This is a genomic window from Bradyrhizobium sp. P5_C11_2 (assembly GCF_054049755.1).
In genome coordinates this window covers 1-52,459 of sequence record NZ_JBFULT010000003.1, presented here as the reverse complement: position 1 = coordinate 52,459, position 52,459 = coordinate 1, and the positions used below count along the sequence as shown (strand labels likewise).

The following is a 52,459-nucleotide window of genomic DNA, read 5'->3' as shown; positions in this document are numbered from 1 at the left end:
AAGCACGAGACCGACAGCCCGTCGAAGATCCTCAACTTTCCGTTCCTTAATCCGCAGAACGGGCCGATCCACGTCAACGGCGCCGAGAAAGGCGACGTGCTCGCCGTCTACATCGAGAGCATCGTGCCGCGCGGGCCGCAGCCGTGCGGCACCACCGTGGTCATGCCGGATTTCGGCGGCCTCGTCAGCACCGGGCAGACCGCGCTGCTCAACCCGGCGCTGCCGGAGCGGGTGAAGAAGCTCGTGATCGACGCGAAGACCGGGACCAAATGGAACGACAAGATCACGCTGCCATATGAGCCGTTCATCGGCACCATCGGCACCTCGCCGGAGATCGAGGCGATCTCCTCGCTGGTCCCGGACTATTACGGCGGCAACATGGATTTGCCCGACATTGGCGTCGGCGCCGTCATCTATCTGCCGGTCAACACCAAGGGCGGGCTGCTCTATCTCGGCGACTGCCACGCCGCGCAGGGCGACGGCGAGCTCTGCGGCGTCGCCATCGAGCATCCGACCGTGACCACGGTGCAGATCGACCTGATCAAGAACTGGACCATCGCCTGGCCGCGGCTCGAGACCAGGGACTTCATCATGACCATCGGTTCCGCCCGGCCGATGGAGGATGCGGCCCGCATCGCCTATCGCGAGCTCTGCCGCTGGATGGCGGCGGATTACGGCTTCGACGAGATCGACGCCTATATGCTCCTGACCCAGGCAGGCCGTGTCCGGCTCGGCAACATGGTCGATCCGAAATATACGCTCGGCGCCTCCATCAAGAAGTCCTTTCTGGTTTGAGGGCCGGTCAGGTCATGTCAGGGATTCACAAGGTTGCCGCCGTCCAGTTCGAGCCGACCATGTTCGAGAAGGAGCGCAACATCGCGCGCCTGCTCGAACTCTGCGAGCAGGCGGCGGCGGCCGGCGCGAAGCTCATCGTCACGCCGGAAATGGGAACCACCGGCTATTGCTGGTTCGACCGCGCCGAGGTTGCGCCCTTTGTCGAGAAGGTGCCGGGACCGACCACCTACCGCTTTGCGGCGCTGGCGCGTCGGCATGATTGCTACATCGTGGTCGGCATGCCCGAGGTCGATGAGGACGGCATCTACTTCAATACGGCCGTGCTGATCGGGCCCGACGGCGTGGTCGGCCGCCACCGCAAGACGCATCCCTATATCTCCGAGCCGAAATGGGCGGCGGCGGGCGACCTGCACAACCAGGTGTTCGAGACGCCGATCGGGCGCATTGCGCTCCTGATCTGCATGGACATCCATTTTGTGGAAACCGCGCGGCTGATGGCGCTCGGCGGCGCCGACGTCATCTGCCACATCTCCAACTGGCTGGCCGAGCGCACGCCGGCGCCCTACTGGATCAGCCGCGCCTTCGAGAACGGCTGCTACGTCATCGAGAGCAATCGATGGGGGCTCGAGCGCACCGTGCAGTTCTCCGGCGGAAGCTGCGTGATCGCGCCGGACGGGCAGGTGACCGCCGTGCTCGACAAGGGTGACGGCGTCCTGTTGTCGGAGATCGATCTCGATGCCGCGCGCGCGCGCCGTGTGCTCGGGGAAGCCGTATTCGCGCAACGTCGGCCGGAACTCTATCCCGAGCTGCTCACCGATACCTTCAGCTGGAATCCACGCGACTTCTTTGGTCTCTATGGCCACGAGTCCTGGCCGACCGGCAAGACGTCGCGGGTCAGCGTCGCGCAATTTGCGCCTGTCGACGACGTCGGCCGGAATCTTGGGGAGATCGAAGCCCTCGCGCGCAAGGCCAGGGCCGAAGGCGCGGAGCTCGTCGTCTTTCCGGAGCTTGCGGTGACGGGGCTCGGCGCCCCCGCGGCATCGGCGCAGCCAATCCCGGGGCCGGCCACCGACAGCCTCAGGAAGCTTGCAAGGGAGCTCGGCCTTTACCTCGTCTGCGGTCTGGCCGAGCGCGCCGACGGTGCGCTCTACAACAGCGCCTGCCTGGTCGCGCCCGACGGAGACATCTCGGTCTATCGCAAGACGCATCTTGCAGCCGACGACAACAGCTGGGCGACGGCCGGGGACGGCTGGACCGTCGTCGACACGCCGATCGGACGTATCGGGATGTTGATCGGCCATGACGCGTCATTTCCCGAAGCGGGCCGGGTGCTGGCTTTGCGTGGCTGCGATCTCATCGCGTGTCCCGCCGCGATCAAGGGACGCTTCAGCTCGTCGCATGCCGGCACCGAGGTGGCGCAGCCAAAGCCGATTCCGACCGGCCCCGATCCGCATCACTGGCATCATTTCCGCGTTCGCGCCGGCGAAAACAATCTGTTCTTCGCCTTCGCCAATGTGGCCGATCGCGAACGCGGCTATCCCGGGCTGAGCGGCGTGTTCGGTCCTGACACGTTCGCGTTTCCACGGCGGGAGGCGATTGCGGCCGACGGCACGGGCCTTGCTGCGGCGCTGGTCGACACCACCAATCTCGACAGCGTCTACCCGACCAATGTGGTGCGGCGAAAGGATCTGGTTTCAATGCGAATGCCGCACAGCTATCGTGGATTGGTCAAGGCCGGGCTGAGCAACACCTGAACCAAGAAAAGGAAACCGACCATGGATCTGGGACTCAAGGGCGCCAAGGTTCTCGTCACGGGAAGCACCAAGGGGATCGGCCGCGCGATCGCCGAGACATTTGCCGCAGAGGGCGCCGACGTTGGCGTGTGCTCGCGCAATCAGGCCGAGGTTGAGAGCACGGTCGCTGCGCTGAAGGCCAAGGGCGTCGCGGCCTATGGTGGTGCGGTCGACGTCTCCAACGGCCCCGCGCTGAAAGCCTGGGTCGGCGACATGGCGGCCAGGCTTGGCGGCATCGACGTCGTCGTCGCCAATGTCAGCGCGCTCGCGATCGGACAGGATGACGAAAGCTGGGAGAAGGAATTTTCGACCGACATGATGGGCACGGTCCGGCTGGTGAACGCCGCCATGCCCTATCTGGAGAAGAGCGCCGCCGGGGCGATCGTCACGATCGCCAGCGTCTCCGGGCGCGAGGTCGATTTCGCGGCCGGTCCCTATGGTACCTTCAAGGCGGCGATCATCCACTACACCCAGGGTCTCGCCAACCAGCTTGCCGGCAAGGGCATCCGCGCCAACACGGTGTCGCCGGGCAATACCTATTTCGAGGGCGGGGTCTGGAACATGATCAAGGACAACAATCCCGAGCTCTACAAGACCGCACTGGCACTCAATCCGACGGGGCGGATGGGCACGCCGCAGGAGATGGCCAACGCCGCCGTGTTTCTCGCCAGCCGCGCGGCCAGCTTCATCACGGGGACGAATCTCGTCGTCGATGGTGCCCTGACGCGCGGCGTGCAGTTCTAGGCGCCGTCCCTCAGAAGCGTCTCAATGTGCCACGCTGCCTTGAGCAGCGTGCGGTCGCGGCCGCGCCCGGCGATCATTTGCAGGCCGAACGGAAGTCCGGCCGCATCGGTGCCGCATGGAATCGAGACCGCCGGCAGCCGGGCGTGGTTGACGAAGGGCGTGAACACCGCATGCGCGCGCGGGCTCGCGGCACGGCCGCCGATGGTGTCGGGTCCAAGCTGGGTCAACGGCCATGCGACGCAGGGGACCGTCGGCGCCAGCAGCAGGTCGATGTCGGTGAAGAGGGCCGCGAAGGCATGGGCGATCGCGGCGCTCGCGACCAGCGCACCGGCAACGTCCGCGCCCGACCAGGACAGCCCCCGCTCGATCTGCCTGGCGATGTCAGGGTCGAAGACAGTCGGATCCTTGCGAAAGGCGTCGCCATGGAGGGCGGCGAGGCCCGCGTGCTGAAGCGGCATGATGGCCTCTTCCGTGGCACCCGCCGGCCAGACCGGATCACGCTGCGCGATGCGTAAGCCGGAGGCGGACAGGCGCGCCACGGCGGAAGCAACTCCGTCGGCGACGACGCCGTCGACCGCGACGTCGAGGCCAAGGCGCGGTGAGAAAGCGATGCGCAGGCCGGCGAAGTCATCTGCCTCTTGTGCGATATCCGCGGAGTCCGGGTCGCGTGGATCGGCGCCGGTCATGGCTTCGAACGCAAGCGTGATGTCGGCGACGGTGGCGGCGATCGGTGCAATGACGGACAGGCCGAAAAACGGCTCGGCGAAACCGGGCCCATAGGGGATCCCGCCATAGGACGGTTTGAAGCCGGCGACGCCGACATGGGCCGGCGGCCTGCGGCTGGAGCCGCCTGCATCGGTGCCTATCGCGAGCGGCACGAGGCCGGCCGCGACAGCCACAGCCGGCCCGCCGGACGAGCCGCCCGGCGTCAGCGCGGGATTGAGGGGATGCCGCGTCGGACCGAACAGCGGCGAGATCGTGACACCCTTGCTGGCGAACTCGGACGTCGCGCCGATGCCGGCGACGACCGCGCCGGCCTCGCGCAGCCGCTCGACCGCAATCGCATCCTGCGGCGCGATGAAATCGGCGAACAAGCGCGAGCCCTGCGTCACGCGCCAGCCACGGGTCCAGATGTTGTCCTTGACGACGATGGGCACGCCGGCAAGCCGCATTGTCTCGCCGGCACGCAGGCGATCATCGACCGCTGCGGCATCGGCAAGCGTGCGCGCGGGGTCGATCGTGACCACTGCGTTCAACGCCTTGGCGGCCTCGATCCGCGCGAGCGCGGCCTTTGCGGTCTCGACGGCGCTCGTCCGTCCGGCCGCGACATCGGCCGTGATCTCGCGGGCGCTATGTGCTGGCTTTGTCATGGCCTCCCCAGATCAGCGCCACTGTGCCGCAGAGAGCGAGGCAGGCCAAGGCGAAGAACGCCGCGCCAAGGCCGGCCACACCGTCCAAGATCGACACCACGGCCGGCGCCGCCAGCAGGCCGGCATAGGACGCGGTCAGCACCGCGCCGGTGGTCTCGCCGATCCGGTCCTGCGGGGCGAGGCGGGCGATCTCGGCGATGAAGACGCCGTTCCAGCCCGATGCCGTCAGGCCGAACAGCGCCGCCACTGCGAACTGCCAGGTGCGGCTGAGCGATCCGCCGTCGAGGCCGAGCAGCGCAGCGCAGAGGGCCATGCCGAGGCCGATGACGATGAGCACGGCGCGGGAGGCGTCGAGGCGCATGGCGACGTAGCCCCAGCCGAGCCGGCCGATCAGACCGCCGGCCTGCGCGCAGGCGAGCGCCATACCGGCCTCGATATGGCTGAGGCCAAGCTCGCGCGTGCCGAGCGTGACGAAGACCGTGTTGAGCGAGACCTGCATGGCGCTGAACGGCATCGAGGCCAGCGCCAGCATTGCRATGCGCCGGTCCGCGGTCACCAGCGCCAGCCGCGCGCGCAGATCGAGTTTTGGCGGYGGGACGACCTTGCCGGCATAGGCCGGCCGCAGCCACTCGAACAGCGCGATCCCGAGAAGGGCGCAGGCCCCGACGACCGCATAGCACCAGGCCGGCCCGAGCGAGATCGCGATCGCGGGCAGGGCCAGCGAGCCGCAGACGGCGCCGATCTGGTTGCCGGTCTGACGCACAGAGAAAACGAAGGCGCGCCGCTCGGCGGTCACGAGTCGCGCCAGCAGCGCCGCGCTCGCGGGCGTCTCGGGCCCCATGGCGAGGCCGAGGCAGAGGCCTGCTGCGAGCAGCGCGGCGGTCGAGCCCAGCGAGGCCAGCGCCATGCCGACGACGATGGCCGCGGCGCACAGGCTTGCGATCCGCAGCGAGCCGAGGCGCGCGATGAAGCCGCCGCCCCAGAACGAGGCGGGGATACCGACGGCGAACACCGCGCATGAGAACATCGAGAGCTGCCAGACCTCGATATGGGCGCGCGGCGCGACCACGCCGGGCGCGAACAAAGCGAGCGCGACGAGGGCCTGAAGCGAGGTCATCGCGCCCAGGGCCGGTAGCAGCGCGGGCGCTGGCCGAGCGGCAGCCTTTCCGTCTATCATGGCGGCGCGCTCACGGGAGGAACATGGTGGCAGGCGGTATTTCCATTCACGCGGTCGATGTGGCGAGCGGACGGCCCGCGCAGGGGCTGCGCGTCGAGATCTGGCGGATCGATCCCGACTCCTCGCGCATTGCCGACGGGCGGCTCGGCGCCAATGGCGTGCTCGATCACCCCATTGCGCAAGGCGCCGGTGTGACGGCCGGCGAGTACGAGGTCCTGTTTCATCTCGGCGAGTTCTTTGCGGACAGCGACGGTTTTCTCACGGTGACGCCGTTCCGCTTCCGCATCAAGAACGTTGACGAGCATTTTCACCTGCCGCTCAAATTTACGCGCTGGGGCTATTCGCTGTTCCGCGGCGCCTGATCAGTTGGTCAGCCGCCGCGACAGTCCCGTGACGCGCTCCATGACCGCGACCAGCGCGACGGTGGCGATGATCAGCACGCCTGATAGCGCCGCGATGGTGACGTCGAGCTTGCCCTCGAGATCCTGCCACATCCGGATCGGCAGCATGTCGGTCGCAGCATCCCGCAGGAACAGCGAGACCGGCACGTTGTCGAACGAGGACATGAAGGCGATGAAGGCCCCCGCAATGATGCCCGGCCGGATCAGCGGCAACACGATCCGGCGGAACGTATAGAGCCGGCTCGCCCCCAGCACCGCCGAGCTCTCCAGCAGGGTCGGCTCGAGCTGGGCCAGCGCTGCGACCGTGTTGCGCACGACATAGGGGACGCAGACCACGGTATGGCCGATCACCAGCGTCAGCGGCGACACAGGCAGGCCGACCAACGAGAACAGCATCAGGGCGGCAAGCCCGAAGGCCAGCGCCGGCAGAACCAGCGGCGACATGAAGAGGGAATCGAGCAGCCGTGCCGACAGCGTCCGCGAGCGCGAGATCGCAAGCGCTGCGGCGACGCCGAGGACGACCGACAGGCCCGTCGCCCACAGCGCGACGATGAGGCTGTTCTTGGCCGCGAAGTGAAGCTGCCAGGCATTCCAGAGTTCGGCGTACCAGCGCAGCGAATAGCCCGGCGGCGGGAAGCGCAGCGAGAAGCCGCTGGTGAAGGAGACGATCAGCACCACCAGCGACGGCGCGATGATGATGATCAGCGCGATCATCGCGATCACGGTCATGACCAGCTCGAAGCTGATCGCCTCCAGGGTGCGCTTGCGACCGCTCATCACGCGCCGCCATAGCCGCGCGACATGCGGCCGAGCGTGGTGAAGACGGACACCACCGCGAGCACGGCGAGCAGGAAGATGATCGAGATCGCCGATGCAAAGGGCCAGTTCTGAAGGGTCGAGGCCTGCTGATAGAGATACATCGGCATGAACAGCATCTGCCCGCCGCCGATCAGCGACTGGGTGATGAAGGCCGTGATCGCGGCGGCATAGGTCAGCGTGCAGCCGGCGATCACGCCCGGCAAGGACAGCGGCAGCACGATCCTGAAGAAGGTGCGCCAGCTTCCGGCGCCGAGCGAGCAGGAGGCATCGTCGAGATTGGGATCGATGCGGCCGAGCGCGGTGATCAGCGGCAGCGTCATCAAGGGCATCTGCACCTGCGCCAGCGCGAGCACCACGCCGAACTGGGTGTAAAGCAGTTTTAGAGGGGTATCGATGATGCCTAGCGATTGCAGCGTCGCGTTGATGATGCCCTGGCGGCCGAGGATGACGATCCAGGCGAACGTGCGGACCACGACGCTGGTCAGGAGCGGCAGCAGCACGATCAGGATGATGATGGTCTGGAGCCGCGGCCCGACCCGCTGATAGAGCCACGCGATGGGAAAGCCGAGCACGAGGCAGACGGCCGTCACCTCGGCACCTAGCAGCAGCGTCGAGCCGAGCACGCCGAGGCTGAAGGGATCGGTGAGGAAGTGCAAGTATTGGCCGAGCCCCCAGTGGAGCGCGGCCGTGTCGTTGTGCAGCGAGAGCCAGAGCAGTTGCAGCAGCGGCGCGACGAAGAAGACCAGGAAGAACAGCGCCAGCGGCACTGCCAATCCCATCCCGTAGGAGGTCACGTCCCGTGATGCCGGTGCTGCACCCATCGTCAGGTCCTCAACGCTCTCAGATCTTGATCTCGCGGTTGAAGCGCTCGATCCAGGCCGAACGCTGCTCGTTGATCTTCTTCCAGTCCTGGAACACGAATTTCTGCTTCAGCTCGGCCGTGTCCTTGGCGAGCACGCGCGCGATCTCGCCGCCCATCGTCACCTTGGAGTTTGTGGGCACGATCAGATAGGGCGGGTTCATCAGCGTGGTCTGCACCTCGGGCGTCAGGGCTGCCTCGATCAGCTTGAAGGCGAGCTCGCGGTTCGGCGAATTCTTGACGATGTGGATCGTGGTCTTGAAGGCGATGGCGCCTTCCTTCGGCGCCACGAACTCGACCGGCACGCCGCGGGCTTTCAGGATCTGGATGGCGTTGAAATTGCCGGGCGAGATGTCGATCTGGCCCTGCTGGAACAGGGTCGCCAGCGCGCCGGGATTGGCGGCGACCGCGGCGAGATTGGGCTTCAGCTCTTCCAGCGCCTTGAAGCCGGGATCGACATTGGCCTCGGAGCCGCCGCGCATCTTGGCGACCTCGACCAGCCAGCCGGTGCCGAGCGTCGAGTTGAGGTTGGTGATGCCGACGCGGCCCTTGAACTCGGCTTTCCAGAGATCCGCCCAGGAGGTCGGCGGCGTCTTGATCGTCTCCGGATTGTAGGTGAGGCCGACGACCTGGAAGAACGGCGCGGGACCCATCGGCTCCTGCGCCTCGGCGATCAGATCCTTGTAATAAGCGCTCTTCTCGACGGGATACGGCTCGACCAGGTCTTGGCCGATCGCGACGAGGGCAGGGCCGGGATCGTGCAGCATGACGTCGATCGGCGGATTGGCTTTTGCGGCATTCACCTTCGCGATCTGGTCGACCGAGAGCATCGGGTCGAGCACCATGGCGGCATCCGCGTTGGCTTTCCGGAACGCCGGCACCAGCACGGCCTTGTGCGCTTCCTCCCAGCTTCCGGTGAAGGTTGCAAACACCAGCGGACGGGCCTGGGCGAAGCTCAGTCCGGGAAACGCCTTCATGGCGCCGAGTGTGAGTGCGGTCGTCATCAGGCTTCGGCGGCTCAGGATCATGTAAAAACTCCCTGTGGACTATGACTGGGTCTAAAGCGTTGCGGGAAAGGCGTTGGCGAGCGATGGCGCGAGCGGCGCAAGGCGCACCGCGGCGCCGCTCTCGAGCGTGCGCGTCTCGCCGATACGCGCCTGTGAGATTTTCACGCCGGAGCCGTCGCCGGTCGTGACCTCGTGGACGACGGTGGCCCCCAACGGCAACGACATGCCGACCACGCCGGCAAAGCCGGTTTCATCGCTGACGAATTGCAGATGCTCGGGGCGGATGCATACGGTGACGCGGCCGCCCTCGGCGAGCGCGCCGCCCGCGGGCCGTGCGATGATCTCCGCGCCGGCATCGAGGCGCACCTTGGCGGCGGTGCGGTCCGCCGACACCACCACGCCGGGCATGCGGTTGCTGGAGCCGACAAAGGTGTTCACGAACAGCGTCTGCGGCCGGTCGTAGACGTCGGACGGCGTTCCGAACTGTTCGAGCTTGCCATGGCTCAGCACCGCGACGCGGTCGGCCATCGACAGCGCCTCTTCCTGGTCGTGGGTCACGATCAGCGTGGTGATGCCCGAGACCCGCTGCAGCCGCTTGACCTCGATCTGCATGTCGAGCCGCAAATTCTTGTCGAGCGCGGCAAACGGCTCGTCGAGCAGCAGGATCGACGGCTTGATCGCGAGCGCGCGGGCGAGCGCGACTCGTTGCTGCTGGCCGCCGGAGAGCTGCCGCGGCAGGCGTTCCGCCATTGATGGCAGTTGGACCAGCTCGAGCAAGCGCTGCGCCTCGCGCTGACGCGCGGCCTTGTCGATGCCGCGCGCGGCGAGCCCGTAGGCAACATTCTCGCTGATCGACAGGTGCGGAAACAGCGCGTAGTTCTGGAACACGATGCCGACGGCGCGGCGGTTCGGCGGCAGTGCGTCGACGATGTCGTCGCCGATGATGATCCGCCCTTGCGTCTGCGCGATGAAGCCGGCGATGATCCGCAGCAGGGTGGTCTTGCCGCAGCCGGAGGGGCCGAGCAGGGCGATGATCTCGCCACCCCTGATGTCGAGATTGATGTTCTCGACCGCGAGCGCACCACTCGGATAGCGGTGGGTGACGGCGTCGACGACGAGCGAACGGCCGCTTTGCGCATCAGCCATGGTGTTGCCTCCCGTTGCCCCAAGGGAGAAAGCAAGTCTCGTGCCCGCGCCGGTCGCTTTTCGAAGCGAGTTTTGGCATTGTGGCCCGATGACATCGGATCCATCGGTTTGCAACCTCACGGCCACAACTCTTGCGCGCGCCATTGCCGGCGGCAAGCTGTCCTCGCGTGACGTCGTCGAGGCGCATCTCGAACGGATCGCGGATTTGAACGAGCAATTGGCGGCGTTCGTCACGGTCGACGCGGAGGGCGCCCGCCGCGCCGCGCAGATCTGCGATGCCGCGCCTGCGCCGATCGGCCCGCTGCACGGCGTGCCCGTCGCGATCAAGGACCTCACCGACACCGCGGGACTTGCGACCACCTACGGATCGGTGCTGTTTCGCGATCACGTGCCGGCCGAGGACGATCTCGTGGTCGCGCGGCTGCGGCGCGCCGGCGCGATCATTCTGGGAAAGACCAACACGCCGGAGTTCGGCTTCGGTGCGGTCTGCACCAACAGATTGTGCGGGCCGACGCGCAATCCCTTCGCTCCCGCGCTGACCTCCGGCGGCTCGTCCGGCGGCTCCGCCGTTGCGGTCGCGGCCGGCATGGTGCCGCTGGCGCATGGCACCGATTTCGGCGGCTCCGTGCGGACGCCCGCCAGCTTCTGCGATGTCGCCTCGATCCGGCCGACGCCCGGCCGCATTCCGTCGCCGCGCCGCCCGCTCGGCTGGGACATGCTGGCCACCCACGGTTTTCTTGCCCGCGGTGTCGATGATCTCGAGCTCGCGCTGTCGGTCTGTGGGGGAGGCGATCCGAACGATCCGCTCTCGATCGGCGTCGTCAATGATGATCGGCCGGTCGCGGGACGGCTCCGGATCGCCGTCACGCCCGATTTCGGCGTTGCACCGGTTGCGCGCGAGGTTCGTGGGCGCTTTGCTTCCGCCTGCGAGGCGCTTGCGCGCATTGCCGATCTTGTGCCGTCGTCGCCCGATTGTAGCGGCGCAATCGAGACCTTCCGTACGCTGCGCGCCGCGCACATCGCCAACGGCTATGGCGAGTTGCTGCGGACGCGTCGCGACGAGCTCACGCCCACCGTGATCTGGAATATCGAGGCCGGTGCAAAACTCTCCGCGGAGGATTATCTGAACGCAGAGCGCCGGCGCACCGCGATCTACCGCAGCTTTCGTCAGCTGTTCACCCGCGCCGACTTCCTGGTTGCACCGGCGGCGTCCGTCTTTCCGTGGCCGACCGCCGTCAGCGATGTCACCGCCATCGATGGCGTGACGTTGGAGACGCCGATCGATTATCTCGCCGTCACCTTCATCGTGTCGCTGGTCGGTTGTCCGGTCCTGACCTTGCCGGCGCGCCGGGGAGTGAATGAGCTGCCCTTCGGCATCCAGATCATCGCGCCGCCGGGATGCGAATCCCGCTTGTTTGCCTTTGGCCGCACCATCGAAAACGAATTGGGTTTTTCGCATCGCCGGCCGCCTGCCTGATCAACTGTCGCGATGCTCGAGCCGGGCGGCGAGCGCCTCGGCGAGACCTGTGGTGGGCTTGGCGGCGGGCCGGCGGAACGTGCCCGCCGTCGCCTTGCGCAGCCGCAGCGCCAGCAGCGCTTCGGCCTGCTTCACGGCGGCGACGACCTGGTCGATGACGGGGACGGGGATCCGGTCGGCCACGCGTTCTGCGAGGCCCGAGAGCGGCGCGCCGGCGAAGATCAGGACGTCGGCCTCGTTCTCGACGATCGCGCGCTGCGCAAGCGCGACGAGCACGTCCTCCTTCTCGGTGCCGACTTCGGAGATCGCCTGGAACGGCGTATCGAGCATGCGGATGCCGGCGCAGCGCTCCCACAGCCCGTGCGCACGTACGCATTCCTCGTACCAGGGCCCCAAGGCTTGCGCGAACGTGACGATGGCGAAGCGGCGCCCGGCCATGCAGGCCGTCAGCATCGCGGCCTCCGCCATGCCGACCACGGGAATGTCGAAGGTTTCCCGCGCGGCGAACAGGCCGGGATCGCCGAAGGCCGCGATGATCGCGGCGTCGACCTCGTGATGCCGCTCGGCCAGCATTTCGAGCGCGATCGCCCCGCCGATCTGCGCCTCGGTCCGCGTCGCGATGTAGGGCACGCCGCGGGACGCGGTGCAGGGGAGCAGCACGGTGCCGGGCGAGGCCGCGCGCTGCCCGACATCCATCATCAGCCGGGTGACCTCGGCGCTGGTATTGGGGTTGAGCAGCAGCAGCTTCATGGTCACGCCGCCGTCCGGTTGGGCTTGGAGGTGGCGAGAACTTCGAGCAGGGCGGTGCCGGTGCGCCGAACATGGGCGCCGAGCAGGCGTCCGGCCGTTTCGCTGTCGCGTGCTTCGAGCGCCGCCAGAATATCGGCATGCTCGTCGACCGAATTGCTCCAGCGCCGGTCGGCGCCGAGCGCGAGGTAGCGCGCACGTTCGGCGCGCGAGATCAGCGTCTCGTGCGCCTCCCGCAGCGGCGTGTTGCGGGCCATGCGGACGATCATGCTGTGGATCTCGCCGTTGATGGCGAAATAGTCGTCGAGCTTGCCGTTGCGGTGGTGACCCTCCATGCGGGTCTGAAGTGTGCGCAGGCGGGCGAGATCGCGTTCGGTCGCACGCTCCGCGGCGAGTTCGGCGGCAAGCCGCTCGATGCCGGCCAGCGCCTCGAACAATTCCGAGATGCTGTCGACCGCGATATCGGCGATGCGCGGGCTGCGGTTGGGGCGCAGCTCGATCAGTCCTTCGGCCGCGAGCACCTTCATCGCCTCACGCAGCGGGGTGCGCGACACGCCGAGCGACTTCGACAGCCTGGTCTCCTGGGTCTGGGATCCCGGCGGCAGCTCGCCGCGAATGATCATCGTCCGCATCCGCGCGGCGGCGCGCTCATGCAGGCCCATCCGCTTGAGTTTGGGCGACTTTCGTCCCTTCGGGGCTTCCGACTTCTGCTGCACGCGCGCCTCACTGCTCACGTTTATCTTAGCCGTTTCCGGCTCTTTGACTTGCCCAAAATACCGACGCATCTAGCTGAAAACAATGGCACAACGCGCAAATTGTATGCAGCATGCAAAAACCGGATTGCGCTGCGGCAAAGGGCGACGGATGATCTTGCGCGACGCGCGGGATCTCGCGCCTTCGAAACGGAGTAAGCGATGCGGACGAGTTTGCGACTGGGCCTCGTATTGGTGGCGGCGATGTTCGGCACGAGCCATCTTGCCTCCGCACAGACCGCGAAGATCAAGCTTGGCTTTGCCAAATGCGCGCATTGCCTGCCGATGTCGCTGATCCCGGGCATGGCCAAGAACGTCGAGGTCGAGGCCACCGGCTTCAACTCGGGCAATGACGTCCTCACCGCCCTGGTCTCGAAGAGCATCGACGTGGCGCAGGTCACCTACCTCCATTACATCACCGCGCTCGACAAAGGTTTCGACGTCGTCGCGGTGTCGGGCCAGATCAACGGCGGCTCGGAATGTCTCTCCTCCGCGAAGCTGAACCTTCCGCCCGAGGACTGGGCCGCGTTCAAGGCGACCGTTGCGAAAGCAAAGAGCGACGGCCAGCCGCTGAAGGTCGCGGCGTCCCGCGGCAATGCGCAGGACATCCACATGCGCGGAGCCTTCCTGAAGCAGGGCGTCGATCCCAACAAGGACGTCCAGTTCATCAACATTCCCAATCCGTCCGACCATCTCGCGGCGTTGCAGCGCGGCGAGGTCGACATGATCTGCTCTGTGGAGCCGTTCGCCTCGCAGATCAGGCTCGCCGGCACCGGCAAGCACTTCGTGCTGCCCTATGACCAGGCTGCTGGAAACCTGACCAATCTGATCGTCACCCGTTCGGACGTGATTGCCGGCCAGCGCGCCGGCGTCCAGAGCGTGGTCACCGCGGTGGTCGAGCTCGACAACAAGCTGATCGCCGACAAGGCGCCGTGGATCGACGTCATCAACAGGCTCACCGGCCTCGACAAGACGGTCGCGACCGAGGCGCTGAAGAATGCCTCGCCGGATCCGGCGATCCATCGTTCGCAAACGCTCGCGATCGCGGCGATGATGCGCGACCTCAAATACATCTCAAAAGACGTCTCCGCGGAAGCGGAGAAGAACATGGACTATTCGTTCCTGGAGCAGGCCACGGGAAAATCCAAGAATGACCTCGGCTATTGACGTCTCGCCGGCCAAGCCGGCGTTTCGGCTGACGCGGGCGTTCCAGGGTTTCGAACGCGTCGTCGTCCCCGCGCTGCTGATCGCGGGCTGGGAAGCCTTCGCCCGCAGCGGCATGCTGCCGCCGGCGCTGCTGCCGGCGCCGAGCGCGGTGCTGCATGCGCTCGGTGACTGGGTGTTCGGCTTCGACGAGACCACGCAGATCTATTCGGGTCACTGGCTGCGCGACGCGCTCGCCAGCGCCTTGCGCGTCTTCGGCGGCTTTGCGCTGGCAAGCCTGCTCGGCATCCTCGCCGGTGTCGCCATCGGCTGGTYGCGCCTGTTCGAGAAGACGCTGGAGCCGACGCTCCAGATGCTGCGTCCGATTCCGCCGGTGTCCTGGATTCCGCTGGCAATCATCTGGTTCGGCATTGCCGACAAGCCGGCGATCTTCCTGGTGTTCCTCGGCGCCTTCTTTCCCGTGCTGATGAACAGCATTCACGGCGTCAAGACCGTGGACCATAATCTGGTGCGCGCCGGCGCGATGATGGGTGCCAACGGCCGGCAAATGCTGACCGACATCGTGCTGCCGGCGGCATTGCCCTCGATCTTTGCGGGCCTGCGCATTGCGGTCGGCTCGGCCTGGATGCTGACGGTCACGGCCGAGATGGTCGCGGTCAAGAGCGGCCTCGGCTACGTGCTGTGGGATTCCTATTACTTCCTGCGCTACGACATCGTGCTGGCTGCGATGATCTCGATCGGGCTGCTCGGCTATCTCTCCGACCTCGGCCTCAAGGCGATCATGGCGCGCACGCTGCGCTGGCAGCAGTCGACCACCGTGCAGGGCAGGGCCGGCTGATGGCAGCGATCGAGCTTCGCAACATCGTCAAGGTGTTTTCCGACAAGCGGCGCGGCCGCGATCTCCTGACGCTGGACCACATCAATCTCGACATCGAGGCCAATGATTTCGTCTGCCTGCTGGGTCCGTCCGGCTGCGGCAAGTCGACCCTGCTCAACATCATCGCCGGCTTCGAGCAGGCGACATCCGGCCGCACGTTGGTCGACGGCAAGCAGGTGGAGTGGCCCGGCTCGGACCGCGGCGTGGTGTTCCAGCAGCCGACCCTGATGCCGTGGCTGACGGCGATCGACAACGTCGCCTTCCATCTCAAGCTCAAGGGCGTCGGCAAGGCGGAGCGGCACCACCGCGCCATGGAGTTCATCGATCTCGTCGGCCTGCGCGGCTTCGAGCACCATCATCCCTCCGAACTGTCCGGCGGCATGAACCAGCGGGTCGGGATCGCCCGCGCACTTCTGATGAATCCGAGTGTCATCCTGATGGACGAGCCGTTCGCGGCGCTGGACGCGCAGACCAAGCTCGAGATGCAGGAGGAACTGGTCGCGATCTGGCAGAAGCGCCGCTGCACCATCGTGTTCGTCACCCACAGCGTCGACGAGGCCCTGGTGCTCGGCAACAAGATCGTGGTGATGACGAAGCGGCCGGGCCGGATCCGCGAGGCCGTCAATTTCGACCTGCCGCGCCCGCGGGATATCACCAGCCCCGAATTCAACGACGCAAAGCGCCGCATCCTGGCTCTGATCCGGGAGGAGTCGACGCGCCTGGCGCAGGCGTCGTAGAATATGGCCATGCGCAAGCGTCTCGGCATGATCACGCCGTCCTCCAACTCGGTGCTCGAGCCGGTCACCAGCGCCATGCTGGCTGGTGTCGACGGCGTCACCGCGCATTTCTCGCGCTTCCGCGTCACCGAGATCGCGCTCGACGCTGCGGCGCTCAATCAATTCGACGCATCCGTGATGCTGCCGGCGGCGGATCTGATGGCCGATGCCAAGGTCGACGCCATCGCCTGGAACGGCACATCCGCGAGCTGGCTCGGCGTCGATCGCGACAGGAGCCTTTGCGCGGCCATCACGGAGCGCACCGGCGCGCCCGCGACGACGTCCACGCTCGCCTGCATCGATGCCGCCCGCGCGCTCGGCGCCAAGCGGGTCGGCCTGGTCTCGCCCTATACGGATGACGTGCAGCGGCGGATCGGGGATGTCTGGGCCGAGGAGGGCATCGCCCTGCATGCCGAGCGGCATCTCGGCTTGCGCGACAATTTCTCCTTCGGCGAGGTTGCGCCGGCGATCATCGCCGGCATGATCCGCGCGGTGGCGGCGGAAGGATCCGATGCGATCGTCATCCTCTGCACCAATCTCGACGGGGCCGCGCTGGCGGCATCGCTGGAGCGAGAACTGAATATCGCCGTGCTCGATTCGGTGGCGGTCACGCTGTGGCGAACCCTCAGCCTCGCTGGCGGAGACATCGCGGCTCTTGCGGAATGGGGCCGGATATTCCAGACAATGCCAGTCATCAAGTGACGGAGACTCCTGTGACGCAGCTCGATCTCGCCATTCGCGGCGGCACCATCGTGACGGCCAGTGACGAGTTTCGCGCCGATATCGGCATTCGCGACGGCCGCATCGTCAGCATCGCGGACAGCATCGAAGGCGCGGCGCGCGAGATCGACGCGACGGGTCTGCTGGCGCTGCCCGGCGGCATCGACAGCCATGTTCACATCTCGCAAGCCTCCGGCCCCGACGTGGTCATGGCCGACGATTTCGCCTCGGCGACCCGCTCTGCTGCCGCCGGCGGCAACACCATGGTGCTGCCCTTTGCGCTCCAGGAGAAGGGCACCTCGCTGCGGACCTGCGTCGAGAACTATCGCAAGCTCGCCGAGGGCGAGTGCTACATCGACACCGCCTTCCACCTCATCATCTCCGACCCGACCGCCGTCGTGCTCGGGCAGGAGCTGCCGGCGCTGGTCAAGGACGGCTACACCTCGTTCAAGGTGTTCATGACCTATGACGACCTCGTGCTCAGCGACAAGCAATTGCTCGAAGTGTTCGAGGTGGCGCGCCGCGAGGAGGCGCTGGTCATGGTCCATTGCGAAGGCTACGACGCCATCCGCTATCTCACCGCGAAGCTCGAGCGGGAGGGGCACATCGCGCCGTACTACCACGGCGTGTCGCGGCCGCAGGCCGTCGAGCGCGAGGCGACGCACCGCGCCATCAGCCATGCCGAGATCGTCGGCGTTCCCATCATGATCGTGCACGTCTCCGGCCGCGAGGCGATGGAGCAGGTGCGTTGGGCCCAGCAGCGCGGATTGCCGGTGCATGCGGAGACCTGTCCGCAATACATCACGCTGACGGCCGACGACATGAAGGGCCTCAACATGGATATCAGCGGCGCCAAATATGTCTGCTCGCCGCCGCCGCGCGATGCCGAAAGCCAGCAGGCGATCTGGGAAGGCATCACCACCGGCGTATTCCAGACCTTTTCATCGGACCACTGCCCGTTCCGCTATGACGATCCCAAGGGCAAGCTGACGCCGAATTCCCGCACCTCGTTCCGCTGGGTGCCAAACGGCATCCCCGGTGTCGAGACGMGCCTGCCGATCCTGTTCTCCGAGGGCGTGTCGAAGGGAAGGATCTCGCTCCAGAAATTCGTCGAGCTGACCTCGACCAACCATGCGCGGATCTATGGGCTTTATCCGCGCAAGGGCTCGATCGGCATCGGCTTCGACGCCGATATCGTGTTGTGGGACCCCAAGTTGAAGAAGCCGATCCAGCAGGCCGATCTGCATCACGGCGCCGACTATACGCCGTGGGAAGGGTTCGATGTCACCGGCTGGCCCGTCACCACCATCGCGCGGGGCCGGGTGGTGTACGAGCAGGGCAAGATCGTCGGCGACAAGGGTGCGGGCGAAGTGCTGAGCCGCGGCAAATCGAGCCTGGTGTGATCGTCACATTGGCTCGATGTGATCCTCACATCGGCTCGATGCCGATCTTCTTGATGATCCCAGCCCATTTCGTGGTCTCGGCGGTCATGAAATCCGTCAGGCCCTTAGGGTCCATCACCAGCGGCTCGGCGCCCTGTTCGACGAAGAGGGTCCGCACCTTCGGATCGTTCACGGCCTCCACCATCGCCGCATAGAGCTTGTCGATCACGGCCTTGCCGGTGCTCGCAGGCGCGAGCAAAGCGAGCCACGCGGCGCTCTCGTAATCCTTCAGGCCGGCCTCGGCCGCGGTCGGCACATCAGGCAGCGCGGTCATGCGCTTGTCGCTGGCGACCGCGAGCGGACGCGCATCGCCGCTTTTGATCAGGCCGAGGACGTTGGGCAGGAGCTGGAAGCCGAGCGGGACCTGGCCCGCGATGAAGTCCGGCGTGTAAGCGGCGATATTGCGGTAGGGAACGTGCGTGATCTCGGTGCCCGTGAGCTGCTCGAAATAGGCGGCCGCCAGATGCTGCGACGAGCCCACTCCGACCGTCCCGTAGTTCAGCTCCCGAGGATGCGCCTTGGCGTAGTCGATCAACTCGTGCAGCGATTTCGGCGGCAGCCTCGAATTGATCACGACGACGTTCGGTAGCGTCGCGAACAGGCCGATCGGGGCGAGATCCTTCAGCGGATCGTAGGGGAGCTCCTTGTAGAGCGACTTGTTCGCGGCCAGCGGGCCGGAGGTGCTCATCAGCAGCGTGTAGCCGTCCGCTGCGGCATGCGCGGCGGCCGCGGTGCCGATATTGCCGCCGGCGCCGGGGCGATTGTCGACCACGAAGGCCTGTCCAAGTGATGTGGACATGCGGTTGAGCAGGATGCGGGTGATGACGTCGCTGGCGCTGCCGCCGGCAAAGGGCACGAGCACCTGGACCGGGCGGGCGGGATAGTCCTGCGCTTGTGCAGGCAGCAGCCCGGTGGCGGCGAGAGCCGCGCCTGCGCCKAGCGACAGCAAAGACCTGCGGTCAGGGCGAAACCCCTCAGCGTGCCGCGCCGTGCTGTCCGTGATCTTGCTGCGACCGAACCTTGCCATCTCGGACTGAATCTCCCGACTGTGTCTTGTCTGCGAGCCCTGAGATCGTCCGGGACGAGAGTCGTCCGGAATGAGCGCCAGGTCGCGATTTTCTGCGCCTGGACCGTAGTTATCTCGTGAATGCGACCGTCATGCCGGCTGGTCTCAAAACTTACCAACCCGTCTCATTTTGCAGTGGGCGCGACATCTTGTCCGAGTGAGAGGGCAGCGAGCAGAAGCCTAATCCAGTCCGGTCTTGCCCTCTGCCCAATAGGCCTTGGTCTTGACCCGCGATGCTACGACGCCGGCGGCTTTCAAAGCGCGGCTGACGCGCTGGATCGATGCTGCCTTGCCGGTCAGAACGAACTGCGCTCCGTTAGCGGCAAGACRCAGCATCTCGGTTTCGACGGCGGCGAGATGGGCATCGCCGGCGCTACGTGCGATCAATCTCGCCTGGCCGAGTTTGATAGCCTCCAGCACCGGCCGCGACTCCGCGACATCCGTGGTTTCGAACATGTGGAGCGCACCGCCGGCTTGCCGGCGGTCGCGCAATGCCGCCGCAAGGCCAAACGAGGTCTCATCGCCGAACAGGACGACGGGCGCCTCAAGGCCGGCAAGATCAAGCGAACGGCGCGGGCCGAAGAACTGACAGCTATCGCCTTTGCGCAAATCGCTCGCCCATCGGCTGCCGGGGCCATCGCCATGTGCGAAGGCGAGCAGTCGTGTCCTGCCTTTGTCAGCATCCCACGACATCGGCGTGTAGGTGCGCGCGCTCAGGCCTTGGCCCATCGAGATCTGGATCTTCTGGCCGGCCGTCCAGGCGACATTCCTGAGTGCTGCGCCTTCCAGCTCAACGAGCCGAAAGGGCGGCGAGAGGGTCTCGACCGCGGTAATGCGCGCGGGGCGCATCAGCCATCGGAGTAACATCCGCGTGACGCGGCCCTGCGCGGCAGGTGACGGCTCGGGATTTTGCGGCCGATGGTCGTGCTCGTTCAAAGCTCTTGCTCCTGTTGCTAACGCTTCAGCGCCGTAGCAATCACCTGGTCCGAACCGTGAGCTCGTTGCCGCGCCCGGGATTGAACGGCAGCGGCAACGAGAGATAACCGTTCTGCGGATCGCGGACGTAGTCGAGATAGCCCGCGCCTTCGGCGAAGGCATTCTCGCCGACGATCATCGCGCCGGGCTTCAGTTGCGGCTCGATCAGCTTGAGAATGGGGAGATAGAGCGTGAAGGCGCCATCGAGCATCACCATGTCGATCCCGCCGCCGATATCGGATTTGAGCGTTTGCCGTGCGTCGCCGAGCCGCAACTCGACCAGATCGTCAAGTCCCGCGGCGGCGACGTTCGCGCGCGCCCGTTCGATCTTGCCGGGCTCAAGGTCGGTCCCGATCAGGCGGCCGCCGCCTATGTCGCGCAGGGCCGCTGCCATGTAGATGGCCGAAATCCCCATCGAAGACCCGAACTCGACGATGCGCGTGGCCTTGGAGCTACGAGCGCACATGTAGAGAAACCGTCCGAAATCCGGCGAGACGCTCAGGAAATTGCTGGCGAGCCCACGATAGACGCCGGTCAGATCCCTGGTCTCGGCTTCGATGAACTGCCTGATCGTCCGCTCCTGATCGGCCGCTTCGCTCGTATGGGCCTGCATCAGCGGTGCATCGGCGGCTTCCGCTTCCCGATGAAGTCGACGAAGAACGTCTGCGATGCGGCCGCTGCTGAGAGAATCCATGTTTTCCGGCTCCTGAACATGCGCCTGCCGGCGCGCTTCGGAGCCCTGGATACGGAGTCGTCGCGCCGACCGCATTCCGCGAACGGGACAATCCGTTGCGATTTCCGGTCAATATGCGCCGATACGGCGTTCCGCCAGATACCGCGCCGGCGGCTTGCCCAGCGCCTTGCGGAACATCGTGACGAAGGCGCTCGCGCCCTCATAGCCGAGATCGAGTGCCACAGTCTGGACCGACGCGCCCTGGTCGAGACGCTGAAGCGCGATGAGGATGTGGAGCTGCTGGCGCCAGCGGCCAAAACTCATGCCGGTCTCGCGTTGCAGGATGCGGGTGAGGGTTCTGGGGGCAACGGCGATGCGCTGGCCCCAATCGTCGATCGTCGCGCGGTCGGAGGGATTGGCCATGATCGCGGTGGCGATCCTGCGCAGCCTTGCGTCAGCCGGCATCGGGAAGCGCAGCTCCTCGACGGGCGCCAGCGACAGCTGGTCGAGCAACACTGTGGCGATCCGGCCGTCGGCGCCGTCGACGTCGTAGAGCACCGGCATGTGAGTGGCATGCACCAGCAACCGTTCCAGCAAGGGGGAGATCGACAGCGAGCAACATTGCCGGGGCCGCGCCGCCGTCGCATCAGGTTCGACGAACAGGCAGTAGATCTCGACATTCCCGGCGACGGTCACGCTGTGAGCAACATGGCCGGGGATCCACAGCGCACAGCGCGGTGGTACAATCCAGACGCCCTGGTCGGTTTCAAATCTGACGATGCCGCGCAAAGTCAGGACGAGTTCGTCCTTCCGATGCGCATGCATGGCCAGCTCCATGCCCTTCGTGACCATGTGGCCGCCGAAGGCGGCGACAGGGCGCGGCACGTTCTCGGGATCGAAATCCCCGGTATCGTCAGGACGAAGATCGTCTTCGGTGAGCCGGAAGAAAGGCATGGTGGCGGATGACTGTCCGGGTGCGGTTGGCTGGTTCAGGCAATATCGGGCTCGCGATTGCCGCTTGCAACGCAGGGCGCCCAAGTCTCGATCGGTTCTAACTAGGACGTCGTTCGCCTCCGCGGCTTTCGGCGTTCCCTGCGAGAGGACGAGCTTGTGCCGCCGGAGCCGGGCTCCACGAACTCCTTTGCCACGGCGGCGGCCTGCGCGAGGTCGTGGCTGATGACGTCGAGCACGGCCTTCGCCGCGACCGACACCGTTCGCCGCGGGTGATGGACCCAGGCAATCGAGCGCACGATCCTTTGTTCGTCGAAGCGATGGGCCCGGATGGCCCCGCTCGCGAGCGATTGCCGGAGAGCGATGGTCGGCAGCACGGTTGCGAAATCGGTGGTCGCGATCACGTCACACAGCGCGGGGAGGGTGTCGAGCTCGAGCCGCGGCCGCAGGTCGATGCCGACGGCGGCGGCGTGCTCGTCGAGGATCAGCCGCAGGCCGTGGCGCTTGGAGGGCAGCACGAGGTCGAAATTCGCGATGTGGTCGAAACGCAGCTTTGCAGGCGGCCTGAGCGGGCTGTCCTTCCGGCAGGCGAACACCATCTCCTCGTCCATGACGTGATGCGCGGCCAGTGGCGTCTTCCGGCGCGGCACGTTGATCAGCGCGAAATCGAGCTGGCCGGTGTTGACCCAGTCGACCAGCGTCTCGGTGTAGCCCTCGCAGGCGGACAGCGTGATCTCGGGATAGCGGCTGGCGACGGTCGCCGACGAGCTTGCCATGGTGCTCTGCGCGACGGATGTGATGAGGCCGACAGAGACCCGGCCGGAAATGCGGCCGCCGAGCTGCGCCATCTCCTGCCGCGCATACTCCGCGTCGCGCACGATCGGCGCCGTCAGCCGCACCAGCGCCTCGCCGGCGCTGGTCAGCGTCATGCCCTGGACGCTGCGGTCGAACAGTTTTTGGCCGAGCTCGGCCTCGAGCTTGGCGATCTGCATGCTCAGCGCCGGCTGCACGATGTTGAGCTGGCGGGCGGCCCGCGTGACGTTCTTTTCCTCGGCCAGGCACAGGAAATATTGCATCTGCCTGAGTTCCACGGACCTGTCCTTCGTTCGGATCTTGCTCGCAGGTCATCATTCCAGATGATCGATCATATAATCAATCATTATTTGTGTTGATGGGTGTCGGTGCCTAGTCTTTGCGGCGGACTAACGTGGCCCCGCGGGTCGCGGGACCCAGGGAGCGAAACCAGAAACATGCAAGGCGCACCACCCAAGCGGCTGATCATCGGCATCTCCGGCGCCTCGGGCGTCACCTATGGCGTGCGCCTGCTGCAACTGCTGCGCAATGCCGGCGTCGAGACCCATCTGGTGATGTCGAAGACGGCCGAGCAGACTTTTGCCTACGAGACCGACCTGAAGATCGCGGAGGTGAGGGAGCTCGCCAATGTTAGCCATCCGATCGACGACATGGCGGCTGCGATCTCGAGCGGGTCGTTCCGCACCGCCGGCATGATCGTGGCGCCGTGCTCGATGCGCTCGATGTCCGAGATCGCCTCGGGCGTGACCACGACACTTTTGACCCGCGCCGCCGACGTCGTGCTCAAGGAACGCCGGCGCCTGGTGCTGATGGTGCGCGAAACCCCGCTGCACACCGGGCATCTCAGGACCATGACCGCACTGTCCGAGATGGGCGCGATCATCGCGCCGCCGGTGCCGGCCTTCTATGCCAAGCCCGATAACCTCGACGACATGGTCGACCACACCGTCGGCCGCGTGCTCGACCTGTTCGACATCGATATCGGCATCGTGCGCCGTTGGGGCGAGGACGAGGCGCTCAAGCGCCGCTCGCCGTCGCTGCGCAAGATCGCGCCCTGACCACACCAAGGAAAGACCCGTCATATGCGAATGGAAAATGTTGCGAGGAAAGGCTCGAACGCGCCCGCCGATCTGCGCGCCTGGCTCGCTGAGCTCGCCGACCGCGGCAAGCTCGCGATTGCCCACGAGGGCGTAGCGCTGACCGATGAGCTCGCCGCAATTGCCAAGCGGCTGGAGCGCGACAGCGCGGTGCTGTTTCCGCGTCCCGACGGGCACGAGATCCCCGTCGTCGCAAACCTGTTTGCCGGCCGCGACTGGGTCGCCGACTCCATCGGCGTGAGCGAGGATCAGTTGCTGCCTCGGTTTCTTGCTGCCGCAAATGCGCCGTTGCCGACCCACGAGGTGGCGAGCGGGCCGGTGCAGGATGTCGTCCACGAGGACGTCGATCTGCTCCACCAGCTTCCTGTGCCAAAGCACAATGAGCGCGACAGCGGGCCCTACATCACTGCCGGACTGCTGATCGCCCGCAACCCGAAGACCGGCGTGCAGAACGTCTCGATCCATCGCTGCCAGATCAGCAGCAAGAACCGCATCGGCGTCCTGCTGCTGCCGCGGCATACGTTCTCCTACTATCGCTTCGCGGAGGAGATGGGCCAGGCATTGGAGATCGCGATCGTCATCGGCGCGCATCCGGCCCTGCTGCTGGCCTCGCAGGCGATTGCCGCGCTCGACGAGGACGAGATGGCGATCGCCGGCGCGCTGCTCGGCGCTCCCGTGGACGTCGTCAAATGCCGGACCAATTCGGTCCGCGTGCCCGCTTACGCTGAAATCGTCATCGAAGGACGGATTTTGCAAGGCGTGCGCGAGCCCGAGGGTCCGTTCGGTGAATTTCCCCAGTATTACGGTCCGCGCGCCAACCGTGAGGTGATCGAGGTCGATGCGATCACGCATCGCAGGCAGCCGATCTTCCACACCATCGTCGGTGGCGGCTTCGAGCATCTGATCCTCGGCGGCGTGCCGCGCGAGGCGACGCTGCTCCAGCATCTGCGCCGCAGCTTCCCCAACGTGCTCGACGTTCGCCTGACGCGCGGCGGCACCTGCCGCTACCATCTCGCGATCAAGATGGACAAGACCAATGATGGCGAGCCGAAGAACGCCATGATGTGCGCCTTCGGCGCCCATTACGACATCAAGCAGGTGGTCGTGGTGGACAAGGACGTCGACATCTCCTCGTCCGAGGAGATCGAATGGGCGGTGGCGACGCGCTTCCAGGCCGACAGGGATCTCATGGTCGTATCCGGCGCGCTCGGCTCGAAACTCGATCCGACCGCCGACAACGGCATCAGCGCCAAGATGGGGCTCGATGCGACGGCCCCGGTCAGTGCGCCCGAGCTCGCCTTCAAGCGCATCCGCGTCAAGGGCGAGGACGAGGTCGATCTCGCCACGGCGTTGCAGGCCGATCCGAGCGCTGCGGTCGCGCGGCTTCTCGCGGAGACGCGCGCATGAGCGGATTACCGCCCGGAAGCAACTTGCGTCCCTTTGCGCCGTTGGAATATGTAGCGGGTGCTGCTTATAGTGCCGCGCCAACAAGGCAATCATTTTGCGGCGCAATGCCGGGAGGGAGGAACTGATGTCGACGGCCCTGCGCATCGCTCATGGTGCTTTCGGCAGGGTCGCTCTGCTCGACATGGATCGTTCGCTGGTTCGCCACGCTCATCATCACTGCCATGTCCTGCTCAAGGTCGAGGGCGCCGACACGCAGTTTTTGGTCGGCGACCAGGTCACGCCGCTGACGGACACCGCCGCCGTGCTCGTCGACGGCTGGAAGCCGCACGCCTATGTGCATGATGCCGACCGTCCGCGCACGCTCATCATGGCGCTCTATATCGAGCCGGAATGGCTGAAGGAGTTCCGGCCCGGCTGGGCTGCGAGCGGAGCGCCCGGCTTTTTCGAGCGTCCGTCGGGCGAGGTGTCGCCGCGCATCCGTCAGCTCACCCTGCACCTCGCCGCCGAGATGATGGCGAATCCCGACGCGGTGCGGACCCATGAGCAGACGCTGTCCGACCTCATGATCGCGGTGATCGAGCGCTTCACGCCCTGGCGCAGCTTTCCGACCTCGATCCGCGGCATGAGCGCGGTGAGCTGCGACTGGCGGATCCGGCGCGCAATGGACGCGATGCGGGTGCAGGATTCCTATGCCGGCGTCGATCAGTTCGCGAAGGGCGCCGGCCTGTCGCGCGCGCAGTTCTTCCGTCTGTTCGAGACCTCGCTCGGCGTCTCGCCAAAACTCTATCTCAACGTCGTGCGCATGGAGCGTGCGCTGGACGCGGTGATGCGCGAGGACACGCCGCTCGGCGAGCTCAGCGAGCGCTTCGGCTTTCCGGAGCCGGCGCATTTCACGCGCTTCTTCCGTGATCATGCCGGCGTCAGCCCGCGCGAGTTTCGCAACGTCTCGCGTCTCGCGGGCTGATATTGCGCCGCACGGGCGCTCAAATGAGACGATTTGGTAAGTCGTGAGAGCGGGCGGTATGGCCCGCGCACCTCCTGTCCTGACAACTGTCACCGTCGCGTCAAAGAACGCGTCGGGAGGTATGCCGGGACATGGTGCAGGCTGCGGTCAAGTCCGCAAATTCAGGCGATCAGCAAGGGAGCGGCGACAGGCGGTGGGTCGGGCGTTCGATCGAGCGCGTCGAGGACGCCGCGCTGCTCAGCGGCCGCGGCCGCTTCATCGACGATCTCGGCGTCCAGCCCGGCACGCTGCATGCGACCATCCTGCGCTCGCCACATGCGCACGCCGATATTCTGTCCATTGATGTTGAAGCCGCCAGGCGCTTGCCGGGCATCGCGGCGGTCCTGACCGGCGAGCAGGTCAAGGCCGTCACCACGAGCCTCGTCGTCGGCGTCAAGGCGCCGGTCGAGTGCTGGCCCATTGCGATCGACCGCGTGCGCTATGTCGGCGAGCCCGTCGCCGTGGTCGTGGCAACCGACCGTGCCCGCGCCGAGGACGCGGCCGAGCTGATCAATGTCGACTATCGCCCACGGGCCGCTGTCGTCGATCCGCTCGGGACGCTCGCGCCGGATGCGCCTGTCCTGCACGACGGTTTTCCCGGCAATCTGGCCAGCGAGCGCAAATTCCGTTACGGCGATCCCGAGCGGGCCTTTGCGGATGCGCCGCATCGCTTCTCCATCGACATCCGCTACCCGCGCAATTCCTGCACGCCGATCGAGACCTACGGCGTCGTCGCCTCGCATGATGCCGCCGAGGATGCCTTCGAGGTTCTGGCGAATTTCCAGGGGCCATTCAGCATCCACACAGTGATCGCGCGCGCGCTGAAAGTGCCGGGCAACCGGCTGCGGTTGCGCACGCCGCCGGATTCCGGCGGCAGCTTTGGCGTCAAGCAGGGCGTGTTCCCCTACATCGTGCTGATCGCGGCTGCGGCCCGCGTTACGGGACGGCCGGTCAAGTGGATCGAGGACCGGCTCGAGCATCTCACCGCATCGGTGTCGGCAACCAACCGCGCGACGACCTTGGCGGCGGCGGTCGCGGCCGACGGAAAAATCCTCGCGCTCGACTGGGACCAGGTCGAGGATTGCGGCGCGCATCTGCGCGCGCCCGAGCCGGCGACGCTCTACCGCATGCACGGCAACATGACGGGCGCCTATGACATCCGGCACGTCAGGATCCGCAACCGCGTCGTCGTCACCAACAAGACGCCGACCGGCCTGAACCGCGGCTTTGGCGGACCGCAGGTCTATTTCGCGCTGGAGCGGCTGGTGCAGCGCATCGCGATCGGCCTCGGTCTCGACCCGCTCGATGTCATCAGGCGCAACCTGATCGATGCCGGCGCCTTTCCCTATCGCACGGCGACCGGCGCGCTGCTCGATTCCGGCAACTACCAGGAAGCGATCGCGCGTGCGGTCGAGCAGGGCAGGCTCGCCGAGCTCAAGGCGCGGCGCGATGAGGCACGCGCACAGGGGCGTCTCTACGGCATCGGCTTCACCACGGTGGTCGAGCCCAGCGTCTCCAACATGGGCTACATCACGACCGTGCTGACGGCGGCCGAGCGCCGCAAGGCCGGGCCGAAGAACGGCGCGCAGGCGACCGCGACCGTCGGCCTCGATCCGGTCGGCAGCGTCACCGTTCACGTCGCCTCGGTGCCGCAGGGGCAGGGCCATCGCACCGTGCTGTCGCAGGTCGTTGCCGACGTGTTTGGCCTGGAGCCCAAGGACATCCGCGTCAATACCGAGATCGATACGGCGAAGGACGCGTGGTCGATCGCATCAGGCAATTATGCCAGCCGCTTCGCAGCAGCGGTGGCCGGCACGGCAAAGCTCGCAGCCGAGCGCGTTGCCGGCCGTCTCGCCCGCATCGCCGCCAGCCAGTTGAACGTCGAGGCCGCCGACATCGTGTTCACGCGCGGCTTCGTCGCCTCAAAGCACAATCCGGAGAACCGGATGGCGTTCTCGCGCGTCGCAGCCCTCAGCCATTGGTCGCCCGGCTCGTTGCCCGACGATGCCGGGCAGACCATTCGCGAGACCATGTTCTGGACGCCGCCGGAGCTGACGCCGCCCGATGACGAGGACCGCATCAACTCCTCGCTCTGCCACGGCTTCATCTTCGACTTCTGCGGCGTCGAGATCGACCGCACCACGCTGGAGACGCGGATCGACCGCTACGTCACCATGCATGATTGCGGCACGATCCTGCATCCCGGCATGGTGAACGGCCAGATTCGCGGCGGCTTTGCCCAGGCGCTCGGTGCCGCGCTCTACGAGGAGTACGCCTACGCCGGAGACGGCAGCTTCCTCACGGGAACGTTCGCCGACTATCTGCTGCCGACCACCACCGAGGTGCCGGAGCCGCAGATCATCCACATGGAAACGCCGTCGCCGTTTACGCCACTGGGTGCAAAAGGCGTCGGCGAGGGCAATTGCATGTCGACGCCGGTGTGCCTCGCCAACGCGGTCGCGGATGCGCTCGGCGTTGCCGACGTTACGTTGCCCCTGGTCCCGGCACGGCTTGCGGAATTGGTGCGCGGCGCCGAGCCGCCGCCTCCTGCTGGCGGTGCGAGCGTAGCACCTGCCCGGGAAGGCGACCGGCGGTTGCGCGGCGAGGGGCAGGCCTCGGTGAAGGGCGCGCCCGAGCAGGTCTGGGCGATGCTGCTCGATCCAGCGACCCTTCAGTCCGTCATTCCCGGCTGCCAGCGCGTCGACAAGGTGTCCGAGACTCATTTCCGCGCCGACGTGACGCTCGGCATCGGCCCCGTCAGCGGCCGCTATCGCGCCGATGTCGAGCTGTTCGATCTCGATCCGCCGCGCGCGGTCACCTTGCGCGGAGGGGCCACCGGCGCACTCGGCTTCGGCAGCGCCGAGGGACGCATTACGCTCGCGCCCGACGGCAGCGGTGGCACAAAGCTGACCTACAGCTACGACGCCGCCATCGGCGGCAAGGTCGCCAGCATCGGCGGCCGCCTGCTCGACGGCGCGACGCGGGTGATCATCGGCCAGTTCTTTACGGCGCTGGCCCGCAAGGCCGGCGGTGGGGGCGCGTCGGGCGGCGGTTTCTCGCTGTTCGCGCTGTTGGCAAAGCTCGCTGGCATGTTCGGAGGGCGCCGATGAAGCCCGCCGCATTCGACTATCTCCGCGCCGAAACTGTCGGCGACGTCCTCGAGGGGCTCGCGCAGGAGGGCGGCGATGCACGTGTGCTCGCCGGCGGCCAGTCGCTGATGGCGATGCTCAACATGCGCCTCGCCAAGCCGAAGCTCCTGATCGACATCATGCGGATCAAGGAGCTTCGCAAGATCGAGCAGCAGAACGACGCTGTGGTGGTCGGCGCCGGCGTGCGCCAGGCTGATTTGCTGGCCTGGCCCGATCTGGCCGAAGCGCTGCCGCTGGTGGCGCTGGCGCTGCCCTGGGTCGGGCACATGCAGACCCGCAGCCGCGGCACCATCTGCGGCTCGCTCGCGCATGCCGATCCCAGCGCCGAGATGCCGCTCGCGCTGGTCGCGCTCGGCGGCGAGGTGCATCTGCGCAGCGCCAAGCGGCGGCGGCGCGTCGCGGCCAAGGACTTCTTCGCCGGCATGATGCTGACCGCGCGCGCCGACGATGAGCTGATCGAGGGCATCTCGCTGCCGGTCATCAAGGGATCGCGCTTCGCCTTCCGTGAGGTCGCGCGCCGCCATGGCGACTTCGCCATCGTCGCCTGCGCGGCGATGAAAACGCCATCGGGCATACGCCTCGCCATCGGCGGCGTCGCCGACGTCCCGACCGCGCGCGACTGGCCGCGGCTCGACGGCAGTGGGCTCGACGATGCTCTCAACGCCTTTGCCTACGAGCTCGGTGCGCGCGACGACGTCCACGCCACCGCACGCTACCGTCGCGATCTCGTGCGCATGATCGGCCGTGACCTGATCGGCGAGGTGCTACAATGACCCGTCTCAAGGCCGACAGCCGCCATCCCGTCCGCTTCACGCTCAACGGCAAGGCCGTCGAAGCCGAAGCCGAGCCGCGCATGCTGCTGTCCGATTTCCTGCGCCATCAATTGGGCGCGACCGGCACCCATGTCGGCTGCGAGCACGGCGTGTGCGGCGCCTGCACCGTGGTCGTCGACGGCATGCTGACCCGGTCCTGCCTCACGCTCGCTGCGCAGGCCGATGGCTGCGAGATCAGGACGGTGGAAGGGCTCGCGCCGTCCGCCGACCGGCTCGGCGTGCTGCAGCGCGCCTTCCGACGCAATCATGCGCTCCAGTGCGGCTTCTGCACCGCCGGCATTTTGATGTCGCTCGATCACTACCTCAGCCGCAACCCGGCGCCGACCGAAGCGGAGATCCGCGATCTCCTCAGCGGGCATCTGTGCCGCTGCACCGGCTACACCCCGATCATCCAGGCGGCGCTCGAAGCCGCCGCCCAGCTTGCCTCAGCTACAGAAGAGACGTCCGATGCTTGATCTCGCCAGCAGCTTCATGGCCAGCGCCGCGCGCGATCCCCATGCCGTTGCACTGGTCGATGGCAATCTCCGCCTGACCTACCGGCAGTGGTACGAGAAGATCTCCGCGCTGGTGGCGTCGTTCGACCGCCTCGGCCTCAAGCCCGGCGATCACGTCGTCACGCTGCTGCAAAACCGCTGGGAGGCGGCGACGCTGCATTGGGCCTGCCAGTTCGCAGGGCTTGTGATCACACCGATCAACTGGCGCGCCAAGGCCGACGAGCTCGATTATTGCATCGCGAATGCCGAGGCCTGCGCGGTCTTCTATCAGGACATCTCTGCCGAGGCGGTGCAGGGCTCGGCGCTTGCCGGCAAGCTGCTGCGCGTGTCCGTCGATCCCGGAAGCGGCGAGGCGACCAGCTTCGCCGATCTGATCAGGGATACCGCGCCCGACGCCGAGCCGCGCGTCGGCGCCGATTCCTGGTCGATCATGCTCTACACCTCCGGTACCACCTCGCGGCCGAAGGGCGTACCACGGCGGCATCGCGCCGAACGGGCGGCCGCGATCGCCCATGTTGCGCAAAACCTCTATGGCCGTGGTGAGCGCACGCTCGGGGTGATGCCGCTCTATCACACCATGGGGGTGCGCTCGCTGCTGGCGATGTCGCTGATCGGCGGCAGCTTCATTTGTCTGCCGCGCTATGACAGCCGCCAGGCGCTGGCGCTGATCGAGAAGGAGGGGATCACCAACCTCTATCTGGTGCCGACGCTCTATCACGACCTCGTCCATCACGAGGCGTTTGCCGCAACCGACGTGTCGAGCGTGCGCAAGCTCGGCTTTGCCGGTGCGTCGATGACCGACGGGCTCCTGAAGAAGCTGAACCAGGCCTTCCGGCCGGAGCTGTTCGTCAATCACTACGGCAGCTCGGAGATCTACACCTTCACGATCGACCAGAACGCCGCCGCCAAGCCCGGCTCGGCGGGCAAGGCGGGCCTTAACCAGCACGTCAAGGTCGTGCGCATCGGAGCGCGTTCGGTCGCAGACCTGGCCGCGGTCGGCGAGGAGGGCGAGATCATCGCGACACTCGCCGGCGACGAGGCCTTTGAAGGCTATTGGCGGCGCCCGGAGGCCGATGCCAAGTCGCTGCGCGAGGGCTGGTATTTCACCGGCGATACCGGTTTCGTCGATCCCGATGGCGACCTCTTCGTCACCGGCCGCGTCGACGACATGATCATCACCGGCGGCGAGAACGTCTCGCCGGTCGAGATCGAGAGCTGCCTGTCGCTGCATCCCGCGGTCGACGAGGTCGCGGTGGTCGGCGTCACTGATGAGAAGTGGGGCAAGGTCGTCGCGGCCTTCGTCAAGCGCAACAAGCCAGTCTCCGAGGTCGAGCTCGAGCAGTTCTGCCGCACCTCGGGCCTCGCCAATTTCAAGCGGCCGCGCCGCTACGTGTTCGTTGACGCGATCCCGAAATCGCCCGTCGGCAAGCTGCTGCGGCGACTGCTCGTCGCCGGAGAATACGAGGCCGAGCGCATGCCGCCGTCGGACGCCGCCTGATCATCAATCACCAACAGAAGGAAACCAAAATGCCATCAGCCTATACGTTTACCGATCCCCGACTCGCAAAACTCGACGGGTTCAAGGTCGAGATCGACGAGGCGCATGAGCGCGCCGACATCATCCTGGGACGTCCGCCCTACAACGTGGTCGCGATGCCGCAGCGCGACCAGCTCCGGCTGACCTTCGAGACGCTGGACGAGGACCCGCGCGTCCGCGTCATCGTGCTGCGCGGCGAGGGCGAGCACTTCTCCAGCGGCGGCAATATCGGCGGCTTCATGGAAGCGAGCCCCGAGCATGTCTCCAAGCTCGCCTGGAACATCGCAGCCCCCGCACGCTGCGCCAAGCCGGTGATCGTCGCCAACCGCGGCTATTGCTTCGGCGTCGGCTTCGAATTGTCGCTCGCCTGCGATTTCCGCATCGCGTCGGAAACCACGCAATACGCGCTGCCGGAGCAGAAGCTCGGCCAGATCCCGGGGTCGGGCGGTTCGGCACGCTTGCAGAAGATGGTCGGCATCACCCGCACCAAGGACATCGTGATGCGCTCCAAGCGCATCTCGGCCAAGCAGGCGCTGGAGTGGGGCATTGCCACCGAATGCGTGCCGGATGCCGAGCTCGAGACGGCCACCGACAAGCTCGTCGACGAGCTCCGCACCTTCTCGCCCTTGGCGCAGCGCACGGCCAAGAAGCTCCTGAACGACACCGAGGACTCGACGCTCGCGATCGCGATCGAGCTGGAGGGTCATTGCTACAGCCGTCTGCGCCAGTCGGACGACTTCAAGGAAGGCGTCGAGGCCTTCAACGCCAAGCGCCCGCCGAAATTCGCCGGCCGCTGATACGCGACACGACCAACTGCCGCGGTTCGCAATTGCGCGAACCGCGGCGCTACTCAAAAGGGGGAGGAAGATAAAAATGGCTGAGATGGATATGCCGGTCGCAGGTGCACAGGCGCCGGCCGACAACAAGCAAATGGTCAACGCGATCATCGCGTCCGTGCTGGGATGGGCGCTCGATCTGTTTGATTTGTTCATTCTGCTCTACGTGGCGCCGGTCGTCGGCGCRCTGTTCTTTCCGTCGAGCAATGCGGCGCTGTCGCTGGCGGCGGTCTACGGCTCGTTCGCCGTGACGCTCTTGATGCGGCCGCTCGGCTCGGCGGTGTTCGGGCACTATGCCGACGTGCACGGCCGCAAGCAGGCCATGTTGATCGCCATCGTCGGCGTCGGCATCAGCACGGCGGCGTTCGGCCTGCTGCCGACCATCGCCCAGGTCGGCGTAATCGCGCCGATCATTTTCCTGCTGCTGCGCCTCGTGCAGGGCATATTCGTCGGCGGCGTCGTGGCCTCCACCCACACGATCGGCACCGAGTCGGTGCCGGCGCATTGGCGCGGCGCGATGTCCGGCCTGGTCGGCGGTGGCGGTGCCGGCATCGGCGCGCTGTTGGCCTCCGTCGTCTTCCTGATCACGTCGTCGGTCTTCCCGGGCGATGCCTTCGCGGTGTGGGGCTGGCGCTTCATGTTCTTCTCGGGGCTGCTGAGCTCGCTGCTCGGCTGGTTCATCTTCCGCAACCTCGAGGAGTCGCCCTATTTCAAGGAGCTGAAGCGCCAGCAGGGCAACAAGCAGGCGAAGGTGTCGAAAGCGCCGGTCAAGGACGTCTTTTCGGGCGAGTATCGCGGCGTCTTGCTGGTCAACCTGCTGATCACCTTCGGCGGCGGTGCCGGCTACTATCTGACCTCGGGCTACCTGCCGAGCTTCCTCAAGGTCATCAACGCGGTCCCGAACCAGACCTCGTCGCTGATCCTGATGGGGGCGAGCGTGTCGGCGTTCTTCTCGGCCGTGCTGGTCGGCGCGCTGAGCGACTGGATCGGCCGCAAGAAGACGTTCCTCATCATCGGCGTGCTGGCGGCGGTGCTGCTGCCGCTGTGCTATCTCAACCTCGCGGCCACCAAGGACACGACGCAGATCACGCTCTATGCGTTCGCCATCGCCTTCATCGGCAACGCCGGATATGCGCCGGTGCTGATCTTCCTGAACGAGCGTTTCCCGACCGCCCTGCGCGCAAGCGGCACCGGCCTGTCCTGGAACATCGGCTTTGCGCTGGGCGGCATGATGCCGACCTTCGTCTCGCTGGTGAGCGGGAGCCCCGCGGAGATTCCAATGTCGCTGGCATACTTCGCGGTCGGCGTCTTCGTGGTCTACCTGATCGGGGCGATCGTGATCCCCGAGACCAAGGGCAATTTCCGCTGATCCCGGCATCGGCGCGGCCATGTCGCGGCCGCGCCGGCTCATCGAATGCACGACGCGGCGGGAGTGGATGGGCTGCATTACGACGGTGTGATCGTCGGCGGCCGGCCGTAAGGCCGAGGGCGCGGGGGGCGGCTTTCTTGCCGCATTGAAGGCTGGGGTGTGGTCTGACAAGGCTGTACCTCGATGCCGACTTGCCTCAATCTGATGCGAATCTGGTGGCGCTCACCGGGCATTCGAGAAGCTTCCTGCCGCGATGGACAGAGATCATCACCCAAGCAAGCGCGTCTCCCTTGCCGGGATGCGTATCGACCGGACGTTGGCCGTGCCGCTGCATTTGCAGATTGCAGCGCATATCCGGGACTGCATTCTGCGCGGGGTCTTTCCAGGCGGAACGCAATTTCTCGGCTCACGCGAGATCGCGCGGGAATTGGGATGCTCGCGGACGGTGGTATTGACCGCCTGGGATCTGCTCTATGCGGAGGGCTACCTCGAATCGATGCCGCGCGGCAGCGTCATGGTGGCATCCGTCGCGGTGCCACATGCGCAGCCGCCTTCGCCGGTGTCGCCGGCCGCCGATCCCGCCCACATGTCGGAGCGCTGGCGCTCGCTGCTCGCCTCCGACTACGAGACCAACTGGCCGTCGGAGTTCAGTCCGGGCGCGCCCGATATTTCGAGCTTTCCCTTCAAGGACTGGTCGCGGCTGCTGCGTCAGGCCTGGCAAAATCCAAGAGAGCAGGAATGCCTCGATCTTCCCCCTGAAGGCCATCCGCGGCTGCGCAGCGAGATCGCGAACTTCCTCGGCTCGGTGCGCGGTCTGGTCTGCTCTCCGGAAGAGGTCGTCGTCACCTCCGGCACATCGGGCGCGCTGGATTTCTGCAGCCGGATGATCCTCGACCCCGGCGACGAGGTCTGGGTCGAGGAGCCGGGCTTCGTCGAGGCGCGATGGGCGCTCACGGCCGCCGGCGCAAAGCTTGTTCCCATTCCCGTCGACGACAAGGGGCTGGTGGTGCCGGAGGGAATCCGGCGCGCCCCGCATGCGCGGCTGATCGTGGTCACGCCATCGCATCAATATCCCCTGGGCGTCAGCATGGGCCTGGAGCGGCGTCTCGAGCTTCTCGACTGGGCCAACAAGAACGACGTCTGGGTGATCGAGGACGACTACAATTCGGAGTTCAGGCATCAGGACAGCATGATCGCCTCGTTGCGCTCGCTCGACCGCGAGGGGCGGGTGATCTATTTCGGCACCTTCTCGAAGATCATGATGCCGAGCCTGCGGCTCGGCTACATCGTCGCCAACAGGCGCTTCATCGAAGGATTTTCCAGAGGCCGCGCGCGGATCGACGTGCACACCTCCGGCATCGGACAACTCGCGCTGGCGGAGTTCATGCGCGAGGGGCACCTGTTGCGGCATCTGCGGGGGATGCGGCGGATCTATGCCGCCAGGCGCAAGGCGCTGATCGACGCAATCACAACGCTGATGCCTGATGATCTGGCGGTATCGTCCGCCGTCACCGGACTGCACCTGGTGGCGCTGTTCACCGACGCAATGCGGGCGCGGATGAGCGACCGCGAGGCGGCCGCAGTCCTGAAACAGGCCGGCATCCACGTGCAGCCTTTGTCGCAGAATTTTCTGGAGCGGCCCGACGCGGCAGGGCCTGGTGTTTGGCTACGGGCGGCTGCACGTCGAGGATGCCGCACCGTTGCTTGCGAGAATCGCGGCTTGTATCGGCAGTGGCTCCCGCAATGCACGATCCGGGCCGGCAACATCCTCTCTTACTGTTCGTACAATAAAGAGAGGCTGAGCCGACCGCTATGCATAGCTCATAGGCAGGCCCATATCCCGCAGCGCCGCCCGATCGCCTGCAAATTAGACAGACTATTTTGGGCGCTCCGATTGCAGTGCAGCGGGCGTCACGATTTGCGCCGAGAAATCCGTGGTGTGCGCTGCACTTTTCTCGCGTGGAACAGTCCGCGATTGCGTGCTCTCTGCGCGGGCACCGCTGCACCAAAACGTGCAGCTTGTGGCGCGGCGCGCGGCGTCGCTCGCGCGCTGGTCTAGCGGTTTGCGACAACTCTGGCCCTATCCCGCGCCCATCGCTCTGTCGCACGCTCGCTCATGGTGGCATGACAGGGGATGCATGATGAGCGCTCTCGGTTTGGCATTCGACGTTGTTGCGATGGACGGGAAGGACCCGGCGTCCGGTCCGGACGTCATCCGTAGCTGACTGTGCACATGAGCAATTCCGGCAATCACTGGGAAGTCGGCACCGATATCGGGGGCACCTTCACGGACATCATCGCGATCCGCCGCGATTCCGCCGAAGCGCGGATCGCGAAGGTGCCGTCGCGGCCGCAGGCTCCGGTTCAGGTCATGCTGGAGGCCATCGAAGCGGTGGGCTTGCGCAAGAGCGAGGTCAAGCGCTTTGTCCACGGCACCACGCGCGTGACCAACGCCATCGTCGAGGGCAGGCTGCCGAAGGTGGCGCTGGTCGCGACCGAAGGATTTGCCGACGTGCTCGAGATCGCGCGCTACCGCCGCCGCGATCTCTATCGCCTCGACATCCCGCCGAAATCGCCGCCACTGGTGCCGCCTGAACGATGTTTTGGGCTCGCCGAGCGCCTCGATCACGAAGGCCGGGTGCTGAAGGCGCTGGATGCTGCGGAAATCGAGCGGCTGGTGGCGTGGCTCAAGCAGACCGGCGTCCAGAGCGTCGCGGTGGCCTTGCTCCACGCCTACGCCAACCCGGTGCACGAAAAGATGCTCGGCGAGCGCCTCAAGGACGTCGTCGCCCATGTCTCGCTGTCGCACGAAGTCAATCCCGAGGCGCGCGAATACGAACGGACCTCGGCGACCGTGTTCAACGCGGCCGCGATGCCGATTGCGGTGGAATATCTCAGCGAGCTGGAACAGCGGCTGCCGATCGGGGCCGGCCTGCAGGTGTTCCATTCGGCCGGCGCCATGATCCCGATCTCCGCCGTAAAGCGGCGGCCGCTGGTGATGGCGATGTCGGGTCCTGCGGCCGGCGTTTCGGCCTCCGTCAGCATCGCGCGCCAGCTCGGCACATCGCGCATGCTGACCTTCGACATGGGCGGCACCACCACCGACGTCTGCCTGATCGTCGACGGTCAGGCCGAGATGACCGACGGCCGCATGCTCGGCGACAAGCCGCTGCGCCAGCCAATGCTTGCGGTTCATTCGATCGGCGCGGGTGGCGGATCGATCGTGCGCAATGGCCCGGGCGGCCTGACGGTAGGGCCGGAGAGCGCCGGCTCCGAGCCGGGGCCGGCCTGCTACGGCCGCGGCGGCACCGAGCCCACGATCACCGACGCCAACGCCGTGCTCGGTTATCTCAATCCCGAAACAAAGCTCGGCGACCGCATCGGGATCGACATCAAGGCCGCGGCTGATGTCATCGCCCCGATCGCCCGCGCACTTGGATTGAGCCTGACCGAGACGGCGCTCGGCATCATCAAGGTCGCGAACGCGACGATGGCGCGCGCGCTCCGCCGCGTCACCGTCGAGCGCGGCATCGACGGGCGCGACTGCACGCTGCTCGCCTTCGGCGGCGGCGGACCGATGCATGCCGCGGGCCTTGCCGATCTCTACGGGATTGCAGCGGTCGTCGTGCCCAGTGCATCGAGCGCGTTCTCGGCGCTGGGCTGCCTCACCGCGGATTTCAGCTTTCTCCAGCAGCAGACTTTTCGCGCGGCGCTCGACGGCATCGATCTCGCGCGCGTGTCGGAGCGGATCGGGACGTTGATCGCCGATGCCTCGGCACCGCTCATTGCCAACGGCGTTGCGCAGGCGGAGATCCAGGTCGAGCTGGTGGCCTTGATGCGCTACGCGGMGCAGAACGACGCCATTCCGGTGCCGTTCGCATTGCCGCTCGACGTCGGCAGGCTCAAGAAGGACTTTTTGGCGCGGCATCACGAGCTCTTCGGCTACGCGACGAGCGAGCCCTGCGTCATCGAATCCGTGCGTGTGCAGGCGCGTCGTCCGTCGACGACCGTTGTCAGCCGGCCGGCGACCGCGACCCGCGCAGTGTCCACCGGTCAGCGTACCTGCTCGTTCGACGGTTTCCACGACATCGCAACCGCGATCATTGACCGCGCCGCAATGACCGACATCGTCAGCGGTCCCGCCATCATCGAAGACGCCTGGTCCACTGTGGTGGTACCGCCCGGCTGGCAGGCGCGGCCCGATGCAACCGGCAATCTGTTCCTGACGCGGAGTGCAGCATGAAGCTCGATCCGTTCGTCGTCGAAGTCATCAGGCACGGGCTTTCCGCCGCCGCCGAAGAGATGAGCCTGGTGATGACGCGCTCGGCGCGCTCGCCGCTGCTGCGCGAGGCGGGCGACCTGTCGTCGGCGATCACCGACGGCCGCGGTGGCCTGGTCGGGCAGGGCCGCGACATTCCGATCCATCTCGGCGCGATGGCCTATACCATTCCCGAGTTGCTGAAGGTCGTGCCAATCGAGAGCCTGAACGACGGCGACGTGCTGATCTACAATGTCGGCGCGCTCGGCGGCAATCACCTCAACGACGTCAAGGTCGTGCGTCCGGTCTTCGTCGACGGCGAGATCGTGGCGTTCGCCGTCAGCCTCGCGCACTGGCCCGACATCGGCGGCACCTGGCCGGGCAGCTATTTTGCCAAGGCCATCGACACGTTCCAGGAGGCGATGCGGATACCGCCGGTGTTGATCGCGACCGCAGCCGGCGTCAGCGCGCCGATCGTGCAGCTGCTCAAGGCCAACGTTCGCGACCCTGAGTCCTGCGAGGGCGATCTGCTTGCCCAGATCGCGGCGACCAAGGCCGGCGAGAAGCGCRTCGTCGAGCTTTGCCGCGAGCACGGCAAGGCGGTGTTCACGGCGATGCAGTCGCGCCTGCACGATCTCTCGGAGATCGAGATGCGCGAGGCAATTCGCGCGCTACCGGACGGCGTCTACGAGGGCGAGGATCATCTCGACGACGGCAGTGTGAACAATGCGCCGGCGCGCATTCACGTCAAGATCACTATTCGCGACGACGAGGCGACCTTCGATCTGTCCGGCAGCTGCGACCGCGTCTCCAACTTCTGCAACACGACGCCGTTCATGGCGCGCTCGGCGGTGGCCTATGCGGCGCGCATCATGAGCGGGCGCGACATGCACCAGAACGCAGGCGCGCTGCGGCCTTTGACCATCATCACGCGCCCGGGCTCGATCCTGGAGCCGGGCTGGATGGCGTCCGTGGCCGCCGGCAACCACGAGACGTCCATGCGCATCGTCGATGCGATTTTTCGCGCGATGCAGGACACCATTCCGGAGCGCCTGTCGGCCGGCGGCGCGACCACCGCGGGCGTGCTGTTCTTTGCCGAACCGCGCCAGAACGGTTCATGGAAGATGCTCTACGAGGTCCACGGCGGCGGCGAGGGTGCGCGTCATGACCGGGCCGGCATGTCTGCAACCCGGGTGCATCTCTCCAACACCTCCAACACGCCGGTCGAGGTGATCGAGGCGAATTACGCGATCCGGCTCGAACAGCAGGCCATTCGCTGGAATTCCGGCGGCGCGGGGGCCCATCGCGGCGGTGATGGCTCCGTCCGCACCTATCGCATCCTCGCGCCTTCCATGCACCTGACGACCTGCATCGAGCGCATGGTGATTGCGCCGTTCGGCATGCAGGGCGGCGAGTCCGGCAAGGCCTGCCGCATCTCGCTGATCAGGCAGGGCGCGAACGTTGCCATCGACGGCAAATCGAACCTGGTGTTGCAGCAAGACGATCTCGTCACGATCGAGATGTGCGGCGGCGGCGGCTACGGCGCCGCGGCCGCGGAGTGAGGGGACCCGCGATGAGCAAATTGTTGCGAACCGGACTGAACGCGGGTGAGAGCGCGCCGATGGCCGTGGTCGGTGGCGAGGGTGTCTACTTTCACCTTGCGGATGGGCGCCGGCTGATCGACGGCAGCAACACTGGCGGCGGTCTCGGGCATCGTCATCCCGTGATGGTGGAGGCGATCCGTCGCGCGGCCGATACGCCGGTCGTGAATGAGGGCTGGACCTGGGTCGGGCGCGAGCAGGCCGCCGACGATCTGATGGCTGCCGCGTTCAAAGGCGAGGAGGATTGGGTCGGCGCGGTGCGCTTCTGCATCAGCGGCAGCGAGGCCAACGACATGGCGCTGTCGCTCTGCCAGGCGCTGACGCAACGCTCCGCATTGGCGACGCGCGAGCGCGCCTATCACGGCATCACCGGCCTGTCGCGCAGCATGACGGTGCAGCCGCAGTGGCATGGCGGGCTCGCGGTGCACTCAGGCGGCTCGAAGCTGCCGGCGCCGATGGCCCCGGTGCGTATCTTGCCCGCACCCGATGGTGCAATCTATGGCGCGCCGGCCAACAATGCACCTCCGAGCGAATATCTGGCGGACGCCACGCGGCTGCTCTCGGACACCGCGGCGACGATCATCGACTACACCCAGGGCGGCATCTATTACGACGGCGCGTATCAGGACGAGGTGGCGCGTTGCGCACGCCAGGCCGGCTCATACTGGATCGCGGACGAGGTCGTCACCGGTGCGGGACGCGCCGGACGCTGGTTCGCATTCCAGGGGGCGACGAGCCGCCCCGACATCGTGACGCTCGGAAAATCGCTCGGCGGCGGTGCGGCGGCGGTGGCCGCGGTCGTGGTCTCGAAGGCGATCGTCGAGCGGCTCAAGGGCACGAGCTGGCAGAATTACGGCACGCTGCGCGGTCATCCGATCAGCATGGCCGCCGTCAGCGCCTACCTGAAGGTCGTCACCGAAGAGAAAATTCTCGAGCACGTCCGCAGTCTCGAAAAGCTGTTCACCCGCCGCCTGCTCGCGATCGCGCAAAAACATCCCAGCGTGCAGCGCGTGGCGGGGCAGGGGCTGCACTGGACGGTCGAGCTGCACGGGCCGGATTGGCGCTCATGGCGCGCCGATACGACCGAGGTGCCGATCGCCTCGCGCGTGGCGTCGCGTGCGCTGGAGGCCGGCGCGGTGATCGGGACCAGCGGCGAGCAGACCTCGCTGTTCCTGGCGCCGCCGCTGGTGATCTCCGAGCACGAGGCCGAGTGGCTGCTGGACGCGCTCGACCACGGCCTGGACATCGCCGACGAGGAGCACGGGTGAGCGCGGACGGCACACCGAACGCAATGCTTCGCCGGTCACCGAATTGGCCGGCGGATGAGCCCTGGCATCTCGCGATGCCCGAGGGAACGCTCTACGACGCGCTGGCGCGGGCCGCGCATGATCGCCCCACGCATCCGGCGACCATATTTTACGGCGCGAGCCTCAGCTATGCCGAGCTGCGCGACCGGGTCGACGCCATGGCCGGATTCCTGCAAACGGTCTGCGGCGTGCGGCGCGGCGACCGCGTCATCATCGCCCTTCAGAATTCGCCGCAATATGTCATCGCCTATTATGCGGTGATGCGGGCGGACGCCGTGATCGTGCCCGTCAACCCCATGAACAAGACGGCCGAGATCGACTATCTCGCCGCGGACAGCGGCGCCCGGGTCGCGATCATCGGCAGCGAGCTCAGCGCCGAGTTTGCTCCGCCGGCGGGCGGGATCATTGCCCATGCGATCGTGGCGCAGTATCGCGACGAGATTCCGGCGGCCACGCCTTATACGCTGCCATCCTGCGTGACCGAAGCCTCGGCGGACGTGCCGCCGTTACCGGGGTGGCATTCCTGGTCGTCCGCAATCGCACAAGGCCTGTTGCCCGGCACGATGAGCGCGGCGCCGGACGATCTCATGATCCTGCCCTATACGTCGGGAACGACCGGCAAGCCCAAGGCCTGCATGCACAGCCATCGCAGCGCGCTGTTCACTGCGGTCTTGCAGGCGCGCTGGTACGGCCTCGGCGGCGACGACGTGATGACCGGTTTCATGCCGCTGTTTCACGTCGCGGGCATGCAGGGCTCGATGAATGCCGCGATCGTCACCGGCGCCACGCTGCTGTTGATGGCGCGCTGGGACAAGGATCTGCTGCCGGATCTGTTCGAAACCTACGGGGTAACGTTCTGGAACGCGGCCCCGACCATGATCGTCGACGTGCTTGCCAGCGCCCGGTTCCGCGACCGCTGTTTTGCCAAGCTCAAAGTCTTGACCGGCGGCGGCGCCGCGATGCCGACCGCGGTGGCCGAGCGGCTGAAGGGACGCTTCGGTCTCGATTTCGTCGAGGGCTACGGCATGACCGAGACGATGTCACCGACGCACATCAATCCTATGGCGACGCCGAAGCGGCAATGCCTCGGCATCGCCGTGCACGAGACCGACGCAAGGATCATCGATCCGGAGAGCCTCACCGAGCTCGACGACAACGTCGTCGGCGAGATCGTCGTGCACGGCCCGCAGGTGCTGCGAGGCTATTGGAACAGACCGCAGGCCGACGCCGAGGCGTTCATCGAGCTCGCCGGCAAGCGGTTCCTGCGCACGGGCGATCTCGGCTATCGCGATGCCGACGGCTATTTCTTTGCGGTGGACCGCCTCAAGCGGATGATCAATGTCAGCGGCTTCAAGGTGTGGCCGGCCGAGGTGGAGGCGGCCATGTACCAGAACCGCGCCATCAGGGAATGCTGCATCGTCTCGGCGCCGGACGATTATCGCGGCGAGACCGTCAAGGCGCTGGTGGTGCTGGATGAGGCGATGCGCGCGACGACGTCGCCGGATGATATCATCGGCTGGGCGCGCGGCGTCATGGCAAGCTACAAGGCGCCCCGCGCCGTCATCTTCGTGGATGCCTTGCCGCGCACCGCGAGCAACAAGATCAACTGGCGGCTTTTGCAGGATGCCGAATGGGGGCGGACGGCATGAAAACTGCTTGTCTGGAAAATCGGCGCAAGACCGCGGTATGCTGCGCGCGCCGACACCCCCTTGAAGCTGCGATCCCCAGCCTCGCCAATCAATCAGGAATTTTCTGATGCGTATCGTCAATGTTGCCGCCGCCCAGATGGGCCCGATTCAGAAAGCCGACAGCCGCGAGGCCGTGGTCAAGCGCATGATCGCGCTGATGGACGAGGCCAAGACCAAGGGCGCCGATCTGATCGTCTATCCGGAGCTGGCGCTGACGACGTTCTTTCCGCGCTGGTACGCGGAGGACCGGGCCGAGTTCGACATCTGGTTCGAGCGCGAGATGCCGAGTGCGGCGACCAAGCCGCTGTTCGAGCGCGCAGCTCAGCACCAGATGGCGATGAATTTCGGCTATGCCGAGCTGACGCCTGACGGCCACCACTTCAACACGGCAATCCTGACCGACAAGTCCGGCAAGATCGTCGGTAAATATCGCAAGGTCCATCTGCCGGGCCATGTGGAGTACGACACCAAGCGCTCGCACCAGCATCTGGAGAAGCGCTATTTCGAGCCGGGCGATCTCGGCTTCAAGGTCTGGCGTGAGCTGGGCGGAATCATCGGCATGGCCATCTGCAACGACCGCCGCTGGCCCGAGACCTATCGCGTCATGGGCCTGCAGGGCGTCGAGATGGTGGTGATCGGCTACAACACGCCGTCCGTCAATGCGGAGAAGAGCGAGGAGGGCGTCGAGAAGCGCCTGTTCCACAATCGCCTCTCGGTGCAGGCCGGCGCCTATCAGAATGCGACCTGGGTCGTCGCGGTCGGCAAGGCCGGCGTCGAAGATGGCCACCCGCTGTTTGGCGGCAGCCTGATCGTCGATCCCAATGGTGAGATCGTCGCCGAGGCGAAGACGGAGGACGACGAGGTTCTGGTTCACGCCTGCGACCTCGATGCCACGACCTTCGGCAAGACCACGATCTTCGATTTCGCCCGGCATCGCCGCATCGAGCATTACGGCCTGATCACCAGCCAGACCGGCTCGGTGCCGCCGCCGGAGAAATGACGCCGATGACAGGCAAGGGCACATCGGGCATTCCGCTGCGCGAGCTCGATCCGCGCGACCGCTACAAGCTGCTCTGCGGCGTGGTGGTGCCGCGGCCGATCGCGCTGGTGACGACGCTGGACGAGAACGGGGCGGTCAATGCCGCGCCGTTCAGCTTCTTCAACGTCTTCTCGGAAAGCCCGGCGCTGATCGTTCTCGGGCTTCAGCACAAGCCGGATCACAGCCCGAAGGACACGACCCGCAACATCCATCGCGATGGCGAGTTCGTGGTTCACATGGTGGACGAGGCGCTGTCGGCATCGATGAACGACTGCGCGGTCGATTTCCCCTCCGGCGACAGCGAGGTCGCCGCGACCGGGCTCGCCACGCTGCCCTCCGTCGATGTGAAGGTGCCGCGCCTCGCCGCGGCGCCCTTTGCGCTGGAATGCCGCCGCCATGTCGTGCTGAACTTTTCGCCCGACCGCGAACTATTGGTCGGTGAGGTGCTCAGGGTTCACGCCCGCGAGGGCCTGGTCGATGAGGCCAACATGTATGTCGATCTCGATGCCTACCGGCCGATCGGCCGCATGTTCGGCAATCTCTACACGACGCAGCGGGACACGTTTGCGCTTGTTCGCGAGAGCCATGCGCAGTGGCTCGCGCGCCAGGACGCCAAAGAGCTGAAGGACGCCTAGTGAGCCGAGAACTGCACCGCTCCCAGCGCCATGGTGACGGCCGCCTGTGTCGGGTCGATCACGGGAATACGAAGCGCGTCTTCCAGCGGGCGGCGGTGGCGCGCCATGCCGGCGCAGCCCATCACGATGGCGCGGGCGCCGTCCTCGTCGCGCAGCGCGCGGCCGATGTCGATCATCTTCGCGAGCGTCCCTTCGCCGGACGCGGTTTCCGCCACGCTCATATTCAGCGGCCGCTCGCCGGCCAAGCGTTCGGTCAGTCCCATCTGCCTGAGATAGCGCATGTGGCGCGGGATCGAGCGCTGGGCAATCGCGATGACGCCAAAGGTCTCGGCGCGGGCGAGCGCGGTCAGCACGCCGCACTCGGCGATGCCGAACACGGGACGGTCGGTGCCCTCGCGGCAGACTTGAAGACCGGGGTCGCTGTAGCAGGCGATGACGAAGGCAGCCGAGCTGTTGTCGCTTTCCACCAGCCGGCGCAGCGGCATCGCGACGCCATCGACATCGGCCTGGCTTTCAATGCCGAACGGACCCTCCGCCAGCGACTGGCAGACCAGTTCCGGTCCGCCTTCGAAAGCGAGCGGCTTCAGGGCATCTTCAAGCCCTTGCGTGACCGCGGGGTTGGAATTCGGATTGATGACGAGAATGCGCGGCCGGGACATGATGGTCTTCCTGCGAAATTACGAGTACTTGCCTCAGGCATATCACGGAGTGCCTCATGACTGAACCCACTTACGACCTGATCATTCGCGGCGGACGCGTCGCGACCACGACCGACGTGTTCGAAGCCGACGTCGCCATCTCCGGCGAGACCATCGCCGCCATCGGCCGCGGGCTTCCGCCCGCCAAGCGCGAGATCGACGCGCGCGGCAAGCTGGTGCTGCCCGGCGGCGTCGACAGCCACGCCCATATCGAGCAATTGTCCGCTGCCGGCATCATGAACGCCGATACGTTCGAGAGCGCGACGGTGTCCGCGGCGTTCGGCGGCACCACCACGGTGATCCCGTTCGCCGCCCAGCATGTCGGCATGAAGCTGCCGCAGGTGGTGGAGGACTATCACGCGCTGGCGAAGAAGGGCGCCGTGATCGACTACGCCTTTCACATGATCATTGCGGACGCGACCCGGGAGACGGTCGAGGAGCACATTCCGGCGCTGGTGAAGCAGGGCCATGCCTCGATCAAGATCTTCATGACCTATGACCGGCTCAAGGTCGACGACGAGCCGCTGCTCGACATCCTGCTCGCCGCGCGCCAGTCCGGCGCGATGCTGTGCGCGCATGCCGAAAACCACGGCATCATCGCCTGGATGGTGAAGCGCCTGCTCGCGCGCGGCTACACGCTGCCGAAATACCACGCGGTCAGCCACGCCCGTGTGTCGGAGTCCGAAGCCTTCACCCGGCTGATCGGCATGGCCGCACTGATCGATCAGCCGATCATGATCTTCCACGTCTCCACGGCCGAAGGCGCCAAGGTGATCCGCGATGCGCGCGGGCAGGGGCTCAAGGTCTTTGCCGAGACTTGTCCGCAATACCTGTTCCTGACTGCCGGCGATCTCGACAAGCCCGGCGCCGACGGCGCCAAATGGATGTGCAGTCCGCCGCCGCGCACCCATTCCGACCAGGAGGCGCTGTGGCAGGCGCTGTCGCTCGGCGATCTCCAGACCATCTCGTCGGACCACGCACCGTATCGCTTCGACGAAACCGGCAAGCTGCGCGCCGGACCCAATCCGAACTTCAAGCAGGTCGCCAACGGCCTGCCGGGACTGGAGCTGCGGCTGCCGCTGCTGTTCGACGCGATGGTGTCGAAGGGACGGCTCGGCCTGGAAAAGTTCGTCGAGCTGACTTCGACCGCGCCGGCCAAGATCTACAATCTGCATCCGCGCAAGGGCTCGATCGCAGTCGGCGCCGACGCCGATATCGCGATCTGGGATCCCAATCGCGAGACTGTGATCGCCGACGAGATGATGCACGATCTTGCCGGCTACACGCCGTTTGCAAGCCGCAAGCTGAAGGGCTGGCCGGTATCGGTGTTGTCGCGCGGCCGCGTCATCGTCGACGACAACAAGTGTCTCGCGAGCGCCGGCAGCGGCAAGTTCCTGGCACGCAGCGGCGGTGAGGCGGCCAAGCCCACCGGCCGGCTCGTCGCCGACATGGATCCGGAACGGAATTTTGGAGCAAAACTGCTGTGACGGTGGTTCGCGCGCGATGAGGATCGTCATCTTCGGCGGCACCGGCTTCGTCGGCCTCAATCTCGCGGAGGTGCTGCTCGCGCGCGGCCATGACGTGACGCTGTACGATCGGAAGCAACTTCCGGCTGGCGCGGAGCGATCCTTTGCTGACCACCGGGAGCGGCTCTCGATTGTTCAAGGCGAGATCACGGACATCGAGAGGATCGACGCCCTGGTAAAGCAAGGCTTTGATGCGATCATCCTTGGCGCTGCCATAACCGCCGGGGACCAGCTCGAGCGGACCACGACCTCGAGCATCCTCGAGATCAATGTGATGGCTCAGATGCCGATCCTGAGCGCTGCGATTCGCCGTGGCGTTCGGCGCGTGATCAATCTGTCCTCGGCGTCCGCCTATGGGGCTGCGGGACAACGCTATCCGCTACTGGACGAGGAGACGCCGTGCGATCCCGTCTCGTTCTACGCGATCAGCAAATTCACGTCAGAGAGATCCGTGGCGCGGCTTGCCGAGTTGTGGGAAGGCGATTTTCTGAGCGTGCGTTTAAGCGCCGTGTTCGGTCCGTGGGAGCGGATCGGGAAGGTGCGCGATACGCCCAGCCTCCAGTTCCAGATCCTTGCTGCGTTCGCCCGCGGCGAACCGGCCCTTCTCCCTGCGCCAGGCATCAAGGATTGGACCTACGCGCCCGACGCCGCCGAAGCGGTGGCGGTGCTGATCGAAGCCGAGCGGCCGCGCCACCGGCTTTACAACATCTCAAGCGGCGCGGCCTGGTCTGCGCTGCAATGGGGTGAGGCGTTCGCAGCCCTGCATCCCGGGCTGGAGTGCCGGCTCGCGTCACCTGGAGAGAAGACCTTCATCAAGCTCCACGGCGGGGATCGTGCCCCGATGTCGATCAAGAGGATGGCCGATGAGTTCGGCTGGCGCGCCCGGTTCGGCTGCGTGGAGTCGGCCGCTGCGATGAGCGCCTGGTGGAAGCAGCACAAGGAGTGGATCTGACATGCGGCTGCAGAGGCGCACGGCCATCATCACCGGTGCAGGCTCGGGCATCGGCCGCGCCAGCGCAAAGCTGTTCGCGGAGGAAGGCGCGCGTCTCGCTCTCGTCGATCGCGATGCGGCGGGCCTTGCGGAGACGTTGAGCCTCGTGCGCGAGGCAACGACGCATGTCGGCGACGTCGGCGATACCGCATTCGCCGAGACTGTCGTGGGCGATGTCATGGCGCGGCACGGCCGGCTCGATATCCTGATGACCGCGGCGGGCTTCTCCTGCGGCGGCACGGTGCTGACGACGAGCCCGGACGATTGGGACGCGGTGTTCCGCACCAATGTCGGCGGCACCTGGCTGTGGGCGCGGGCCGCCGTGCCCGAGATGCAGCGGCAGAAGAGCGGCTCGATCATCACGCTGGCCTCGCAGCTCGCCATTGCCGGCGGCAAGGGCAACAGCGCCTACATCGCCGCCAAGGGCGCGATTGTCAGCCTGACGCGGACGATGGCGGTGGATTTCGCCACCGACGGCATTCGCGTCAACGCGATCGCACCGGGCGCGATCGACACGCCGATGCTTCGCCGCAGCTTTGCCCGTCACGCCAATGCGGACGAGGTGCGCGAAGCCTCGCGCAACCGCCATGCCATGAAGCGGTTCGGGCAAGCCGAGGAGATCGCACAGACGGCGCTGCATCTCGCCAGTGATGCGTCCTCGTTCACGACCGGCACCGTGATGGTGGTCGACGGCGGATGGCTCGCGGCATGAGCGACGCGCTGACAGACCTCGAAGCCGATATTCGCGCCGATCTCGCCATGATCGCGCATCCGGGCGCCGCGTGGCTCCCTCCAAAGCCGGGACCGGACGGCAAGCCGGCGCTCGATGTGCTCATTGTCGGCGCTGGCCAGTCCGGCATCGCCATCGGCTTCGGCCTCATGCGCTCCCGCGTCAGCAACATCCTGCTGCTCGACAAGGCCGCGGAGGGGATGGAAGGCCCGTGGCTCAGCTATGCCCGCATGCCGACGCTGCGCAGTCCGAAGGACTACACCGGCCCGGACCTCGACATTCCGAGCCTGACCTATCAGTCCTGGCACGAAGCCCGCTTCGGCAAGGAGAGCTGGCAGACGCTCGACCTCATCCCGCGCGGCCATTGGGCCGAGTATCTGCTGTGGCTGCGCCGCACGATCGGATTGCCGGTGCGCAACGGCTGCGAGCTCCTCGAGATCGCGCCGGCGGCCGATGGCCTGCTCGCCGCACACGTGAAACGTGCCGACGGCGTCGAGACGCTCTATGCGCGCAAGATCGTGCTGGCGACGGGGCAGGAGGGGATGGGCAACTGGATGATCCCCGAGCCGCTGTCCCATTTGCCGTCAGGCTCGGTCGCGACCGTCGCCGACGACATCGATTTCGAAAGCCTTCGCGGCAAGCGCGTGGCCGTGATCGGCGCCGGCGCCTCCGCCTTCGACAATGCGGCAACCGCGCTTGAGGCAGGCGCGGCCGAAGTACATCTGCTCTGCCGCCGGTCGCAGATCCAGGTGATCCAGCCCTATCGCTGGCTGACCTTCCGCGGCTTCCTGCGTCATCTCAGCGATCTCGACGATGCCTGGCGCTGGCGCTTCATGCGCAAGATCCTCGAAATGCGCGAGGGATTTCCGCAGCCGACCTATGACCGTTGCGCACGTCACGCCAATTTCAAGCTGCATGAAGGTGCGCCTGTCGAGGCAGCGCGGCAGACCGGCAAGGCCATCGAATTGCAGACGCCGCGCGGCGCCATCACGGCGGACTTCGTCATCTGCGGCACCGGCATCGACATGAACTTCGCCGAACGCGGCGAGCTGCGCCAATTTGCCGGCAATATCGCGACCTGGGCCGACCGCTACCAGCCGCCGGAAACCGAGCGCAACGTGCGGCTCGGCCGCTTCCCCTATCTTGCCGACGATTACGCCTTCACCGAACGTGTGCCGGGCGCGACGCCATGGATCTCCGACATCCATCTCTTCGCCATCGCGTCCACGATGAGCTTCGGCCCGTCAGGATCGTCGATCAACGCGATGACGACCGCCGTTCCCAAGCTGGTCCACGGCCTCACGCGCGGCCTGTTCCGCGCCGATGTCAGGCATCACTGGGCTTCGCTCAGTGCCTATGACGTGCCGCAGGCCGTGGTGGCGCGGCCGGCGCAAAATGTGGGAGAATCGCGATGATTGTCCATGCTCTGCCGCGACGAAGCGTCCATCAGGGATTGGCGCGCAAATTGCTTCTTTCTCACCATGCCTTGCTGGCGTTCTTGTCGAAATTCAAGGGAAAACCAATGCGTTTTGTGTCTTTCAGGCCGGCGTCCTGCGTCGTCGCCACCGCCGCGCTGCTGCTCGTTGCCACCGCGCCTGTGCAGGCCCAAACCAGGGCGGAAACGTTGCGCTACGTGAYCGGCGCATCCGTCAACACGCTCGATCCCAACATTCCCGGCTCGACCCGCGAGTCCTTTGCGCTGAGCATGAGCACCTACGACCGGCTGGTGGCATTTGGCCGCAAGCAGCTCAACGGCAAATGGGTGTTCGATCTCGACAAGATCACGGGCGAGCTCGCCGAATCCTACGACGTCAGTCCCGACGGGTTGAAGCTCACCTTCCGCCTGCGCAAGGATGCCAAATTCCAGGACGGCTCGCCGGTGACGGCCGAGGACGTGAAATGGTCGCTCGATCGCTGCGTCACCGCGCCGATCCTCGGCAAGGCCCAGCTCCTGACGGGCTCGTTGACCTCGGCCGACCAGTTCAAGGTGATCGATCCCCTCACCATCGAGGTGACGTTGCCGAAGCCGGACAAGCTCGCGCTGCCCAATCTCGCAACCGTCTATCCGATGATCATCAACTCCAAGGTCGCGAAGGAGCACGCGACCGCGGACGATCCCTGGGCCACCGCCTGGTTGAAGGAGCACACCGCCGGCAGCGGTGCCTATGTGGTCGAGACCTTCAAGCCGGGCGAGCAGGTCATCCTCRAGCGCGACGAGGCCTGGAACCGCGGTTCGGCCAACAAGCCGGCCTTCTTCAAGCGCGTGATCGTGCAGTCCGTGCCGGAGCCGGCGACCCGCGCCAATCTGGTCGAGCGCGGCGATGCCGATATCGTCGTCGATCTCCAGGCGAGCGACGTGCAGTCGCTCGAGGCCAAGGGCAAGCTCAAGGTGGTCTCGACGCCGCAGTACAATGCGATCACCTTCGTCTCGATGAACAACCAGATTCCGCCCTTCGACAATGTCAATGTGCGCCGCGCCATCGCCTTCGCTCTGCCCTATGAGGATATGTTCAAGGCCGCCTTGTTCGGTCGTGGCGCGCCGCTGTTCGGCGCGACCTGGCCCGACGGCAAGCCGCTGAACGGCATCTATCCGTTCCAGGCGCCCGTGAAGATCGATCTCGACAAGGCGCGCGAATATCTCAAGGCGGCGGGCCTTCCCGAAGGCTTCTCGACCAGCTTCAGCTTCAATGTCGGTCAGGCCTCGACGGCGGAGCCGATGGCGGCCCTGGTGAAGGAATCGCTCGCCAAGATCGGGATCAAGGTCGACATCCAGAAGCTGCCGGACGCGCAGATGTCGACGCAGATCAATGAGAAGAAGCTGCCGTTCTTCACCGAGGGCATCGTCGCCTGGCTGCCGTCGACGGATTATTTCTACCGCAACTTCTACACCGGCAATCAGCGCTGGAACTACAGCTCGATCAACAATCCCGAGCTGGCCGCGATCGCGCAGGAAGCCCGCTTCGAGCCGGACAAGGCCAAGTACGAGGAGGATGGCCGCAAGCTCAATGCCATCCACTTCAGCGAGATGCCGCAGATCCCGCTGTGGCAGCCCAATCAGGATGCGGTCATGGCGTCCTCGATCGAGGGCTACACCTACGAATTCCATCGTCAGGTCGACTACCGCGATGTCAGCCGCAAGTGACATCCGCAAACAGGGACGCTGAAAAGTGATGACCGGTCTTGGCGCAACGATGATGCGGGCGGGCAGGCGGCTTCTGTCGTCGCTGCCGGCATTGTTCGGTGTGCTGGTCTTCACCTTTCTTTTGATGCGCGTCCTGCCCGGCGACCCCGCGGTGTTCTTCGCCTCGGGGCCCAATGCGGGCAAGGAGGAGATCGAGCAGATCCGCAAGCAGATGGGGCTCAACAAGTCGGTGCCGGAGCAGCTCGTGTTCTATCTCTCCGACATCGGCCACGGCAATCTCGGCCGCTCCATGATGACGGGACAGCCGGTGCTGAAAGACCTGCGTGAGCGGCTGCCGGCTTCGCTCGAGCTCACCTTCACGGCGCTCCTGCTTGCGCTGATCGCGGCGGTGCCGCTCGGCGTGGTCGCGGCGCTGAAGCCGGGGTCGGCCGTCGATCACGGCGTGCGGCTGTTCTGCGCGCTCGGCGTCTGCGTGCCGACCTTCGTCTCGGGCCTGCTGCTCATCTATGTCTTCTACTATCTCCTCGGGCTTGCGCCCGATCCGACCGGGCGGATCGACGTGTTCACCTCGCTGC

General features: G+C 66.2%; 46 protein-coding genes. 32 read left to right on the top strand and 14 right to left on the bottom strand.

The features are described 5' to 3' along the window. The 3 genes from ACXJL8_RS00815 to ACXJL8_RS00805 all read left to right on the top strand — a co-directional run. Positions 1–795: acetamidase/formamidase family protein (locus ACXJL8_RS00815; RefSeq protein ID WP_456684474.1), on the top strand; the 795-nt coding region annotated here is incomplete at its 5' end. 14 nt (positions 796–809) lie between these two features. Continuing rightward, entirely contained in the window at positions 810–2,549 is a 1,740-nt protein-coding gene (locus ACXJL8_RS00810; RefSeq protein ID WP_456617746.1) for a nitrilase-related carbon-nitrogen hydrolase, read from the top strand. Positions 2,550–2,570: 21 nt separating this feature from the next. Continuing rightward, a complete protein-coding gene (locus ACXJL8_RS00805; RefSeq protein WP_456617745.1) occupies positions 2,571–3,332 on the top strand; it encodes an SDR family NAD(P)-dependent oxidoreductase in 762 nt (253 codons plus the stop codon). Here the strand turns inward: ACXJL8_RS00805 and ACXJL8_RS00800 are convergent. Together ACXJL8_RS00800 and ACXJL8_RS00795 are read right to left on the bottom strand one after the other, a co-directional pair. Beyond that, positions 3,329–4,702: an amidase gene (locus ACXJL8_RS00800; protein ID WP_456617744.1), complete on the bottom strand. Its 1,374-nt coding sequence runs from the start codon at positions 4,700–4,702 to the stop codon at positions 3,329–3,331. The genes ACXJL8_RS00805 and ACXJL8_RS00800 overlap by 4 nt on opposite strands. Continuing rightward, on the bottom strand, positions 4,683–5,879 hold the full coding sequence (locus tag ACXJL8_RS00795; protein WP_456617743.1) for an MFS transporter: 1,197 nt from the start codon (positions 5,877–5,879) through the stop codon (positions 4,683–4,685). The genes ACXJL8_RS00800 and ACXJL8_RS00795 overlap by 20 nt, the downstream gene beginning before the upstream one ends. 26 nt (positions 5,880–5,905) lie before the next feature. Here ACXJL8_RS00795 and ACXJL8_RS00790 point away from each other — a divergent pair, with 26 nt between their 5' ends. Beyond that, positions 5,906–6,241, top strand: coding sequence for a hydroxyisourate hydrolase (locus ACXJL8_RS00790; protein WP_060911301.1), 336 nt, complete (start codon positions 5,906–5,908; stop codon positions 6,239–6,241). Here the strand turns inward: ACXJL8_RS00790 and ACXJL8_RS00785 are convergent, their stop codons facing one another. From ACXJL8_RS00785 to ACXJL8_RS00770, 4 genes are read right to left on the bottom strand one after another with little or no spacing between them, the layout of a single operon-like run. Then, the gene (locus ACXJL8_RS00785) at positions 6,242–7,057 is read right to left on the bottom strand and encodes an ABC transporter permease (protein WP_456617742.1); all 816 of its coding nucleotides are present in this window, start codon (positions 7,055–7,057) and stop codon (positions 6,242–6,244) included. Beyond that, positions 7,057–7,920 (bottom strand): ABC transporter permease, encoded by an 864-nt coding sequence (locus ACXJL8_RS00780; protein WP_456617741.1) that lies wholly within the window; start codon positions 7,918–7,920, stop codon positions 7,057–7,059. Before ACXJL8_RS00780 ends, ACXJL8_RS00785 begins: the two co-directional genes overlap by 1 nt. A gap of 19 nt (positions 7,921–7,939) precedes the next feature. Continuing rightward, positions 7,940–8,986: an ABC transporter substrate-binding protein gene (locus ACXJL8_RS00775; RefSeq protein ID WP_456617740.1), complete on the bottom strand. Its 1,047-nt coding sequence runs from the start codon at positions 8,984–8,986 to the stop codon at positions 7,940–7,942. 30 nt (positions 8,987–9,016) lie between these two features. Beyond that, complete coding sequence (locus tag ACXJL8_RS00770; RefSeq protein ID WP_456617739.1) at positions 9,017–10,111, bottom strand: ABC transporter ATP-binding protein; 1,095 nt, start codon at positions 10,109–10,111, stop codon at positions 9,017–9,019. An 88-nt stretch (positions 10,112–10,199) separates the two neighbouring features. Between ACXJL8_RS00770 and ACXJL8_RS00765 the strand changes: the two genes are divergently transcribed. Next, on the top strand, positions 10,200–11,588 hold the full coding sequence (locus ACXJL8_RS00765) for an amidase (protein ID WP_456617738.1): 1,389 nt from the start codon (positions 10,200–10,202) through the stop codon (positions 11,586–11,588). Here the strand turns inward: ACXJL8_RS00765 and ACXJL8_RS00760 are convergent, their stop codons facing one another. Next, the gene (locus ACXJL8_RS00760; protein ID WP_456617830.1) at positions 11,589–12,338 is read right to left on the bottom strand and encodes an aspartate/glutamate racemase family protein; all 750 of its coding nucleotides are present in this window, start codon (positions 12,336–12,338) and stop codon (positions 11,589–11,591) included. It lies immediately after the preceding gene. 2 nt (positions 12,339–12,340) lie between these two features. Further along, a complete protein-coding gene (locus tag ACXJL8_RS00755) occupies positions 12,341–13,051 on the bottom strand; it encodes a GntR family transcriptional regulator (RefSeq protein ID WP_456617829.1) in 711 nt (236 codons plus the stop codon). A 198-nt stretch (positions 13,052–13,249) separates the two neighbouring features. Between ACXJL8_RS00755 and ACXJL8_RS00750 the strand changes: the two genes are divergently transcribed. Genes ACXJL8_RS00750 through hydA (ACXJL8_RS00730) form a run of 5 tightly spaced genes read left to right on the top strand, consistent with a single transcriptional unit; the run spans position 13,250 to position 18,027 of the window. After that, a complete protein-coding gene (locus ACXJL8_RS00750) occupies positions 13,250–14,254 on the top strand; it encodes an ABC transporter substrate-binding protein (protein WP_456617737.1) in 1,005 nt (334 codons plus the stop codon). Next, on the top strand, positions 14,238–15,089 hold the full coding sequence (locus tag ACXJL8_RS00745; protein WP_456684473.1) for an ABC transporter permease: 852 nt from the start codon (positions 14,238–14,240) through the stop codon (positions 15,087–15,089). The genes ACXJL8_RS00750 and ACXJL8_RS00745 overlap by 17 nt, the downstream gene beginning before the upstream one ends. Beyond that, entirely contained in the window at positions 15,089–15,865 is a 777-nt protein-coding gene (locus ACXJL8_RS00740) for an ABC transporter ATP-binding protein (protein WP_456617735.1), read from the top strand. The genes ACXJL8_RS00745 and ACXJL8_RS00740 overlap by 1 nt, the downstream gene beginning before the upstream one ends. Before the next feature lie 3 nt (positions 15,866–15,868). Then, a complete protein-coding gene (locus ACXJL8_RS00735) occupies positions 15,869–16,606 on the top strand; it encodes a maleate cis-trans isomerase family protein (RefSeq protein WP_456617734.1) in 738 nt (245 codons plus the stop codon). After that, the gene (gene hydA / locus ACXJL8_RS00730) at positions 16,567–18,027 is read left to right on the top strand and encodes a dihydropyrimidinase (protein WP_456684472.1); all 1,461 of its coding nucleotides are present in this window, start codon (positions 16,567–16,569) and stop codon (positions 18,025–18,027) included. The genes ACXJL8_RS00735 and hydA (ACXJL8_RS00730) overlap by 40 nt, the downstream gene beginning before the upstream one ends. Before the next feature lie 25 nt (positions 18,028–18,052). Here hydA (ACXJL8_RS00730) and ACXJL8_RS00725 read toward each other — a convergent pair whose 3' ends face one another. The 5 genes from ACXJL8_RS00725 to ACXJL8_RS00705 all read right to left on the bottom strand — a co-directional run bounded on the left by ACXJL8_RS00725 (position 18,053) and on the right by ACXJL8_RS00705 (position 22,807). Then, complete coding sequence (locus ACXJL8_RS00725) at positions 18,053–19,093, bottom strand: Bug family tripartite tricarboxylate transporter substrate binding protein (protein ID WP_456617732.1); 1,041 nt, start codon at positions 19,091–19,093, stop codon at positions 18,053–18,055. A 219-nt stretch (positions 19,094–19,312) separates the two neighbouring features. Further along, positions 19,313–20,068 carry a siderophore-interacting protein gene (locus ACXJL8_RS00720; RefSeq protein WP_456684471.1) on the bottom strand — a complete coding sequence of 252 codons (756 nt, stop codon included), beginning with the start codon at positions 20,066–20,068 and terminating at the stop codon, positions 19,313–19,315. Between the two features lie 40 nt (positions 20,069–20,108). Next, positions 20,109–20,801: an O-methyltransferase gene (locus ACXJL8_RS00715; protein ID WP_456617730.1), complete on the bottom strand. Its 693-nt coding sequence runs from the start codon at positions 20,799–20,801 to the stop codon at positions 20,109–20,111. Between the two features lie 108 nt (positions 20,802–20,909). Then, a complete protein-coding gene (locus ACXJL8_RS00710) occupies positions 20,910–21,734 on the bottom strand; it encodes an AraC family transcriptional regulator (RefSeq protein WP_456617729.1) in 825 nt (274 codons plus the stop codon). A gap of 101 nt (positions 21,735–21,835) precedes the next feature. Next, a complete protein-coding gene (locus ACXJL8_RS00705; RefSeq protein WP_456617828.1) occupies positions 21,836–22,807 on the bottom strand; it encodes a LysR family transcriptional regulator in 972 nt (323 codons plus the stop codon). A gap of 174 nt (positions 22,808–22,981) precedes the next feature. Between ACXJL8_RS00705 and ACXJL8_RS00700 the strand changes: the two genes are divergently transcribed. From ACXJL8_RS00700 to ACXJL8_RS00625, 16 genes are all read left to right on the top strand, one after another. Then, a complete protein-coding gene (locus ACXJL8_RS00700) occupies positions 22,982–23,602 on the top strand; it encodes a UbiX family flavin prenyltransferase (protein WP_456617728.1) in 621 nt (206 codons plus the stop codon). A gap of 24 nt (positions 23,603–23,626) precedes the next feature. Further along, complete coding sequence (locus ACXJL8_RS00695) at positions 23,627–25,048, top strand: UbiD family decarboxylase (RefSeq protein WP_456617727.1); 1,422 nt, start codon at positions 23,627–23,629, stop codon at positions 25,046–25,048. A gap of 124 nt (positions 25,049–25,172) precedes the next feature. After that, the gene (locus ACXJL8_RS00690; protein ID WP_456617726.1) at positions 25,173–26,012 is read left to right on the top strand and encodes a helix-turn-helix transcriptional regulator; all 840 of its coding nucleotides are present in this window, start codon (positions 25,173–25,175) and stop codon (positions 26,010–26,012) included. 131 nt (positions 26,013–26,143) lie between these two features. After that, complete coding sequence (locus ACXJL8_RS00685; RefSeq protein ID WP_456617725.1) at positions 26,144–29,161, top strand: xanthine dehydrogenase family protein molybdopterin-binding subunit; 3,018 nt, start codon at positions 26,144–26,146, stop codon at positions 29,159–29,161. Next, positions 29,158–29,973 (top strand): FAD binding domain-containing protein, encoded by an 816-nt coding sequence (locus ACXJL8_RS00680; protein ID WP_456617724.1) that lies wholly within the window; start codon positions 29,158–29,160, stop codon positions 29,971–29,973. Before ACXJL8_RS00685 ends, ACXJL8_RS00680 begins: the two co-directional genes overlap by 4 nt. Then, positions 29,970–30,488 (top strand): (2Fe-2S)-binding protein, encoded by a 519-nt coding sequence (locus tag ACXJL8_RS00675; protein WP_456617723.1) that lies wholly within the window; start codon positions 29,970–29,972, stop codon positions 30,486–30,488. Before ACXJL8_RS00680 ends, ACXJL8_RS00675 begins: the two co-directional genes overlap by 4 nt. Next, entirely contained in the window at positions 30,481–32,025 is a 1,545-nt protein-coding gene (locus ACXJL8_RS00670; protein ID WP_456617722.1) for an AMP-binding protein, read from the top strand. The genes ACXJL8_RS00675 and ACXJL8_RS00670 overlap by 8 nt, the downstream gene beginning before the upstream one ends. Positions 32,026–32,054: 29 nt before the next feature. Continuing rightward, the gene (locus ACXJL8_RS00665) at positions 32,055–32,861 is read left to right on the top strand and encodes an enoyl-CoA hydratase/isomerase family protein (RefSeq protein WP_456617721.1); all 807 of its coding nucleotides are present in this window, start codon (positions 32,055–32,057) and stop codon (positions 32,859–32,861) included. A gap of 76 nt (positions 32,862–32,937) precedes the next feature. Then, positions 32,938–34,269 carry an MFS transporter gene (locus tag ACXJL8_RS00660; RefSeq protein WP_456617720.1) on the top strand — a complete coding sequence of 444 codons (1,332 nt, stop codon included), beginning with the start codon at positions 32,938–32,940 and terminating at the stop codon, positions 34,267–34,269. Between the two features lie 253 nt (positions 34,270–34,522). After that, complete coding sequence (gene pdxR, locus ACXJL8_RS00655; RefSeq protein ID WP_456617719.1) at positions 34,523–36,328, top strand: MocR-like pyridoxine biosynthesis transcription factor PdxR; 1,806 nt, start codon at positions 34,523–34,525, stop codon at positions 36,326–36,328. Between the two features lie 174 nt (positions 36,329–36,502). Next, positions 36,503–38,512: a hydantoinase/oxoprolinase family protein gene (locus ACXJL8_RS00650; protein ID WP_456684470.1), complete on the top strand. Its 2,010-nt coding sequence runs from the start codon at positions 36,503–36,505 to the stop codon at positions 38,510–38,512. Continuing rightward, entirely contained in the window at positions 38,509–40,089 is a 1,581-nt protein-coding gene (locus tag ACXJL8_RS00645; protein WP_456684469.1) for a hydantoinase B/oxoprolinase family protein, read from the top strand. The genes ACXJL8_RS00650 and ACXJL8_RS00645 overlap by 4 nt, the downstream gene beginning before the upstream one ends. Positions 40,090–40,100: 11 nt before the next feature. Beyond that, entirely contained in the window at positions 40,101–41,396 is a 1,296-nt protein-coding gene (locus ACXJL8_RS00640) for an aminotransferase class III-fold pyridoxal phosphate-dependent enzyme (protein WP_456617716.1), read from the top strand. A gap of 23 nt (positions 41,397–41,419) precedes the next feature. Beyond that, positions 41,420–43,084, top strand: coding sequence for a long-chain-fatty-acid--CoA ligase (locus ACXJL8_RS00635; RefSeq protein WP_456617827.1), 1,665 nt, complete (start codon positions 41,420–41,422; stop codon positions 43,082–43,084). Between the two features lie 106 nt (positions 43,085–43,190). Next, positions 43,191–44,123: an N-carbamoyl-D-amino-acid hydrolase gene (locus ACXJL8_RS00630; protein WP_456617715.1), complete on the top strand. Its 933-nt coding sequence runs from the start codon at positions 43,191–43,193 to the stop codon at positions 44,121–44,123. Continuing rightward, positions 44,120–44,797 (top strand): flavin reductase family protein, encoded by a 678-nt coding sequence (locus ACXJL8_RS00625; RefSeq protein ID WP_456617714.1) that lies wholly within the window; start codon positions 44,120–44,122, stop codon positions 44,795–44,797. Before ACXJL8_RS00630 ends, ACXJL8_RS00625 begins: the two co-directional genes overlap by 4 nt. On the opposite strand, the gene ACXJL8_RS00620 is transcribed toward ACXJL8_RS00625, so the two are convergent. After that, positions 44,794–45,456, bottom strand: a complete 663-nt coding sequence (locus tag ACXJL8_RS00620) for an aspartate/glutamate racemase family protein (RefSeq protein WP_456617713.1) — start codon at positions 45,454–45,456, stop codon at positions 44,794–44,796. The two genes, ACXJL8_RS00625 and ACXJL8_RS00620, sit on opposite strands and share 4 nt — an antisense overlap. A gap of 56 nt (positions 45,457–45,512) precedes the next feature. On the opposite strand from ACXJL8_RS00620, the gene hydA (ACXJL8_RS00615) reads away from it, so the two are divergent. The 6 genes from hydA (ACXJL8_RS00615) to ACXJL8_RS00590 form a co-directional block, all read left to right on the top strand. Continuing rightward, complete coding sequence (gene hydA / locus ACXJL8_RS00615) at positions 45,513–46,982, top strand: dihydropyrimidinase (protein ID WP_456617712.1); 1,470 nt, start codon at positions 45,513–45,515, stop codon at positions 46,980–46,982. A 16-nt stretch (positions 46,983–46,998) separates the two neighbouring features. Further along, positions 46,999–47,973 (top strand): NAD-dependent epimerase/dehydratase family protein, encoded by a 975-nt coding sequence (locus tag ACXJL8_RS00610; protein ID WP_456617711.1) that lies wholly within the window; start codon positions 46,999–47,001, stop codon positions 47,971–47,973. Between the two features lies 1 nt (position 47,974). Continuing rightward, a complete protein-coding gene (locus ACXJL8_RS00605; RefSeq protein ID WP_456617710.1) occupies positions 47,975–48,724 on the top strand; it encodes an SDR family oxidoreductase in 750 nt (249 codons plus the stop codon). Continuing rightward, positions 48,721–50,157 carry an NAD(P)-binding domain-containing protein gene (locus ACXJL8_RS00600; RefSeq protein WP_456617709.1) on the top strand — a complete coding sequence of 479 codons (1,437 nt, stop codon included), beginning with the start codon at positions 48,721–48,723 and terminating at the stop codon, positions 50,155–50,157. The genes ACXJL8_RS00605 and ACXJL8_RS00600 overlap by 4 nt, the downstream gene beginning before the upstream one ends. 107 nt (positions 50,158–50,264) lie before the next feature. Next, positions 50,265–51,884 carry an ABC transporter substrate-binding protein gene (locus ACXJL8_RS00595; protein ID WP_456684468.1) on the top strand — a complete coding sequence of 540 codons (1,620 nt, stop codon included), beginning with the start codon at positions 50,265–50,267 and terminating at the stop codon, positions 51,882–51,884. Between the two features lie 25 nt (positions 51,885–51,909). Continuing rightward, on the top strand, positions 51,910–52,459 hold a 550-nt coding region (locus tag ACXJL8_RS00590; protein WP_456684467.1), incomplete at its 3' end, for an ABC transporter permease.

Bases quoted from the DNA above. Each gene is read 5' to 3' on its own strand.
- ACXJL8_RS00810 (WP_456617746.1), top strand. From the start codon at position 810: ATGTCAGGGATTCACAAGGTTGCCGCCGTCCAGTTCGAGCCGACCATG.
- ACXJL8_RS00805 (WP_456617745.1), top strand. From the start codon at position 2,571: ATGGATCTGGGACTCAAGGGCGCCAAGGTTCTCGTCACGGGAAGCACC.
- ACXJL8_RS00800 (WP_456617744.1), bottom strand. From the start codon at position 4,702: ATGACAAAGCCAGCACATAGCGCCCGCGAGATCACGGCCGATGTCGCG.
- ACXJL8_RS00785 (WP_456617742.1), bottom strand. From the start codon at position 7,057: ATGAGCGGTCGCAAGCGCACCCTGGAGGCGATCAGCTTCGAGCTGGTC.
- ACXJL8_RS00780 (WP_456617741.1), bottom strand. From the start codon at position 7,920: ATGGGTGCAGCACCGGCATCACGGGACGTGACCTCCTACGGGATGGGA.
- ACXJL8_RS00775 (WP_456617740.1), bottom strand. From the start codon at position 8,986: ATGATCCTGAGCCGCCGAAGCCTGATGACGACCGCACTCACACTCGGC.
- ACXJL8_RS00770 (WP_456617739.1), bottom strand. From the start codon at position 10,111: ATGGCTGATGCGCAAAGCGGCCGTTCGCTCGTCGTCGACGCCGTCACC.
- ACXJL8_RS00765 (WP_456617738.1), top strand. From the start codon at position 10,200: ATGACATCGGATCCATCGGTTTGCAACCTCACGGCCACAACTCTTGCG.
- ACXJL8_RS00760 (WP_456617830.1), bottom strand. From the start codon at position 12,338: ATGAAGCTGCTGCTGCTCAACCCCAATACCAGCGCCGAGGTCACCCGG.
- ACXJL8_RS00750 (WP_456617737.1), top strand. From the start codon at position 13,250: ATGCGGACGAGTTTGCGACTGGGCCTCGTATTGGTGGCGGCGATGTTC.
- ACXJL8_RS00740 (WP_456617735.1), top strand. From the start codon at position 15,089: ATGGCAGCGATCGAGCTTCGCAACATCGTCAAGGTGTTTTCCGACAAG.
- ACXJL8_RS00735 (WP_456617734.1), top strand. From the start codon at position 15,869: ATGGCCATGCGCAAGCGTCTCGGCATGATCACGCCGTCCTCCAACTCG.
- ACXJL8_RS00715 (WP_456617730.1), bottom strand. From the start codon at position 20,801: ATGGATTCTCTCAGCAGCGGCCGCATCGCAGACGTTCTTCGTCGACTT.
- ACXJL8_RS00710 (WP_456617729.1), bottom strand. From the start codon at position 21,734: ATGCCTTTCTTCCGGCTCACCGAAGACGATCTTCGTCCTGACGATACC.
- ACXJL8_RS00705 (WP_456617828.1), bottom strand. From the start codon at position 22,807: ATGCAATATTTCCTGTGCCTGGCCGAGGAAAAGAACGTCACGCGGGCC.
- ACXJL8_RS00700 (WP_456617728.1), top strand. From the start codon at position 22,982: ATGCAAGGCGCACCACCCAAGCGGCTGATCATCGGCATCTCCGGCGCC.
- ACXJL8_RS00695 (WP_456617727.1), top strand. From the start codon at position 23,627: ATGCGAATGGAAAATGTTGCGAGGAAAGGCTCGAACGCGCCCGCCGAT.
- ACXJL8_RS00690 (WP_456617726.1), top strand. From the start codon at position 25,173: ATGTCGACGGCCCTGCGCATCGCTCATGGTGCTTTCGGCAGGGTCGCT.
- ACXJL8_RS00685 (WP_456617725.1), top strand. From the start codon at position 26,144: ATGGTGCAGGCTGCGGTCAAGTCCGCAAATTCAGGCGATCAGCAAGGG.
- ACXJL8_RS00680 (WP_456617724.1), top strand. From the start codon at position 29,158: ATGAAGCCCGCCGCATTCGACTATCTCCGCGCCGAAACTGTCGGCGAC.
- ACXJL8_RS00675 (WP_456617723.1), top strand. From the start codon at position 29,970: ATGACCCGTCTCAAGGCCGACAGCCGCCATCCCGTCCGCTTCACGCTC.
- ACXJL8_RS00670 (WP_456617722.1), top strand. From the start codon at position 30,481: ATGCTTGATCTCGCCAGCAGCTTCATGGCCAGCGCCGCGCGCGATCCC.
- ACXJL8_RS00665 (WP_456617721.1), top strand. From the start codon at position 32,055: ATGCCATCAGCCTATACGTTTACCGATCCCCGACTCGCAAAACTCGAC.
- pdxR (WP_456617719.1), top strand. From the start codon at position 34,523: ATGGACAGAGATCATCACCCAAGCAAGCGCGTCTCCCTTGCCGGGATG.
- ACXJL8_RS00640 (WP_456617716.1), top strand. From the start codon at position 40,101: ATGAGCAAATTGTTGCGAACCGGACTGAACGCGGGTGAGAGCGCGCCG.
- ACXJL8_RS00635 (WP_456617827.1), top strand. From the start codon at position 41,420: ATGCTTCGCCGGTCACCGAATTGGCCGGCGGATGAGCCCTGGCATCTC.
- ACXJL8_RS00630 (WP_456617715.1), top strand. From the start codon at position 43,191: ATGCGTATCGTCAATGTTGCCGCCGCCCAGATGGGCCCGATTCAGAAA.
- ACXJL8_RS00625 (WP_456617714.1), top strand. From the start codon at position 44,120: ATGACGCCGATGACAGGCAAGGGCACATCGGGCATTCCGCTGCGCGAG.
- ACXJL8_RS00620 (WP_456617713.1), bottom strand. From the start codon at position 45,456: ATGTCCCGGCCGCGCATTCTCGTCATCAATCCGAATTCCAACCCCGCG.
- hydA (WP_456617712.1), top strand. From the start codon at position 45,513: ATGACTGAACCCACTTACGACCTGATCATTCGCGGCGGACGCGTCGCG.
- ACXJL8_RS00610 (WP_456617711.1), top strand. From the start codon at position 46,999: ATGAGGATCGTCATCTTCGGCGGCACCGGCTTCGTCGGCCTCAATCTC.
- ACXJL8_RS00605 (WP_456617710.1), top strand. From the start codon at position 47,975: ATGCGGCTGCAGAGGCGCACGGCCATCATCACCGGTGCAGGCTCGGGC.
- ACXJL8_RS00600 (WP_456617709.1), top strand. From the start codon at position 48,721: ATGAGCGACGCGCTGACAGACCTCGAAGCCGATATTCGCGCCGATCTC.